A 57,671-nucleotide genomic window follows, 5' to 3' on the forward strand; every position below is an offset into this window, starting at 1 on the left:
TGCGGGTCCTCGGGATTGATGAGACCCGCCGCGGCAAGCCCCGCTGGACGCGTGACAAAGACGGCAGACGCTGGGTGCGGGTCGATCCGTGGGACACCGGATTCGTCGACCTCAGCGGCGATCAGGGCCTGCTCGGGCAGGTCGAAGGCCGCACGGGTGCGGCGGTCACCCGGTGGCTCACCACGCAGACCACGAAGTTCCGTAACGAGATCACCCATGTGGTGATCGATCCGTCGGCAGCGTATGCCGCTGCGGTCACCGCCGAGTTGTTACCCAACGCACAGGTGGTGGTCGATCACTTCCACCTCGTCAAGCTCGCCAACGACGCCCTTACCGCGGTGCGGCGGCGGGTCACCTTCGACACCCACGGCCGCCGGGGGCGAAAACAGGACCCGGAATGGGCGAATCGTCGACGGTTACTCTCGGCGCGAGAACACCTGTCGGACAGGTCATTTGCCAAGATGTGGAACGCATTGATCGATCACGATCCGTCCGCGCAGATCCTCACCGCCTACATCGCGAAAGAGGAACTACGCCAGCTACTTTCCGCCGCGCGTCAGGGTGTGGACAACAGTGAGATCCGTCGCCGGCTCTACCGCTTCTACACTTGGTGCGCGCAGGCCGACATCCCAGAAGTCTCCCGGCTGGCGACCACGATCGAGGCGTGGTGGCCGGCGATCCTGGCGTTCGTGCAGACCGGGCTGACAAACGCCCGCACCGAGGGCTACAACCGACTGGTGAAACAGGTCAAACGCGTTGCTTGCGGATTCCGCAACACCGAGAACTCACGCCGCCGGATACGATTCCACTGCACCCGCGCCCAGCGGGCCAACAACCAGCAATTCCACTGCTGAGCAGTGCCCGCCTAACTTCGAAGAGCCGCCAAACACCACCTGGCCAACTAACCGAGGAACGTATGCAACCACTGCTCGTAATGTTTCGCCCCAGTTGCGGTGTACCTGCCGGCCAAGGTCTGCGATACGACACCCCTCAACGCGTCCGCGACAACTTTGGCGGGTTGGTACTGGAAAAGGGCCTGTTCCGCATCTATACCCGCGGTGAGGCAGATGTGGCTCGGGGTATCGTCGCTCAGTCAAATCGGTTGTTGGCGAGTCACATTGAGGTAATCGCGGGTGATTGGCTTGGACGCTTTTATGCTTGGGACACGCGCCCGCTGGATTCCGGGGCCGGTGTGAGCTTGCTCGATCCGACTGAGGGCGAGTTCGAAGTGTGTGATGAACTGCCGGATCTGTTCGACAAGGTACTACCGGAGATGGGGCATGAGGTGCTCGAGGTGGAGCTATTCAACGAGTGGCGAGTGAATGCGGTGACGCCGAATTGGATGAGTTGCGCGTCGATGGTGGTGCCATTCGAGTTGGGTGGAGAGTTGGTCGTGAGCAATTTGGAACTCGCGGACCTGAGTGTGCATTGGGGAGTGGCGTCGCAGATTTCTCAGCAGCTTCGACGAGTGGAGCCGGGTGAGTCGGTGCACTTCTCGATCGATGAAGCTGAAAGCTGAGCTGCGGGCGACGAAGAAATCGGCCTCAGCTCGTAAATGCCACCAGTAAGCAGACTCGCTCTTCTCAATCGACGCTGACGGTCAGAATCTCTTGAGGTCTTTGGCTAGTTCCTTGAGAGATGGGATCTACTCACCTTCTTTGGACTACGACCACCGCAGACGGTGGCACTGCACGACCAGCTGTTCCTGGTAACTCCGACCGAGGCTGTGGAGCGCCGCGTCGAAGGTGTCGGTATCGCCGATACTGTTGATGCATGCGCGAGGAAGATGTTGCGATCGGACGATTCTGGCGGTGGTGGGCCGACGCTGGGCGTCGGGCCGTCGTGGCCGGGTTGGTTGCACGGGACGGGGAAGCACTGGCTGCGACCGTGAGCGCGGCCGTCGAGGCCATCGATCCCGCTCTGGCATGGGAGTTCGGCACCGACGGGACCTGCCAGCACCAGTTCGTCGTCAGCGGTGGCGGCGACCCGCGATTGCGGGCCGTCACCCAGCGCTGGGCGGATGCGAGTCCCGCCGACGACCAATTCGTATATGCGCCGGCGCGGCTCCCCGAAGCCGACATCGAGAACATTCGCGCGCAGTTCGGTGGCCTCGCGGTCGATGTCGCCGACACGCGCTTCCAGTTGTTCGTCGACGAGGAGCACTGGTGGGTGAGTGTCGGGGTCTTTCACCCGGTGTTCGCGAAGCTGCCCGACGAGGAGGCGACGCAGATCGCCTTCCTCGTGCTGGATTGGGTGCTCGGCGAGGATTGGGTCGGTCAGTGGATCGGGCCGATCGGCGTGCTGACCAGCCCGACGAACGATCTCGTCGATGTGGCGGATCTCCGGGCGGTGGTCACGGCGTTGGCTGTGCGAGCCCCGACAGACGAGTGGGCCATGCTGTCTGCCGAGACGCCGGACGGCCCGGTCCTGGTGTCGGTGCGTCGCCCGCTGCAATGGTTGTCCGCGCCCTTGGCGACGCAGGCGGTCGTGGTGCGCAGGGAGTTTCGGGCACGAGCGGACGGGCTCCCCGTGGACGGCGAGCACGAGCGGTTGACCGCCGACGAGGAGACACTGGGCGATTCGCTGCAAGGCGACGTCGAGCTGGTTGCGACGATGACGCAGGGCGGTGCCCGGACCCTGTTCCTGTACTCGCCACCTGGCGCAGGCCTCGATGCTGTTGCACAGTGGTGCCGCACGGTCGGCGCACAGTTCGATGTGCTCGAGGACCCAGGGTGGTCTGCCGTCGCAGATTTTCGTTAGCGGTATCTCTCAGAGGAGTTGGTAGTGGGCGCATGGGGATCGGGGATCTTCGACAACGACGACGCGGCCGACTGGGTCGTCGAGTTCGACGAGGCCGACCCGGATGAACGGTTGTCGGTGGTGCAGGCCGCGTTCGATGCGGTGACCGACGCCGACGACCCGGACGAACTGGAGATCGACGTCTGCTCGGCGGCATTGGCGGCGGTGGCGACCGTTGCAGCACTGATGCCGGGCGGGCCCGAGCCGGACGAGTCGTACGGACCGCAGACACTCGACGAGGCGCCGTTCGAGGTCTCTGACTCGCTGCGATCGCGAGCGGTGACCGTCGCCGAGCGGGTGCTCGACGAGGCCACCGAATGGTCGGAACTCTGGATCGAGGCCGACCGATGGGACGAGGCCAAGGAGCCTGTGAGGCAACTCGTTTCGTTCCTGCGCAGGTCAGAGTAGAACGTCGGCGGCAAAATGTGACCCTTCTCACTCGCGGGCGTGATTTGGGGCCGAAACACCGCATATGTCCTGGTCGTTCGGCGGACCCCGTCGATTTGTCTCTTGGTCACGATCCGGTAGCGTGCATCGCGTGCAAGGTGGTGGGGGAGCGCGTCGTCGCTGGCTGTTCGTGGTGGGGACCGTAATGGTTCTTGCCTTGATCACGTCATGTTCGTCGCGATTGGACAAAGACGACGACCAGGCCGAACGGCAAGTCCCGTCGATGCAGTTGAAGGAATGATCGCAGCTACACAGCGGCCCGTACGGCATCCCGGAACGGGCACTCCGCTCCTACGCGTACGCCGCGGCGGCCATGGACAAGGCGCTCCCAGCCTGCGGAATCGGCTGGTCGACGCTCGCCGCGATCGGCGATGTGTCGAGTTCCAATGCGACCGCAGACGGCGCCGTCGTCGAATCCGATGGGGTTGCGCGGCCCTACCTGCGCGGTCTGGACCAGGCGAATCCGGCTGGTGCCAAACCGATTCCGGACACCGACGCCGGTCGCTTCGACGGCAGTGAGGTCGTCGACCGGACCATGGGCCCGATGCAGATGATGCCCAGCCGGTGGGAGCAGTTCGCCACCGACGCCGACGATGACGGCAAGGCCGACCCCGACAACATGGACGACGCGACGCTCTCGGCGGCCCGCCTGCTCTGTGCTGCCGGCGGCGACCTCCGACAGCCCGACGGCTGGGCTCGTGCGGTGGGGCAGTTCAACTCGACGCCAGGCTTTGTCGAGCGTGTCCATGAGCGCGCAGCGGTCTTCGGCCGATGAGCCGACGGCAGGTCGCGGGTGTGGTCAATCCGAATGGGGGAGTCTGACGTGAAACCGTCGCGAGTCATCAACTCTCGGCCGGCGCTGGCCGTGATCGCGCTGGGCGTGGTCTCCGTGACCGTGCTGAGCGCCTGCTCGTCCAGCAGCAGCGGTGCCACCAAGGAACAGCCGGTCAATCTCAATGCGCAGCCGCAGCTCTCGGTTCCCAACGTGAACCCGGTCGGCATGATCGTGCCGCCTGCGCCCGCCGTGCCGGAACTTCCGCGACCGGCCCCGAACGGCACCCCGACCACGCCGCAAGCGCCGGTCATCATCAACCCCAACGTGCCTAATGCACCGCAAGGCCCCGACCTGTATCCGACACCGAATCCGAATCGCGTTGGGCAGCAGCGTGGCGCGGGCCAGCCGGTCACCAAGAACGGCATCACCAACGCCTTCGTCGCCAAGCTGACGGGCGCGCAGTCGGTGGACCACACCGACACCAAGTGGGGCGTTGCCGGTGCCGGCAACGCGGTGATGTGGGACAACGGTCAGGGCCAGGTCATCACGGTGTTCGGCGACACCTTCGGGCGCCCGCGTCCGCAGGGTGAGCGCAGCGATCAGCCGCCGTACGTGAGCGGCGCGGGCCTGAACGTCCCGATCATGCCGGCCCAGATCCCGTTCCCCGCACTGCCTTACGTGAATCTGCGGCAAGGTGGCAAGCAGGGCTCCGGGTTTGCCGGTGACACCGGGACCAAGGCGCCCACCGGTTTCGACTGGCGCGTCAACACATTGGCGTACAGCAACACCACCAATCTGCGGCAGTTCTCCTACAGCGACTTCCTCACTGGCCAGGCCGGCCGGGCGCGTGAGGTGATCCCGGCCCGCCGGATCAACGGCAGCGAGATCACCACTCTCCCGACGTCGGGCATCTCCGTCGGCGGGCGCCAGTACCTCTCGTATGCGTCTGTGCGCCAGTATGGTCCGGCTCCCGGGTCGTGGACGTCGAACTACTCGGGCATCGCCGTGTCCGACGACAACGGCGTGACCTGGCGCAAGTCGGGCAGCGCGTTCTGGACTAACGCCGGACCCGCCCGCAACTTCCAGATGCCCGCACTTACTAAGCGCGGCAACATGGTCTACATGTTCGGCACCGAGCAGGGCCGTGTCGGCGGTGTGTACGTGGCGCGTGTTCCGGCCAACCAGATCCTCAACAAGGCGGCCTACCAGTACTGGATGGGCACCTACTGGGGACGTGGCCTCACCGCCGAGCCGCGGCCGGTGGCCTCCGGTGGCGTCGGCGAGGTGTCGGTGCAGTGGAGTCCGTCCCTGCGACGCTGGCTGATGCTGTCGACCGACGTCTTCAGCAACGGAATCGTATTGCGCCAGGCGGCAAATCCGCAGGGGCCGTGGACGGCGCCGCGAGTGGTGGCGTCGGCGACTAACTACCCGTCGATCTACGGTGCGAGCATTCACCCGTGGTCGAAGGGCAACGACCTGTACTTCACGATGTCGCAGTGGACGAGCTACAACGTCTACCTGATGCACGCCACGGTCACCCGCGCCGGCATTCCGGCACCGCGGCCGTGGGTTCCGGAGATCCCGCTGCCCGGTGGTGGTCGAATCCCGATGGGGCCCGCACCCGACCTGGGACCGCTGCCGACCCTGCAGCTCCCCAAGTCGCTGCAAGGGCCGCAAGGGAGCCCGAACGCACCTCGCGGACCGGGTGGCTGAGTTCGTCGGGGCTCGCCGGGGCGATTCCGCCGTGAGCCCAGCTCCGCTTCGTGAGCCCACCTCCGCTCCCTGAGGTGCGAGCGAAGCGAGCCTCGAAGGGTTCGTGAGACAGAGCAATTGGGTTAATAACCAGCGACGGCGACCGGGCCGTCGAGGCGCTGCGACGTCGATCAGTATGATTTTATGTCCGGAATCCGAACCTAAAATCATACTGATCCGAGTGCCCCCTTCGACGCTGTCTGGAACGGTCCGCCTCACGCGTATCCGAGGGCATAATGCCCTCGGAGGCACGTCGCGGCGACCGTTTTGGTTGCCATCCCGAGGGGGCTTGTTGAGGTGGCGTCGCCAGGTCTTCGAGGCTCGTCGCTTGCGCTCCTCGCACCTCAGGCAGCGGTGGGTAGTCGCTTGCGCTCCTCGCACCTCAGCTGAGAAGCGGAGGGGCCGACCTTAGACAGCAGTGAGAGCTCAGGCGAGGAACGGGTCCTCGCGTCGGACCGGGGCGTCGGCGAATTCGTCGGCCATGCTGGCGGCGAGTTCGACGAAGGCGCGCCGGGCGGGTTTGCTCATCAGTTCCAGGTCGACGTCGGCGCCCTCGGAGAGATGGTCGTCGAACGGAATCTGCTGCACTGCACGACATCTGGTGAGGAAGTGCTGGGCGAGCTGGTTGGTGTCGATGGTCGATGCGCCGGGTCGGGACGAGCTGAGTACCACCACAGCCCGCGATACGAGGTGCCCGTAGCCGTGGGCCTCGAGCCAGTCGAGGGTCGCGCCGGCGCTGCGCGCACCGTCGAGCGCGGGTGAGCTCACCAGGATGAGGGCGTTCGCCAGGTCGAGAACCCCGTTCATCGCCGAATGACTCAGTCCCGTACCGCAATCGGTGATGATGATGTTGTAGAACCGCTGCAAGATGGTCACCACGCCGCGGTACTCGTCCTCGTTGAACGCCTCGGCCATCGCCGGATCGCGTTCGGAAGCAAGGACTTCCAATCGGCTCGGCGCTTGCGAGGTGTGCGCGCGGACGTCCGAGTATCGGTAGACGTTGTCGTCGGCGAGCAGGTCGCGCACGGTGGAGCGGGTCTGCTGCGGGATGCGCTGTGCGAGCGTGCCCAGGTCGGGGTTGGCGTCGACGGCGATCACCCGGTCGCCGCGCAACGACGCGAAGGTCGACCCGAGCCCGACGGTGGTGGTGGTCTTCCCGACGCCACCCTTGAGCGACAGCACCGCTATGCGGTAGTCGCCGCGAACGGGTCGTCGGACCCGTTCGAGAAGCTGCTGGTACTCGATATCGCCCTGCGACTCACCGGGATTGATCGTGCCCGCCGAAAGAGTATGGACGGCTCGGCGCCAGCCACGGCTTGGGGCCCGACGCGCCTTCCGCAGCAGCGCCACGTCATCGAGCGCAGGTCCGGCCGGACCAGGCTGTCCGGGGAACTGTTGTCCCGGGAACTGTTGGGGCGGATAGCCTGCCGGCGGACCGTACTGGGGCCCATAGGGTGCGCCGGGTGCGGGGGGAGGTGGCGTCGGCGTGGGACCCGAACCCGCGGGTGGACCGTATGGTCCTGCCGGCGGACCCGGGTATGGCCCGGGCGGCGGTGGATCGAACACGGGGTGCTCGGGACGTCCCGGCGCGGGGTGATGCTCCGCGGCGTGCGTCGGTCCGGTGGTATGTCCTGTCGGTGTGCCCTCGGTGGGTCGCTGGCCATCTGCCGGGGGTTGGGGCGCGAACTGCAACCACGGCGGCGTGACCGGATGTCCCGCTGCGTCTGATTGTGTTGCCGGATCGTTGGCCGGTTGCTCAGCTGTCATTGTCGGCAGTCCCCCTGGTGGATCGTTCCCCCGACGCGGTGTCGGCGGCTGCAGGGCCTGTGGCGGCACCAGTGCCGTCGGCGTTCAGTCTCGTAAACGCCTGGTTGTTGACGGCACAGGCCGGAGTGTACCCAAAGCGAGGGCGGCCGGTCGGGCCGGTGGGACGCCGAACGAGCTGTGCACAAAGTGTGGGCGCAGTCACGGACCTGTGGCAGGATCTTTTCAAGCATTCGGTCAGTGCTGACCGGGTCGGCATCTCTGCAGGTCGGCCAGTGCGGGGGCATCGACCAAGAATCCATGGATCCGAAATCCCCGACGCTGCGTCTAAAGAATCAGAAGGGGGCGATCGTGACGACATTCAGCGAGTCCATCCACCGCGATTCGATCGGTGATCATGCAGCGGCTTCTGGTGGGGGTGAGGAACTCCCGCCGGCAGACCACGGGGCGTGGGCGGCATTGCATCAGCCGGCGCAGGCACGGTCGCGGTCGGGATCGCTGTCGGTGGTCACCACCTATCAGGGTCTGCCGCTGTCGGTGCGGATCGAACCGTCGATGCTCGACAAGGAGCCATCCGTGCTCGCCGGCGAGATCTTGCGTCTCTGTCGTCAGGCCGCGATGTCCGCAGGTGTGCGGCTGCGCGCCGATCTGCTGGCCGACGGGATGGCCGCCGAGCTCGTCGACGAGATGAAACTGCCGAAGGCCGACGACGTGGCACGTGCCGAGTACCAGGACGACTCCGACGCCGATGAGCCTGTCTCGTGGCTCCGGCGCGGATGACGGGGGTGTCGAGATGAGCTGGGCGATGGACGAACTCGAAGCCCGCGCGCAGGCGCAGTTGAACGGGCTGCACGAGTTCAGCGAGAAGCTGGGGTCGATTGCGGTGCGGGCGACGTCGCCCGACGATCTCGTGACGGCGGAGGTCGACGCGAACGGTGCGCTGACCGGACTCTGGTTGGCGTCGGGTGCCAACGAACTGGGTGCCACTCGGCTCGGCGAGCAGATCGTCGCCACCGCGGCCATGGCTGCGCAGCGCGCCTTCGCTCAGCGGGCGGCGGCCACCGACGAGTTCAACGAAGCCTTCGCCGACCTGCTGGCGTCACGGCCGGCGACCTGATTGCCGCTGTTCCACAACACGATCCATCCGACATCACTACTAAGGGGGTTGTCATGACCGATGTGCGCGTGACACCAGAGGTGCTCGAGGCGTTCACCGGGACCAATGTCGCGATGGCGACGGCGGTGGGTGCGGCCGGCTCCATCAACGCGGCGGCCAACACCGCGATCATGGTGCCGGTGTTCGGACTGATCGGCCAGGAGTTCCTGGCGGCTTTCATTGCCGCGCAGGTGAATCACCTCACGTCCGTGGGCGAATTGGCGGCGGTGCATGCGGCTACGGCGGCCTCTACCGCGGCCGGTCTCGCCACCTTCGAGACGACCGACGGCAACAACGCCGCAGTCATCAGGTCCGCCCTGTGACACCGGCCCACATGCCCCACACGCCGCAGCCGTGTCTGCCCGACGTGCCGGCGATGATGCACATGACCGTGCAGGACATGGTCGACGCGACGCCGCTCGGACCCATCCTCGACACACCCGTCGCCGACGTCCTTACCCGCCTCGGTCTGCCGCCGTTGCCGGTGCTGCCGCCGCTGCCGCCGATGCCCGGTCTCCCGCCGATGCCGACCATCGACCTCGACCTGCTGATCAAACCCATGACAGATCTGTTGGGCGGCTTCGGAACCGGTGATCTCTCGAAGGCAGGCTTCGACCCATCGGCCATCTTCCAGAGTTTGTCGAAGGTGCTCGAGACAACGATGACGATGAGCAAGGGCGCACTCGGCCTCGCCGACAAACTGTGGGCGGGCCAGTCGTCGCTGGGTGCCGGTGCCAAGACCGCGCAGGCGTCGACCAACAGTGCGGCACTCGCGACGCAGGGCACCGGAATGTCCTTCGACATCAACGCCGCCGCCGCGATCGTGGCCCACGGTCTGGCTGCGGTGCAGGCGATCATTGCCGCGACCGTCGCCAAGATTGCCGCCGTGGTGCCGATGATCGTGAGCCCCGCCTTCGCGGCCGGCATCGGACTTGCGGTGGGGTTCGCCAATCTCGGCCTCGGCGAGGCCACCGCCGCGGTGGCCGCCACCCGGGCGGCGCTGCTCGCACCGACCGGCAAGATGACCGTGAACGGCACCAAGGTGCCGGTGACCAACGCGCCCAAGCCGGCTGCCGGTCCGTCGCCGTTCGCGATCGCCAGTTCGGTGCTCGACGTCGTCTCCCCGGCGCTGTCGACGGCAGTCGAATTGCCCTCGGCCCTGGCGAAACCCGTCGGCAAGATGATCACCACCATCAACCAGCCGGACCGCAACCAGAACAACAATCGTGAACAGCCAAAGAAGGACAAGCCCGCTCCGGGCGGCCCGATGCCGCATCCGGTGGGCAAGGGCGGGGCGCGAGTCACTGGTGCGGCGCTCGGTGGCCTCGGCATGGTGCCGGCGCTGAACAATGCCCGGACCACGGTCCCGACCACTCCGGCAGCGGTCGAAACCCCCGGCGCCAACGTCGCGGCCACCCCGGTGCGAGGTCCGGGCTCGACGCAGGCGATGCCAATGGGTGCTGCCCCGCTGGGCGCGGGTGCCGCCGGGATGGGGCGCACGGCAGGCGCATCCGCCGATCAGCACGCGATCGCCGACTATCTGGTCTCGGAGATCAACGGACAGCGGATCGTCGGCGACGACCTCGAGGTGGTGCCCGCGGTGCTCGGCCACGACGAGACACCCGAACCAGATCCTGCACCCGACATCGAACTCCGGCTGGGACCACCCAGCGCGGATACAACACGGAAGTGAGACACCCATGACCGACTCACAACTTCGCGTAGATCCATCCGAACTACTCGTCGCCGCTGCGGATCTCGACCGCATCGCCGAACGGTTGGAGCATTCGGTGACCTCGGCCGGACACACCTTGCAGGTCGCGCCCCAGGGGCGTGACGAGGTGTCGATCGCCGCTGCCGACAGCTTCTCCACCGTCGCCGAGACATTCGGGGCCGACGCTGCGTCGGGCGTCCACGAGTTGCGCAAGATCGCCGCGGTGCTGAGAGCGCAGGCCGCGGGGTTCACGCAGGGCGACGATGACGCTGCCAGCATGTTCCGGGTTCCACCACTCGCGCCGCACTGAGGAGCGCGCCCTGTCGTTCCCTGAGGTGCGAGCGGAGCGAGCTTATACCGCTCCCTGAGGTGCGAGCGTAGCGAGCCTCGAAGGGCTTCCGAAAGCAAAGTCATTCAACCGATTTCATGTCCAGAGAGGAGGAGCAGTGACCGGATTCACCGGCGTCGACTGGGACGCTCGAAACAGCGAACAACTCGCCTCCGATCTGGGTGACGGACCAGGGCCGGGGCCACTGGCAGAGGCCGGCCTCGCCTGGGCGAGGTTGTCGGCAGATCTGGGCGAAGCGGGCGCCGAGTACGCGGCCGTGCTCGCGAGGTTGGGTGTGCATTGGCAGTCGGCGCAGTCGAGTGCGGCCTTCGAGCGATTGACCCGACTCGCGCCGTGGTTCGCCGACACTGCAGTCGAGGCCGGATACAACGCGGCCCGCGCCCATGCGCAGGCAGCCGCGATCACGGTTGCCCGGCTGAACATGCCGGCCATCGCCGAGATCGGGCTCGTTCAACAGATGCACGAGATATCCAGGGCAGCAAACAGTGTGGTTCCGTTGATCGCCGGTGCTGCCGCGCAGATCGAGCGCGCCGCCCACGATCAACACATGCGGGCCTCGCGGGTGATGCAGGCCTACGAGGTGGCCACCGAACCCGTCGCCAAGCCCTGGAACTCGGCGTCACCGGCACCCGACCTGGTCTCCGCCGCGCCACTGGATGCCGAGCATGCCGCGCAGCGGGTAACCACCAACGCCGCGGTCCAGACTCCACCATCACCTGTTGCGTCACCGGGAGCACCGTCCGTGCTGCCCGCGGGATTTGTTGCACTGCAACAGGAGAAGCTCGCCTACATCCCGACAACTCTGGCCCAACCGCAGTCTCCGGTTCCCGGCGTGGCACGTGACTTGTCGGCACCGCAAGTCTCGCAACCCCATCCGACATCCGCAGCGCCGCCGATGGCACCGTCGCCGGTCACGGCCGCGGCCGGCGATCGTACGGTGGTCCGCGTCGTGGACTCCGGGATTCCCGGATCCAGCGAATCGGGCGTTGTTGCAACGGAATCGGAGAATCCAACCACCTGGGCCGACATCGCGGTCGCCGACCACGCCGTCGCACAGCACGTCGTCAAACCTGGATCGGTCGATCCCCGGTACACCGCCGAGACCCTGTTGCTCGGTCCGGACGGAGGGCGCCGACCATGACGACAACCGACATGACGGCAATCGCGCTCGATGTCGCGGTGCTGCGCCGCCTCGGCGAACGACACGGCGTGCAGACCTGGCCCGTGGTACTCGATGTCGACGGCGTCCTCGAACCCGAGCCGGCGAGAATGTCGCCGGCCGATCTCGACGCGCGGATCGTCGACCTCGGCCTCTGGGCGGACGACGAGCCGGTGGCCTGGCTCGGCGCAGCGATGCGGGTACTCTCCACGCCGGATCGGACCATCGAAGTCCGGACCTTCACCGACGACGGTGTCCGGCGCATGTGCCTTGCGCGGGCCGGTAACCATCACGCACTGGCCGTTCGTGACGGCACCGATGTCCACCTTCGTCTCGTCGACCTCCACGAGGCCGATGCGCTCGGGCCGCTGTTTCAGCGAGAACTCGGCGAATGCGCTCCGTGTTCCTTTGGCGCACTGAGTCATCCGACCGACGATTTCACCGATCGCTTGGGCTCATGCCGAACGGGCCTCGAGATGACTGATGCATTGCACGCCCTCGGCGCCTCGCCGACCGACGCCATGATGATCTCGGCTGCGTTAGCGTCGTGCCGAGCCCGTACCGAGATCGTCGCGATCGCGCACGACGCTGGTGTGCTCACCCAATCTTCTGGAGCGGTAGCGGTTTTCGACACCGGCAAGGGTCGAATCGTATCCAGCCCCAGTAAGTCCCTGGACGGACGTCTGTGGACCACGCTGTCGCCGGGTACGGGGCATCGGATCACGCAAGCGATTGGCCTGCTGATCGAGACCCTGCCCGACAGTCGTTGGTTCCCATGATGATTCAGGTCGGGGAACGGTCAGGGGTGTCCGCTACGTGGGCGCCAACGGGGGCATCGCCGAACGATGCCGAAACACAGGAGGAAAACTCATGCTGAATCTTCCCGGAATCGGATCGGCGGGCCCGGGGGTCGCCCTCAACGTGGCCGACGCGCAGGCAACCGCGCAGTCGGTCGCGAGCATCGTCGACGACATGAAGGAAACCATCGGCGTCATGGCCCGGCACGCGGGCAACGCCACGCCCACCTGGCAGGGCCGGGCGGGGGTGGCCTTCGACGGTACGCACACCGACTGGAACCGCGCGGCGATCACGCTCAACAACCTGCTCGACCAGATCCGCACCCAGCTGAGCCAGGGCTTCGCCGGCTACGAAGACCAGGACGCGTCGGCGGCCAACGGTCTCGCCGGCGGCCCGGTCTCGGTCTGACACTTCCCATTCCGACACGAAAGGAACTCCCATGTCCGGACAGATCAACTATGACTTCGCCTCGCTCGGCGACCTCAGCAGCGGCCTGCTCGCCGCCTTCAACCGTCTCGAGGACCTCAACGGTCAGCTGAAGACCCAGGTGGCTGCGCTGCACGGCAACTGGAACTCGGCGGACGCCAAGCAGGCCTACACCGAGGCGCAACAGAACTTCGACCGCATCTTCACCACGTCGCGTGACCAGCTGATGGCGTTGAAGACGGGTGTGTCGAATGCGAGTCGCGTGATGTCGGAAACCGACTCGAGCATCGGGCAGGGCTTCCGCGGCCTGGTCTGAGCTCCACCCGATCGCCCGTTTCGGCCCACCTGGCAATCCCGGGTGGGCCGTAACGGGACACGCTCGACGCTGATTCCCGCGCGGCGCCGGTGATCGTTCGGTTAGCGTAAATGAACGCTGCATCCGCTCTGACTCACGGGAGGATCGTTCATGGCCAATCCGTTGACGCGCATCAAATCGGTCGAGCAGTCGATGGCCGACACCGACGAGCCGGAACACAAACTCCGGAAAAACCTCAGTGCGTGGAACCTGATCGTTTTCGGCGTATCGGTGGTGATCGGCGCCGGAATCTTCACCCTCACCGTCCAGACGGCCGCCGACAAGGCCGGTCCGGCGATCTCGGTCTCCTTCATCATCGCCGCGATCACCTGTGCGTTCGCCGCGCTGTGCTACGCCGAATTCGCGTCGACGGTGCCGGTGGCCGGGTCCGCGTACACCTTCGGCTACGCGACGCTCGGCGAGTTCGTCGCCTGGATCCTCGGCTGGGACCTGATTCTCGAGTTCGCGGTCGGCGCTGCGGTGGTGGCCAAGGGCTGGTCGCAGTATGTGGTCAACGCCTTCACCACCAACAGCACCGCGTCGTCGGCCTCCTTCGACATCGGGTCGGTGACGGTCGACTGGGGCGCGATCCTGATCATCGCCGTTGTCACGACCCTGCTCGTGATCGGAACACGGCTCTCGTCGGTGGTGAGTGCCGTGATCACGGCCATCAAGGTCGGCGTGGTCCTCCTCGTCATCGTCGTCGGCTTCTTCCACATCAAGGCCGACAACTTCACGCCGTTCGTGCCGCCGGCCGAGTCCGGCGAGGGAACCCACAAGTCGGTCGATTCGACCCTGTTCTCCCTGATCAGTGGCGGCGGAGACTCCTCCTACGGCTGGTACGGCGTCCTCGCGGCGGCGTCGCTGGTGTTCTTCGCCTTCATCGGGTTCGACGTCGTTGCGACAACTGCAGAAGAAACACGCAACCCGCGCAAGGATGTGCCGCGCGGCATCCTCGGCTCGCTCGCCATCGTCACCGCCCTCTACGTGCTCGTGACGATCGTGGTGACCGGCATGGTCAGCTACAAGGAATTGGCCGGCAAGGATGCCGACCTCGCCGACGTGTTCCAGGTCGAGGGCATCACGTGGGCGGAGAAGGTCACAGCCTTCGGTGCGCTGGCAGGTCTGACGACCGTCGTGATGGTGCTGATGCTCGGACAGTCCCGGGTGCTGTTCGCGATGTGCCGCGACGGGCTGCTGCCGCGTGCGATGTCGAAGACCCATCCGCGGTTCGGCACCCCAGCTCGTCTGACGATCCTCATCGGCGTCGTATGTGCCCTGGTTGCCGGGTTCCTGCCGATCGACAAGCTGCACGAGATGGTCAACGTCGGAACGTTGTTCGCGTTCATCGTGGTCGCCATCGGCGTGATGGTCCTGCGGCGCACTCGCCCCGATCTCGAGCGGGGATTCCGCGTGCCCGGTGGCCCGGTGATCCCGGTGCTCGCGGTGATCGCCTGCATCTGGCTGATGCTGAACCTGTCGGCGCTGACCTGGATTCGGTTCCTGGTCTGGATGGTCCTCGGCGTCGCCGTGTACTTCCTGTACAGCCAACGACATTCGATGGTCGGCAAGCGTGAGCGCGGCGAGGTCCCACCCCTCGACGACGCGAAGGTGGCCCCCGAGGGTCGCGCCGAGCTCTGAGTCGGTCGTCGGTGGTGACACCTGCCACAGGTGTCGCCTGACGCCGTCCGATAGCCTCTAGTCGAACGCCTTTCGAGCTGCATCCGAGCAGCATTCCGACGCGAACGACAAGGGGAACACATGACGAGCTCCGCACTGCAGGCCGACACCCGAAACGGCATCGACTACAAGGTGGCCGACCTGTCACTCGCGGACTTCGGCCGCAAGGAGATCGAACTCGCCGAGCACGAGATGCCCGGCCTGATGTCGCTGCGCCGCGAGTACGCCGACGTCGCCCCGCTGAAGGGCGCCCGCATCTCGGGGTCGCTGCACATGACGGTCCAGACCGCGGTGCTGATCGAGACGCTCGTCGCGCTCGGCGCCGAGGTGCGCTGGGCGTCGTGCAACATCTTCTCCACCCAGGATCACGCCGCCGCGGCCGTCGTCATCGGGCCACACGGCACCCCCGACGAGCCCAAGGGCGTCCCGGTGTTCGCCTGGAAGGGTGAGACGCTCGAGGAATACTGGTGGGCGGCCGAGCAGATGCTTACCTGGCCCAACCCCGACGAGCCCGCCAACATGATCCTCGACGACGGTGGTGACGCGACCATGCTGGTCCTGCGTGGCGCCGAGTTCGAGAAGGCCGGGGTTGTTCCGCCCGCCGAGGACGATCATTCCGCCGAGTACAAGGTGTTCCTCGAGTTGCTCCGGACGGGCTTCGAGAACGACAAGTCCAAGTGGACGACCATCGCCGAGTCCGTCAAGGGTGTCACCGAGGAAACCACCACCGGCGTGCTGCGGCTCTACCAGTTTGCCGCCGCGGGTGATTTGTCGTTCCCGGCGATCAACGTCAACGACTCGGTCACCAAGAGCAAGTTCGACAACAAGTACGGCACCCGACACTCCCTGATCGATGGCATCAACCGCGGCACCGACGTGCTGATCGGCGGCAAGAAGGTTCTGATCTGTGGTTACGGCGACGTAGGCAAGGGTTGCGCGGAGTCGCTGGCCGGTCAGGGCGCGCGCGTGCAGGTCACCGAGATCGACCCGATCAACGCGCTGCAGGCCCTCATGGACGGCTTCGATGTCGTGACCGTCGAGCAGGCGATCGGCGACGCCGACATCGTCATCACCTCCACCGGCAACCTCGGCATCATCACCCTCGCGCACATGCGTCAGATGAAGTTCCAGGCCATCCTCGGCAACATCGGCCACTTCGACAACGAGATCGACATGGCCGGCCTCGAGGGGTCGGGCGCCAAGCGGATCAACATCAAGCCGCAGGTCGACCAGTGGATCTTCGAGGACGGCAAGTCAATCATCGTGCTCAGCGAGGGACGTCTGCTCAACCTGGGCAACGCGACCGGCCACCCGTCGTTCGTGATGAGCAACAGCTTCTCCAACCAGGTGATCGCGCAGATCGAACTGTGGACCAAGAACGACGAATACGACAACGAGGTCTACCGCCTGCCCAAGCATCTCGACGAGAAGGTCGCGCGCATCCACGTCGAAGCTCTCGGCGGCACGCTGACCAAGCTCACCAAGGAACAGGCCGAGTACATCAACGTCGACGTCGAAGGACCGTACAAGCCGGAGCACTACCGCTACTGATCTGCCTGGTCAGCGCTCCGACCTGGGGAAACACGATGGCGTCGTGCCCGCAAAATCTAGGGGAAGAACTTCTTCCCCGGGTTTCATAATCGTCCGCGAATTTTCTGGGGGAGGACACCGAGGGTAGGGGAGGAAGTTTCCTCCCCTACTTTTGTGGGCCGCGTGCTCCTGGCGTCACGTTCGGCGGGAACGCGATGACTGGTGACGGAGATCGGGCCCGTCCGCTTCGGGATACACCCGGATGACCACGATCCGCGGTTGGCTCAGCGAGGTGCTACCGACACTCTGTGTCCTGTTGGAGAATCTGTGTGCTGCAGCACCCAGTTGACCCGATTCGACACAGGGTGTGGCCGCCACGAGCGGAGTCTCAGCCGACGGCCCTCACGTCCCGATCGACGGCTCGGCTCCGGGGCAGTACAGCCATTGGTTGTTCTCCTTGAGCAGCCGGGCATTCGCCGGTTCCGACGCTGTGCGCCGGGTGCCCTCTTCGACGTGGACGAGCATGCGTGTCTGCGCGAAGTCGCCGTCGATCTGGGTCGCGAGCAGCGATTCGATGATGATGTTGCCCGGCTTGCTGGGCAGCGTCACTTGGCTGCGGTTCTGGCTGCAGACGGCGGCCTTCATGCGCGTGAGGTCCCGGGCGTTTCCGGCCGTCACATAGTTCTGCATCGCGACCTGAATCGCAGCGACTTCGGTCGGATCTCCGCCGCTGGGCGGGGTCGTGGAGTCGGGCGTCGAATACGTCGAATAGGGCGAATCGGTTGTCGTGGTGTCCGACGTGGTCTGCGTCGTCGACGCCGCGGCAGGCGTGTCGTCGCCCGATGAGTTCGATTTGACGATCAGCGTCACCACCAGGCCGGCGATCGCGAGGACCGCGATGACGCCGCACACGATGGCCGCGATGGTGCCCCCGTTGCCGCCCCCGTTCGGGGGCCGACCGGGACCCGGTGGGGAATAGCCGGGACCTGGACCGAACTGGCCGGGTCCAGGCGGTCCCGGCGGCCCGTAAGGCGTTGCCGCAGGACCGTACTGGCCGGCCGGACCGGTCGTCGGCGGTTGCAGCGGACCCGGGCCGGACAGACCTGGAAAACCCCCGGTCGGCGGCCCGACCGGATGCGAACGCGGACCGGGAGGCGGCCCTGCGCGACCACCCGGTGGCGGCGGCTGAAACGTCATGGGTACTCCTGCGCTGAAGTCATTGTTTCCAGGCTATCCAAGCGACGGGGGGCCGTTACCGCACGGTCATTCGGGTAGCAGAAGTCGTGCCAAGATCGAGATGTCGCCACCGTCGAATTCGGTCCACGGCGAACGCCAGGACGTGCTCGCCAGACCGCGGTAGACCGCGTCGACCCGACGTTGGAGGTCGGCGTCGCGCTCGTAGTGATCGCGTGCGCGAGTCGCGTCGGCGTCGGCCCGGGACTCGGCGCGTGCCATCGCGACCTCCGCGGGCACCCCGAGCAGGACCTGCCGGTCGGGCAGCGGTAATCCGAACCGCCCGAACTCGAGGTCGGCGACCCAGTGGACGACCTCACCATCGGCGTCCTGATGGAGCCGGGCAGCACTGTAGGCGGCATTCGACGCGACGTAGCGGTCGAGGATCACCACGTCGAATTCGCTTCGGGCAGAGCGGATCTCGTCGGCAGCGTCGGCACGGTCCAAAGCAAACAGCAGAGCCATCGCGTACACACTGTCGCGCAGGTCGCCGTGCTTGCCGTGCAGCGCCTCGGCTGCGATGTCGGCCGTCGCGGTACGGCCGTACCGAGGGAAGGTCAACTGCGCGACGCGTGCTCCGCGCGAGTGCCAGTGCTCGACCAGGCCGGTCACCAACGTGTTCTTGCCCGCCCCGTCGAGGCCCTCCACCGCGATCAGCTCGCCCACGACCTGCAGCATATAGAGCAGACCACCACAGCTGCCCGGCGCGTCGATCACCACGGTTGCATCACGGAAGTGTCACCATTGGTGCATGAAGCCGCGCATCCTTGTCGTCGACGACGACGCCGCTCTCGCCGAGATGCTGACGATCGTGTTGCGCGGGGAGGGCTTTGAACCGTTCGTCGTCGGTGACGGCACCCAGGCCCTGACCGCGGTCCGCGAGATCCGGCCCGACCTGGTGCTGCTGGACCTGATGCTGCCAGGCATGAACGGCATCGACGTGTGCCGCGTGCTGCGGGCCGACTCGGGCGTCCCGATCGTGATGCTGACCGCCAAGTCCGACACCGTCGACGTGGTGCTCGGCCTGGAGTCCGGCGCCGACGACTACATGGTCAAGCCGTTCAAGCCGAAGGAACTGGTCGCCCGCGTGCGTGCCCGGCTGCGTCGCACCGACGAAGAGCCGGCCGAACTGCTGTCCATCGGCCCGGTCGAGATCGACGTCCCCGCCCACAAAGTCACCCGCGAAGGCGTACCCATCTCGCTGACCCCACTCGAGTTCGACCTGCTGGTCGCGCTGGCCCGCAAGCCGCGTCAGGTCTTCACCCGGGACGTGCTCCTCGAACAGGTGTGGGGCTACCGCCATCCGGCGGACACTAGACTCGTCAACGTGCATGTCCAGCGGTTACGCGCCAAGGTCGAGACGGACCCGGAGAATCCCGAGGTCGTCCTGACAGTGAGGGGGGTCGGCTACAAGGCCGGCCCGCCGTGATCGGGAGACCTCGGCGACGCGTCAACAGCACCTTCGGACGATTCACTCGCGCAGCGAGCAGCCTGGGCCGGGCCTTCGGTCACATCTGGCGGCGGTCACTGCAACTGCGTGTGGTGGTCTCGACGTTGGTGCTGTCTTTTGTCGTGCTCCTGATCTTGGGTTTTGTGCTCATCAGCCAGATCACCGACCGCCTGCTCGACGTAAAACTCACGGCCGCGACCGAGGAGGTCGACCGCGCACGCGTGGCCGTCGAACGCGACCTCTCCAGCGGCGACGGCAACATGTCGGTGCAGAACCGGCTGCGGCAGACACGCTCGTTGCTCACCGACCGTGATGTCGACACCGGCGAGAGTTCGGGTGCGGTCGGCACCTTCGACACCGTGCTGCTGGTGCCCGGGTCCGACGCCGACGGCGCTCCGCCGGGCGTCGGTCCGACGTCGGAGATACCGCAAACGCTGCGGGACATGGTGCAGGGCGGTCAGGTCGCCTACCAGTACACGTCGGTCCCCACCGGGAGTGGCGGTTCGGAACCGGCACTCATCATCGGCTCGCCGACCAACGCGTCGGTTCCCGGTCTCGAGCTGTATCTCGTCTTCCCGCTGACCAACGAACAGAACACCGTCGACCTGGTCCGCGGCACCCTGCTCACCGGTGGCCTGGTACTGCTCGGGTTGCTGGCGGCCATCGCGTGGCTGGTGTCGCGGCAGGTGGTGATCCCGGTGCGGTCGGCGTCGCGGATCGCGGTCCGGTTCGCCGACGGCCGCCTCAAGGAACGAATGCCGGTGCGCGGCGAGGACGACATGGCGCGCCTGGCGATGTCGTTCAACGACATGGCCGAGAGCTTGTCCAAACAGATCACGCATCTCGAAGAGTTCGGTGGTCTGCAACGGCAGTTCACCTCCGACGTCAGCCACGAGCTGCGCACGCCGCTGACGACGGTCCGGATGGCCAGCGACGTGCTCTACGACGGCCGCGACGAACTCGACCCGGTGCGCAAGCGGTCGGTCGAGCTGCTCGACAAGGAGCTCGACCGGTTCGAGACGCTGCTCAACGAACTCCTCGAGATCTCCCGCCACGACGCCGGCATGGCGGAATTGGCGGCCGAACGCATGGACATGGCCATCCCGATCGATGCTGCACTGGCCACGGTCGGGCGCCTGGCCGAGGAGACCGGGACCGAGCTCATCCTCGACCTCCCCGCCGAACCGGTGATCGCCGAGATCGACCCGCGCCGCGTCGAACGCATCCTGCGGAATCTGCTGGCCAACGCCATCGACCACGGCGAACGCAAACCGGTGACGCTCACCATGCGCTCCGACGGTGATGCCGTGGCACTCACCGTCCGCGACCAGGGCATCGGCTTGCGGCCCGGCGAAGAGAAACTCGTGTTCAACCGGTTCTGGCGGTCGGATCCGTCGCGGTTCCGGCGGTCCGGCGGTACCGGTCTCGGTCTGGCGATCAGTATCGAGGACGCACGCCTGCACCAGGGACGTCTCGAGGCATGGGGCGAACCCGGCCGCGGCGCCTGTTTCCGCCTGACCCTGCCGCTGGTTCGTGGCCACAAGGTCCTGGGCAGTCCGCTGCCGCTCAAACCGGTCTCGAGCACCACCCGCACCACGGCCCGCACCGCCACGCGGACCTCGGGGGCGACCGATGACTAGGTCTCGTCTCATCGTCGTGACGATCCTGGCGATCGTCGGCGCGTTCCTCGCGGGCTGCGGCTCGATCCCGAACAACTCGTCGCCGCAGCCGATCAAGTCGTTCGAGCGGGAAGGCGCGACCGACGAGGTGCCGGTGCCCGAGCGCGACATGGACCCAGAGTCGCTGGTCCGCGCCTTCCTCAAGGCGACGGCGGCTCCGGAGAACGGTCATCGCGCAGCGCGGCGGTTCCTCACCCGCACGTCGTCCCAACAGTGGGACGACGGCGGCGACGCGGCCATCGTCGACGAGATCAGCATCTTCATCGACCAGCGCGACGAGGACTCGGTCAGGATGCGGCTCATCGGCGACAGCTACGGGACCCTGAGGTCCGACGGTCAGCTGGTGCCGGCGACCGGACGGATCGAGACCGCCATCAGCCTGGTGCTGGTCGCCGATCAGTGGCGCATCGACGGGCCGCTGCCCGACGAGATGTTGATCGATCGCGACCAGTTCGAGGCGTCGTATCGAGCGGTGTCGCTGTACTACACCGACCGCACCGGACGCCGTCTCGTGCCCGATCCGCGCTGGTTGTATGCCGGCCAGAACAACGATCCGACGGCCCTGGTGAACCTGCTCATCGCGGGACCGTCGGCCGACCTCGCGTCGGCGGTGGCGACCGGCTTCCCTGAGGGCGCGGCGCTGCGGGGTCCGGTGGCGCCGCTGGCCGGTGGTGGCGTGCGCATCGAGCTCACCGGGATCACCACCCAATCGGTTCGAGACCGGACAGTGCTTGCGGCGCAGATCATCTGGACGCTCGCCGGCGCCAACGTGCCGGGCCCGTACGTCATCAACGCCGACGGCGGGGCGCTCGTGGCCGAACGCGCGTCGGGCTGGCAGACGACCGATGTGAAGGCCTTCGATCCGACGCTGATCCCGGCCACCGACGTCGGACTCAACATCATCACGGGTGGGTCGCTCCTGGCCGTCACGAACACCGGAACGGTGCCTGTCGCCGGGTCGCTCGGAGCGAGCCGAGCGGTGGCGTCCGCGTCGATCTCCCCGGATGGTCGTCGGGTCGCGGCGGCTCTCAACCGCGTCGGACCCGGTCCGCGGATGGAGTTCATGGTCGGCGACTACGGCACCAATCCGACCCAGGTGAGCACCGGCGCGTCGATCACCCGCCCGTCGTTCGGGGGAGACGCCGACACGGTGTGGGTGGTCGTCGACGGCCGGCCGATGCGCTGGACGCGCGACGCGGACGGCACCTCGATGGCGGAGGTCAACGCCGCCGCCATCCCCGCGGTGGCCCGCGGCCCGATCAACGAACTGCAGGTGGCCCCGGACGGGGTGCGGGTCGCGCTGCTGGTCGGCGGGCAAGTGCTGTTCGCGGTGGTGTCGACCAACGCCGACGGCGAGGTGTCACTGACCAGCCCACGCATCGCGGCCTACAACATCGGCAACCGGGCGGTGTCGCTGGACTGGGCGTCGCCGACGACGCTGATGGTCGCCCGGGAGGCGCCCGAATCCCCGGTGGTGCAGTTGTCGATCAATGGCACGCCTGCGGTCGGGCTGCTCAGCGGAAACCTCTCACCGCCGGTGCGGGCTGTCGTGGCCAACCCGACCACCGTTTATGCCGGTGACCAGCGCGGAGTGCTTCGTCTCGGCAGTACCAACGGGCAACCCGATCAGTACTGGACCGAGGTGGAGCCCGCGATGACACCGGGCGCGATTCCGGTCCTCCCGTAACCGTCGAAACCGATCCGCCGACGGTATGTCAGGTGCGACGATGCCAAGCATGACGTCGTCAACGCGAATCACCAGGCTCTCGTCGGACTTGTCGCGGCTGGGCCGGGAGTCGGAGATGCTCGACGCGATCGTCTCGATGATGAGCGCCGAACGCCTGGCCGCCCCGACCGCCGCCGGCACGCCGCGCTCCGAGGTCATCGGCCGGCTCGCCGACGACGGCTTCGCCCTGGCCGCGGCGGTCCGCTCAGCCCTCGGGGATTCGTCGCCGGGTGAGGGGTCGGTGTCAGACGACGTGTGTGCCCGCTTCCGCGAGGCGCATCGTGCGTTCTCCGACGCCGCGGCCGGATTGGGATCGGCGGCGCCCGACACGGTGGTCGCCTACGCGGACCTCGACCTTGCGCCCGGCGAGGTGGTACCCCAGCGCATCGCCGAAGTCGTTCTCGCCCACGACGCCCTGGACTCGGTGTGGACCATCGACGAAGCCGACCCGGACTCGGTGCTCGACGCACTGGACGCCATGGTCCGACGCCTCGAGCGGAGCGACGACATCCCACCGATCACGCTCGCGACCCTCGAGGGTGACCGGTGGGAGCTGTCCGGCGGTGGTCAGCGCATCTACGGAACCCGCGAGAGCCTCGCCCAATGGCTGGCCCGCGGCGTCGAAGGTGTCGACATCGAGGGCGAGGACCCGCAACTGCCGCGGTGGCACTGAGCCCCCGCCGGTGGCGCCACGATCACGCCGGAACGGCCGCCGCGACCGGTGTGTATTTCTCCCGGCGGATCAACCGTCCGGCCATCCGGCGCCGCTTGCACGCCTTGACGCCGGCGTCGACCATCGCGGGCGGCCCGCACAGGTAGGCGGAATATCCGCGCAGCGAGTCGAAGTCCTCGACGAGGACATCGCCCACGTATCCGCGCCGCCCGAATCCGTCCTCGCGGCTCAGGCACGGCGTGTATCGCATCCCGGGATGTCGGGCGGCGAGCGACTGCCAGAAGTCGACGTCGTAGAGGTCACCGCGGGTGCGCACACCGTGATAGAGGTGGACCTCGCGTGCGGAGTCCAGCTCGAGTGCTTGCAGCGCAATCGCTTTCAACGGCGCGAGGCCGGTGCCGCCGCCGAGCAGGATGATCGGGCCGTCGTGGTCGGGGTCGTGGACGAAGTCACCCCACGGTCCGCGGATCGCGATCGAGTGACCGTGTTCGAGAGAGTCGAAGATCCATCGATCGGTGGCCAGCCCGCCGTCGACCCGACGGATGTGGAATTCGAGTGAACCTCCGTCGCCGGGCGGGTTGGCCATCGAGTACTGCCGTACCTCGTCGGTGCCCGGGACCGTGAACTCGACGTACTGGCCGGCCGAATACTCGAGCGGTTGGTCGAGGTCCACGGTCACCGTGACGGTGTCGTCGGCGACCGACTCGATCCCGCTGACGATTCCCGCGACATCGCGCAGCAGGTGTCCGGGACCGCTCGCGGCATCGAGTGGCACTTCGATGCGGGTGTCCGACCGCGGCGTCGACTGGCAGGCGAGCACGAATCCGTTGGTTTGCTCCTCCGGCGAAAGCACGGTGTCCGACGGGGGCGGCGCATCCACGGTCCCGCACAACACCTTGACCTTGCAGGTCCCACACGTGCCCTGATTGCACGAGTTCGGCAGGTAGACGCCGTTGCGCAGGAAGGCGTCGAGCAGCCGCTGATCGTCGGCGCACCGCACGGTCTGCGTCGAGGACCCGACGACCTCCACGGAATGGGACGTGTCCATCGGTCAGACCTCCCAGGTCACGTGCAGCGACGTCGGGCCGCGGAATCCCCAGCCCCAGAATTCGACATCGGCGCTGGTGTCGCGTTCGAGATTCGGGATCGAGTCGAACAGTTCTTCCAGACCGATCCGGCAGACGTGGTTGGCGAAGTAGATGCCCGCGCACGCGTGGTTGCCCGCGCCGAACGCCAGATGCGGCAGCGGCGGCCGGGTCAGGTCGTAGGCCGACGGCGCGTCGTAGACGGTGTTGTCGTGATTGGCCGACCCGTACGACATCAGCACCACCGATCCTTCCGGCAGTGACACGCCGGCCACCTCGACGTCGGTGGTGCTGATGCGGGCGGTCGCCGACCAGATCGGCGACGTCCAGCGCATGCCCTCAGAGATCGCGCGCGGGATCAAGCCCGGTTCGTCGACCGCCATCTCCAGCTGCTCGGGCCGGCTGAACAACCCCACCAGCGTCGACGCCATCGCGTGGCCGGGTTCCTGCATGGCGCCGAGCAGGTAGACGTACAACGTGGGATAGATGTACTCGCGATCGCGGGTCTTGCCCGGTTCCATCCCGTCGTGGAGCCAGTGGCTGATCGCGCTGTCGTCGGGGTGTTCGATCCAGTGGTCGATCTTGGGGTCGACGATGGCGCGGATCTCGGCCTTCGCCTCGTCGCCCTCGGTGAATCCCTCGGGGTTGGCGAACTCGCCGTTCTCGTCGACCGCCGCGTTGGTGAACGACCGCGACAGCTTGTGGAACCACTCGCGCAGTTTGTCCGAGCTGACGTCCTGAAGTCCGAGCAGGTCGCCGAGCGCGCGCACCGACACCGGTTCGCAGTACTGCGCGACGAGCTCGGCCCGACCCTCGTCCTCGAACTCCTCGAGATAGCGGCGCGCGATGGGACGGACCAGGTCGTCGATCCAGCGGTCGACCTCCTGCGGCTGCAACGCGGGATCGACCATCGAGCGCAGATCGTCGTGGATGGGGCCGTTGACGCCGATCACCGCCGGATGCCCGAAGGTCCGACCACCGGCCTTGGTGATGATCGCCTCGAAGTCGGGGCTGGTGGCGATCTCCCGGCAGACCTCGGCGGTGCTGGCCACATACGAGCCCAGGACCGGGACGTAGGCGAGTGGGGCTTCTGCGCGCAGACGCTCGTAGACGGGGTATGGGTTGCGTTCCAGCTCGGTCATGGTGATGTCGTCGAGCCAGGAGATGGTCGCGGTCATGGTGTTCGACTCCTTCGTGTGTGGACCACATCGGCTGTGGTGGGGTCAGACGCTAGGGCCGCGGACACCGCGCGATCGACACCGATTGCGCGGAGGCGGTACACATCGCGCGAAAGAGTTGTGATCTGCATCGCATCGACGACCATCGATGCGGTAGAACACAGATACGTCGGTAAGCCCACCGGCGGAAGCCGGCCCAATCAACCGGGTCGCACTGGGAGATCTGAACTACCGATGTCCACACCGAGCAGCCTCGTCGGAACCCAGGATTGGGACACCGCTCACCGCGCGGTCGCCGACGCCTACTTTCCGCACGAGCTCGCCGCGCTCGACGGTCGTGCCGACGTCGACCTGACGATGCGGACGGTCGAGCTCGACGGCGTGACCATCGGGCGGCTTCGGTGGGGGACAGCGGTCTCCATCGCCTGCGAATATCCGAGCGCGTACGAGGTGAACATCCCGCTGTCCGGGCGTCTGCATTCGCGCGCCGGGCACGGCGAGCTGGTCTCGACCCCGGGCACCGGCACCGTCTTCACCGCCGACCGGGAATCGCTCATCACCAACTGGACGGCGGACTGCCAGGTCATCGGGGTCAAGTTCGACGCGGAGTACCTGGAACGCGAAGCCGACCGCGTCCTCGCGGCGCCACTGCGGCGTCGGCTGACGTTGCCCGACCAGATCAACCTCGAAACCGACGACGGCGCATCGTGGTTCGGGCTCGTCAAGGCGTTGTCGGCGCAGGTGCGCGAGCCGGGTGACCTGCTGGCCAACCCGCTCGTCGGACCGCAACTCGCCAGCGCCGTGACCACCGCCTTCCTGCTGTCGGTGTCCGACGCTGCGCCCGACGACGTCGGGCGACTGCGGCCCGGGATGGTCAAGCGCGTGCTCGACGCGTTGCACGACGATCCCGCCCGGCCGTGGTCGCTCGCCGACATGGCGGGTCTCGCCGGAGTGAGCGTTCGCAGGCTGCAAGAGGCATTCGCGGAGTTCGAGGAGACCACGCCGACCCGCGCGCTCGCCGACATCCGGCTCGAGCGGGCGGGCGCCGACCTCGAACGCGGCGGTGTCACCGTGGCCGACGTCGCCGCCCGTTGGGGGTTCAGCAGTCCGAGCCGGTTCGCGAGCGCCTATCGCCGCCGGTTCGGGGTGAGTCCCTCCTCGGTGCTGCGGGGGTGAGCCACGGTGGCCTCACGCCGCCGCGATCACCACAGCCGCCGCCACCTCGACCCCGACCGACGCCAGCACGTGCACCGATTCGGCGACCGTCGCACCGGTGGTCAGCACATCGTCGACCAGGATGACCGAAGACCCCGGACCCGGGCGTCGGGCGCTTGCCCTCAGTTGCACCGCGCCGCGCAGGTTGCGCGCCCGGTCTCGGGCGTCGAGGCCCGCGGAGTCCCGCGCGGCGCCCGCGGTGACGAGCATCGGTGCCACCGAGACGCGGGAGCCGAGCGCCTGTGCGGTGCGGGTGGCGATGGCCGACACGGGGTCGCCGCCGCGGCGTCGAGCCGACAGGGTGCGCGTGGGCGCGGGTACGAGGTGTAATCGCGGGGCGTCCGGGAGTTCGCCCCAGCGGGCGAGGGTGCGCATCGCGCGAGCGACCGACGACCCCAGGGGAATCACCAGGTCCCGTCGGCCGTGCTCCTTCAGCGCCAGAATCGCCTGCCGGTGCGGACCCCGGTATCGGCCGAGCGCCCATACCGGGATGCCCGGCGGCACTCGTGGTCGGCACAAGACGGGGTCGTCGGCCAGGCGTGCCGAGCACCGCGCGCACCACCGGCTACCCGGTCGGGTGCATCCGCCGCAGGTCACCGGCAGCACGAGGTCGGCGCCGGCGCGAAGTACACCGGACGCGCGTTGCGCGGCGCTCCCTGCCATGGATGCGACGGTAGGGCCCGTCGCCGGTTGGTCGGCGGAAGTGGAGCGATTCGACGATCGAACTGTGGACAGGTCCCGGTTTGTGAGGGCTTTCATCGTCCACGGTTGTCGACAAAACCCCGCGGTGGGTCGCCGACTCGACGGCGACACCCTTCTGAGCTGGGGAAGCACGATGGCGTCGTGCCGCAAAATCTAGGGGAAGAAGTTTCTTCCGCGAGGTTCATAGTCGTCCCCCAGAATTATCTGGGGGAGGACTCCAAGGGTAGGGGAGGAAGTTTCGTCCCCTAGATTTTGTGGGCACATGAGCCTGGGCGTCACGTTCGGTGGAACGCGACGGCCGACGACCGGTGACTGAGATCGGGCCTGTCAACGTCCGCTTCCGGGACATACCCGGACGACCATCGTCAGGGGCCCGATCCTGGCCACCAGCCCCGACCCCCAACCCTTCCCGGTGATCCGACGAGTTCGGTATCCAGTCGCTGACCGAAGGTAGAGGTCCCGTGTTCGGAGCGCGACGAATCGCTGACATGGGACCAAGGACCCGAGTTTCAAATCACGCCGCGCAAGGGCCCGCGAAACGTGGCCGGGAGGCAAACGACCGACTACGGTCAGAGGTAGAGCAGGTTGCCGGCGGGGGGCTGTTGTCCCCGCGGAGGCAACGATTGCGACGGCGCGGTAGGAGGTGTTGCCCCTGCGTATGGATGCCAGCCGCTCGGCTGGCATGGCCACGATCCCCGGTAACGACGAATTTGTCAGTGCGACAACAGATCACGACGCTTCGATCGCCGCCGGGTGAACCACTCTGGAGGTAGTTGAATGTCAACAGTCATCCACCGTAAGGGCCAGCGCGAATCAAAGGTCGGCGACGCCCGGCCACCCGAGGAGACCTCGGCCGCCGAGCCCACCCGGACCGAAGATCCCTTCGATCCCAAGTTCGCCTACGTCCGTCCGCCCAGTTCGGACGGCGCCGACGAACCCGCCGAACCCACCGCGAAGGTCGTGTTCGCCGGCCGCAACGTCGAGATCCCAGACCACTACCGCATCTATGTGGGCGACAAGCTCGCCCGCCTCGAGCGGTTCGATCCCAGCATCTTCCGTTTCGACGTCGAGCTGAACCACGAACGCAACCGTCGGCAATCCAAGATCTGCCAGCAGGTAGAGGTCACCGCGACCGGCAAGGGGCCGATCGTCCGCGCGCAGGCCAGTGGTGAGAACTTCTACGCCGCACTCGAAGGCTCCCTGGACAAGCTGGAGTCGAGGCTGCGCCGCGCCAAGGACCGTCGGCGCGTGCACCACGGCAACCGGCGACCCATCTCGGTGGCCGAGGCGACCGAGATCGGCGCACCGCCGTTGCGCGACGATCAGCTGTCGGTGGACGGCTTCGTCGGCGATCCGGGTGAGGTGGAGAAGGTCACCGAAAAGACCTGGGACGACGGTGTTTCCGAGCACGAGCCCGGTCAGGTGGTCCGCGTCAAGGAACACGCTGCGGTGCCGATGACGGTGGATGACGCGCTCTACGAGATGGAACTCGTCGGGCACGATTTCTTCCTCTTCCACGACAAGGAAACCGACAAGCCATCGGTGGTGTACCGCCGCCACGCATTCGACTACGGACTCATCCGTCTCGCCTGCGACGGGTAGGCGACCCCGTCTCGGATGTCTGATCGACTCCGATCAGCATTCGCTCAGGGGGCCTCGGTACCATGGGATCCGGCCTGCGCGCACGCGTAGGCCGGATTTCGTATGTTGGCGACATAGTGAGGGACTCGATCCACGGTGCTGAACAAGCTGCTGCGCGTCGGTGAAGGCCGAATGGTCAAGCGACTCGATGCGATCGCTTCGCACGTCGAGGCGCTGTCGGATGAGACAGAGGCGCTGACCGACGCCGAACTGAAGGCCAAGACCGACGAGTTCAAAGAACGGCACGCCGACGGCGAGTCGCTCGACGAGCTTCTGCCCGAGGCGTTCGCCGTCGCCCGCGAGGCCGCCTGGCGCGTGCTCGACCAGAAGCACTTCCACGTGCAGATCATGGGCGGCGCGGCGCTGCACTACGGCAACATCGCCGAGATGAAGACAGGTGAGGGCAAAACCCTCACCTGTGTGCTCCCGGCCTACCTCAACGCACTCTCGGGTGACGGCGTGCACGTCGTCACCGTGAACGACTATCTCGCCAAGCGCGACTCCGAATGGATGGGCCGCGTCCACCGTTTCCTCGGCCTCGAGACCGCCGTCATCCTCACCGGCATGAGCCCCGACCAGCGTCGTGTCGCCTACGCCGCCGACATCACCTACGGAACCAACAACGAGTTCGGCTTCGACTACCTGCGCGACAACATGGCGCATTCGCTGGAGGATCTTGTCCAGCGCGGCCACAACTTCGCCGTCGTCGACGAGGTCGACTCCATCCTCATCGACGAGGCCCGCACCCCGCTGATCATCTCGGGTCCGGCCGAGGGGTCGAGCAAGTGGTACGTCGAGTTCGCGCGGATCGCTCCGCTGCTCGAGCGCGACGAGCACTACGAGGTCGACATCAAGAAGAAGACGATCGGCGTGCACGAGGCCGGCGTCGAATTCGTCGAGGACCGTCTCGGCATCGACAATCTCTACGAGGCCGCCAACTCGCCGCTGGTCAGCTACCTGAACAACGCGATCAAGGTCAAAGAACTCTTCCACCGCGACAAGGACTACATCGTCCGCAACGGTGAAGTGTTGATCGTCGACGAGTTCACCGGTCGCGTGCTCGACGGCCGCCGGTTCAACGAGGGTCTGCACCAGGCCATCGAGGCCAAAGAGGGCGTCGAGATCAAGGCCGAGAACCAGACGCTTGCCACCATCACGCTGCAGAACTACTTCCGCATGTACGACAAGCTCTCCGGCATGACGGGTACCGCCGAGACCGAGGCGGCCGAGTTCGACCAGATCTACAAGCTGGGCGTGCTCCCGATCCCCACCAACAAGCCGATGATCCGCAAGGACCAGACCGACCTCATCTACAAGACCGAAGAGGCCAAGTTCGCGGCCGTGGTCGACGACATCACCGAACGCTACGAGGCCGGCCAGCCGGTGCTCATCGGTACCACCAGCGTCGAGCGTTCCGAGTATCTGTCGCGTCAGCTCAAGAAGCGCGACATCCCGCACAACGTGCTCAACGCCAAGTTCCACGAGCAAGAAGCCCAGATCATCGCCGAGGCCGGCCGTAGTGGCGCCATCACGGTGGCCACCAACATGGCCGGTCGTGGTACCGACGTGGTGCTCGGCGGCAACCCCGACATCATCGCCGACACCCGTCTGCGCAAGGCCGGACTCGACCCGGTGCACACCCCCGACGAGTACGAGGCCGCCTGGGAAGAGGCCATCGAACTCGCCCGTAAGGAAGCCGCCGAGGAAGCCGAAGAGGTCCGCGACGCCGGCGGACTCTACGTCCTCGGCACCGAACGCCATGAGTCGCGGCGCATCGACAACCAGCTGCGTGGACGGTCGGGTCGTCAGGGCGACCCCGGCGAATCGCGGTTCTACCTCTCGTTGGGCGACGAACTCATGCGGCGCTTCAACGGCGCTGCGCTCGAGGTCATCATGAATCGCGTCAACCTGCCCGACGACGTGCCGATCGAGGCCAAGATGGTCACCAAGGCCATCCGCAGCGCGCAGACCCAGGTCGAGCAGCAGAACTTCGAGGTTCGTAAGAACGTCCTCAAGTACGACGAAGTGATGAACGAGCAGCGCAAGATCATCTACGGCGAGCGCCGCGAGATCCTCGAGGGCGAGGATCACGGCGAGCAGGTCAAGCAGATGATCGACGACGTCGTCGGCGCCTACGTCGACGGCGCGACCGAAGAGGGTTACGCCGAGGACTGGGATCTCGACGAGCTGTGGAGCGCGCTGCGCACGCTGTACCCGATCGACCTCGATCCCAAGGAAGTTGTCGGGGAGACCGAATACGGTGAGCGCGACGACATCTCGGCCGAGGAACTGAAGGAGACCCTCGTCGAGGACGCGCGCGCGGCGTACGACAAGCGCGAGAAGTCGATCGACGAACTCGCCGGCGAAGGCGCCATGCGTCAGCTCGAACGCAGCGTCCTTCTCGGCGTGCTCGACCGCAAGTGGCGCGACCACCTCTACGAGATGGACTACCTGCGCGAGGGCATCCACCTGCGCTCGATGGCTCAGCGCGACCCGGTGGTCGAGTACCAGCGCGAAGGTTTCGACATGTTCAGCGGCATGCTCGAAGGGCTCAAGGAAGAGACCCTCGGCATCCTCTACAACGCCCAGGTCCAGACCCAGCCCGCCGAGCAGCCGCCGCTGCCGTCGGCCGCGGCGCTGCGCGAAGCGGTCCGCGGTGCTTCCGCCGAATCGGGTACCGCAGCACCGGACCTGAGCAAGAAGGCGCCCGCCGCTCTGCGGGCCAGCGCGGCCGAGAACGACGATGTCCCGATGACCTTCTCCGGACCCAGCGAGGGCGGCGGAACCGAGATCCATTCCGAGGACGAGGAACTCGCCGATCCCGCGGTCGAATCCGCGAGCCGGCGCGAACGTCGTGCCGCCGCCCGCGCGAACGCCAAGAGCAGCCGACCCAAGCCACCGAAGTCCCGCAAGAAGCGCTGACCACCTGGCTCTGAGCCGCGAAGCCTCCACCGCTCCTGAGGTGCCGTCCGCTCCCTGAGGTGACTTTCGCTCCTGAGGTGTGTCTTCCGCTCCCTGAGGTGCCCGAGGCGCCAGCCGAGGGCCTCGAAGGGCTGGTGAGCCGACAATGTCATCTCACCAGGGGTAATCGCGGCTTCGGTGAAAGTCTCGGAACTTTTTTTCGCAGAAGAGGGAACCGGATCGGTACCTGCTGCGTCCGATCTTGTATGGAGACCCGAATCCGCATTCAGCCGGCACCCCCGTACGAGCACACCGGAGCGATGGTCGGCGTTGTCGACGCACCGGTCCGTCGACCCAAACCCGCTCGACCCAAACCCGCTGCGCCCGCCCGCAGCGCGATGGTGACGGCGACCCGGGAGGCCAGACAGTTCGCCATTCTGTCCGCGCGGATGATCTTCGAGGTGATCGACCGCCGACGCGGTATCGCTCAGCTGGGCGGCATGGTATCGCCCGCGATCGTGGAGCAGGTGTCGGTTCTCTTGCGCCACAACGTGCTCCGATCGTCCGATCCCACCGTCGGGACGGCGTTGCAACGGGTCCACGTGCAGTTGCGTGACACCAGCACGGCGGAGGTGTTCGGTTCCTTCGCCGTCGGCGGTCGGGTCCGCGCATTCGCCGGCCGCGCCCAGCGCCTACCGTGCCGCCTTCGGTCCAACGGGCCCGCGCAACCAGGCCGGCTCGGGAAGGTCGAATACCGCTGGCAGCTGGTCGAGTTCACGCTTGCGTGAGTGGCCCACTCACAGACCCGCACCCGACGGCGACACCAGGATCTTCACGGCCGTCTCGTTGCGGTGGATCAGGGTCTCGAATCCCTCGTCGATGAGGTGGTCGAGCCCGATGCGGCCGGTCACGAACGGCGCGAGATCCACCTTGCCGCTCTCGACGAGGTCGATGACGGCGGGATGGCTGTTGACGTAGGCGATCGTCCCGCGCATGTCGATCTCCTTGAGCACCAGCTTCTGCATCTCCACGCTGCCGGGGTGGCCCCAGATCGACACGACCACCAGCACTCCGGTCGGCTTCAACGCGTCGAACAGGGTGTCCAGTGCGGGCTGCACCGAGGTGCATTCGAAACCGACGTCGGCTCCGTGTCCTTCGGTGAGTTCGTTGACGCGCGCGACGACGTCATCGGCCGTGGGGTCCAGGACGTGGTCGGCAACCTTGGTGTCCAAGGCCTTTTGGCGCCGCAACGAACTGGGCTCGCTGATGACGGTGGTGAGCCCTTCGGCCTTGCAGACCGCCGCAGTGAGCAGTCCGATCGGGCCGGCGCCGGTGATGAGCGCGGTGTCGCCGGCAGAGGCGCCGCTGCGCTGGAAAGCGTGGAACCCGACCGACAGCGGTTCGATCAGTGCCGCCTCGTCGAGTGGCACCTTCTTCGAAACGCGGTGTACCCAGCGCCGTTTGACGACGATCTTCTCCGCGAGACCGCCACCGCAACCGCCGAGCCCGATGAAGTTCATGTCTGCCGACAGGTGATAGTCGTGGCTGTGGGGTCCGGTGTCGACATCGTCGCGGATGATGTACGGCTCCACCACCACGTGGTCGCCGACCGCGACGCCGTCCACGCCGTCACCGACGGCGTAGACCACACCCGACATCTCATGACCGAGCGTCACCGGCGCGCTCTCGTGGCTGATCGGCTGCGGATGCCCGGCCGGCGGGATGAAAATGGGGCCGTCGGAGTACTCGTGTAGGTCGGTGCCACAGATGCCGCACCATGCGACGTCGATCCCGACCGTCCCGGGTACCACCTCCGGCTCGGCGATGTCCTCGATGCGGATGTCTCCCCGGTCGTAATAGCGTGCCGCGCGCATGGCAACTCCTTCGGTGATCACCGCGTCGATGTCGGACGCCGATGTCCGGCGGCGGTACATCGAGCACACCCGCCCGTCGATGACCCCGCAACAGTTGCACCGGGTTGCAACTGGCGACCCACTAGGATCAGGCAGGTGGTCAACCGTCTCTCTCCGCGCGACGCGATGTTCTACTTCCTCGACGAGTCGCGTACGACCACCCACCTCGGTGCGTTGCTCATCGTGACACCGGAGCGGGCGACGGCAACGTCCGACGACGCCGACGCATCACACCCGCCCCGGCCGGCGCTGGACTACTCGAATCTGGTCACGCTGGTGGAGAACCGGCTGCAACTCGTGCCTCGGTATCGGCAGGTGGTGCGTGAGGTGACACTCGGCCTGGCGCGGCCGGTGTGGGTCGACGACCGTGACTTCGACATCAACTTCCACATCCGACGCTCCGGCCTGCCACGTCCGGGTGGTCCTGCCGACCTCGCCGACCTCATCGCCCGGGTGATGTCGCGCCCGCTCGACCGCACCCGGCCGCTGTGGGAGATGTACCTCATCGAGGGGCTGGCCGACGGCAAGCTCGCGATCCTCACCAAATCGCACCGCTGCCTGCTCGACGACGACGGCGGCAACGAGATCAGCGAGGTCATCTGCGACGAGGGGCCCGAGTCGGTGCGGCTGCCCGAGGAACTGTGGATGCCAGGGTCGCCGCCCGGTGGCACGCGGCTGTTCGTCGGCGCGCTGGCCGAGGCGCTGTCGCGTCCGGGCGATCTCGTCGACACCGTCGTGAACGGCAACGGGCTCATCTCCGAGGCGAGAACGTCGGTGCGACGGATGGGCGCGCTCGTGCAGCAACTCACCGATTCGGCGCCGAGCAGCCCGCTGAACAACGGCGGAACCTCGACGCGGATGTTCACCACGGCGTCGGTGTCGCGGCGCGGCTGCGCAAAGGTGGCGCAGCGCTACGGGTGCACGGTGAACGACGTCGAGCTGGCGATCGTGTCGGGGGTGATGCGCCGGTGGTTGCTGTCCTTCGACCCCGCGGCGTCGATCTCCGACACCGTCCGCGTGGTGGTCCCGCTCTCCGCACGCGACCCCGGTGTGGAGCGCCAGATTGACACCGATCCCGGGTGGATATCCGTCGGGAAACCCAGCTTTGTGACGGATCTGCCGGTGGGAGAAGCGAATCCGGCGGTTCGGTTGGCGCAGGTGGCCGGGTTGGCGAATCGGTTCGCACAGTCGTCGCGGCGGGTCAGCCGCGGACCCCGACCGCTCTTCCCCGAACTGGGCGTCGTGCCGTTCCCGGAGTTCAGTTCGCGCGCATTCCGATCGCTCAACAGCCGCGCGTACAACGTGCCGATCGCGATGGGGTCGGCCCCGATCGCCGACCGCTTCCTGCTCGGTCACCGCGTGCAGGAGATGTACGCCGTCCCGATGCTGGTCACTCAGCGCGCGTTGGCCATCAGCATCGTGGAGTACGGCGACAACCTGCAGTTCGGTTTCATGTCCGACCGCGGCGTCATCGGCGACCTCCCGGCCATGGCCGACTATGTTGCCGAGTCCTACGACGAACTGGCCTCCACCACGTGACCGCTGACCGTGCGTCCCAAATCGTTGACCGTGTGCAAGAACAAGGAGCTGACCGCCGATGAGGGTGTACCTGCCCGCCACGCTGACGATGTTGATGGAGCTCAACGAGACGGGGGAGTTCCGCGCTCTGGGCGGAACGGGTTTCGCGTTGACGCCCGCGCTGCGTGAGTCCTATCTCTCCGGCGACGACGAGGAGCTTGCGGAGGCTGCCATGCGCGAGGCCGCCCGGGCATCGTTACGGCTCCTCGCCGGCGAGGCATCCGAACCCGGAGACACCGAGGCCGACGCCGAACTCGCCGACGACGCGTCGACCACCAAACCCGGTGACACCCCACGCCTTCCGCCGCGTCGGGCGGTGGTGGCCGTCGACGTCGCCGACGTGAAGCTGCGCCCCGACCTCGACGACGCCGTCGTGAAGATCTCCGGACCCGTACCGCTGTCGGCGATCGCGTCGGTGCACGTCGACGGGGCCGACGCCGAGGACAAGGTCCGCGCTGCCGTGGTGGTCATCGACGCCGCCGACATGGGCGACCTCGACGCGGAGCTCGCCGTCGGAGATGTCGAGGATTTCGATCTCGCCTGGTACGCGACGCAAGAACTGCCGTTCCTCCTCGAACTGTTGTAGATATCCCACGCACCAGGATCGCTAACCTACGGTTCCGTAGGTTATGGTTTACCCATGGGTTTTCTGGAGCGATTCGAGGAGCCGGTCGCAGACGTCGCGGCACGTAGTCGTGCGGCGCACTGGGCGCGCGCGGCATTCACGCGGATCACCACGCCGTTGTTGCCCGACGACTATCTGCACCTGGCCAATCCGCTCTGGTCGGCGCGCGAGTTGCGCGGCAAGGTCGAGTCGGTCACCCGGGAGACCGAGGACACCGCGACCATCGCGATCCGACCAGGCTGGGGCTTCTCGTTCGACTACGCGCCCGGCCAGTACATCGGCATCGGCGTGCTGATGGAGGGCCGTTGGACGTGGCGGTCGTACTCGCTCACCTCGACCCCGCACACTTCGGCGTCGGACAAGACCATCTCGATCACGGTCAAGGCGATGCCGGAGGGATTCCTGTCGTCGCACCTGGTCAACGGCCTCACCCCAGGGACCGTCGTGCGACTCGCGGCACCACAGGGCGAGTTCGTCCTGCCCGACCCGCTGCCGGAGAAGATCCTGTTCGCCACCGCGGGCAGCGGCATCACGCCGATCATCTCGATGCTGCGAATGGTGCGACATCGCAAGCAGCGCACCGATATTCGCCTCATCCACTCGACTCCGACCGCCGACGATCTACTCTTCGCCGATGAACTCGCCGAGATGGCAGACGACGGCACCGTCGACCTGCACGTCCAGCACACCCGGACCGACGGGAAGGTCGACGCGGTGCGTCTCGCGCAGCTGTGTCCGGACTGGGCCGAGCGCCAGGCATGGGCGTGCGGCCCGGGTGGGTTCCTCGAAGTCCTGGCCCAGATGTACGACGACGCGGATGTCGCCGACCACCTGCACATCGAACGCTTCGCCTTGGAGCGCGGCCACGTCGGCGCGCAGGGCGGCACGGTGACGTTCGCCCGATCGGGCAAGACCGTCGAGGCCGACGGTGCGACGACCCTGCTGGAGGCAGGGGAGTCCGCCGGCGCGATCATGCCGTTCGGATGCCGGATGGGTATCTGTCAGAGCTGCGTGGTGATGGTCGAGAAGGGTTGCGTGCGCGACCTGCGGTCGGGCGTCGAACACGTGGAGGGGGAGCGCATCCAGACCTGCGTGAGCGCGGCCGCTGGGGACTGCACGCTCGACGTCTGACCACTCAGTCGGTCATCTGACCTGCAACATTCCGATCCAGCCTGCCCATCCGTACCCGAGGGGATAGGGTGGATTCGATGCGTGCCGAGATTGCCAAATCACAGGAATCGCAAGTGCCGGTCCTCACGGACGGTGAGGTGACACTGCGCTCGCATGTTCCCGCCGACATCGATCGCATGGTCGAATTGGCCGCTGATCAGGCGAAAATCCGTTGGACTCCCATCCCTGCCCCATACGGACGGTCGGCTGCCGAGCGATTCGCGCTGGAGTACGCGCCACAGTGCTGGGCGTCGGGCAGCGAGATGGTGTGGGCGGTGGACGTCGACGGTCGGTTCGCCGGCACCGTCGACCTCGCCGGCGAGGGCGTTCTCAGTCACCTCAGCTTCGACCTCCATCCCGACGCGCGCGGCTGGGGCATCATGCGACGCGCCGTCTCGCTCGCGGTCGACCACGCCTTCACCGAGGCCGGCAAGGAAGTGGTGCGCTGGACATCGCTTGCCGGCAACATCGACGCGCTACGCGTCGCGCATGCGTGCGGGTTTCGGCTCGACGCCGCGATCCCCGATGGTGTGGAGCTGCGTGGCGAGCCGCACGCCGCGTGGGTCGGCTCGCTGCGCAAGGACGACGATCGCGAGCCCAAAACGACTTGGCACGCAGACACTTTCGACACTGAGCGGTTCCGGTTGCGGCCGCTGGAGGAGAAGGACGATCCGCGTATCCGGGAGACGCTCGACGACGCCGATTCGCGAAAGTACCTCTTCGCCCGTCCCGACCCGCTGCTCGACGAACACGCCGCTGCCGAACGAATCCGCAAGTGGTGGACCGCCGCGTGCGGTCAGACGTGCACGTGGGCGGTCGCCGACAAGGACTCCGACGAGTACTTCGGTGACGTGTCGATCTTCGAGATCAACGAAGTGACCGGTGCCGAGATCGGTTTTTACACCCATCCCGAAGCGCGGGGCAAGGGAGTGCTTCGGGAGGGTATGGCCGCGGCCGTCGACCACATCTTCGACGTCATCGGCCTGCGACGACTCACCCTGTTCGCGGCCGCCAGCAATGCGGGCAGCCGCAAGCTCGCCGAGGCATGTGGCTTCCGCGAGTTCGGTACGCAGCATCTCGCCGCCCGCTCCGACGGCATCTTCGAGGACCTCGTGGGCTACGAGCTGTTCCACGACTGGCGCTGACTCGATTCGGCGACCAGCTTTCTGAACTGGGGAAACACGATAGCGTCGTGCCCGCAAAATCTCTAGGGGAAGAGTTTCTTCCCCGGGTTTCATAGTCGTCCCCCACGATTTTCTGGGGGAGGACACCAAGGGTCGGGGACGAAGTTTCTTCCCCGACTTTTTGTGGGTGCATGTTCCTGGCGTCGCCGTCGGCGGAACGCGACGGCCGACAATCGGTGACTGAGATCGGGCCCGTCAGCGTCCGCTTCCGGGACATACCCGGAGGACCACCGTCAGGGGCCCGATCCTGGCCACCGGCCCAACCTCCAACCCTTCCCGCCTCCATGATCGTCGCCGTCGGCGGGTGGGTCCGTGACCCGAGGAGTTCGACGGCGGCCCCTGACCAGCACCAACGTGTTCGCTCCCGCCTGCTCGTTGATTAGGCCGAGGCACTAACGGCCAACGCCGTATGTACGAGTCACCACGCAGCACTGATCTACGGCACTGATGCATGCTCGCGATGGTCGCCGCCCGCCGCCGCATCTCCCGAGAGTGTGTGACGCCTCACACCGCCGATCTTCTCCCAACGATTCGCTGGACTCACTTGTCGCGAACAACCTACGATTGCGTAAGTTACGGAAACGTAGGCGTAAGTGAACTCGGCGAAGGGACATTCGATGGCGATCACCGACATCCCCGAATACGCACACCTGTCCGACTCGGACATCGAAGCGCTCGGCGCGGAACTCGATGCCATTCGGGCCGACATCGAAGCGGATCGGGGTGAGCGCGACGCTCGCTACATTCGCAACACCATCCGCTTCCAGCGCGGCCTCGAGCTCGTTGGCCGTGGGCTGATCTTCGGTTCCACCAAGCGGTCGGCGTGGTGGGCCGGTGCGGCCACGCTCGGCGTCGCGAAGATCGTCGAGAACATGGAACTCGGCCACAACGTGATGCACGGCCAGTGGGATTGGATGAACGATCCCGAGGTGCATTCGACGACGTGGGAGTGGGACAACACCGACCCGTCGGCGCACTGGAAGCACACCCACAACTACATCCATCACAAGTACACCAACGTGCTCGGTATGGACGACGACGTGGGTTACGGCCTGCTGCGCGTCACCCGCGACCAGCGGTGGCGACCGTTCTACCTGGGCAATCTCGCCTACAACACGCTGCTCGCACTGGCCTTCGAGTACGGTGTCGCGGCCCAGCATCTCGAGCTCGGCAAGAAGCGCAAGACCCCCGAGGCCAAGGCGGAGTTCCAGCGTGACCTGCGCGACGTGGGCACCAAGGTCGGCAAGCAGATGGCCAAGGACTACGTGGTCTACCCGGCGCTCGCGGGACTCGTCGCAGGACGTGGCGACCTACGACGCGGACGCCATGCGTTCCGCAAGGCGGCCACCGCCAACATCATGGGCAACGTCATCCGCAACGTCTGGACCAACGCCGTGATCTTCTGCGGCCACTTCCCCGACGGCGCGGAGAAGTTCACCAAGCGCGACATGGACAACGAGACCCGGCCCGAGTGGTACCTGCGGCAGATGCTGGGCAGTGCCAACTTCCACTCCGGGCCCGTGCTGGCCTTCATGTCCGGCAACCTCTCGTACCAGATCGAGCACCACATCTACCCGGATCTGCCGAGCAACCGGCTGGCCGAGATTTCGGTGCGGGTGCGCGCGCTCTGCGAGAAGTACGACCTGCCTTACACCACCGGGTCGTTCCCGCTGCAGTACGCGAAGTCGTGGCGCACCATCGCCAAGCTGTCGCTGCCGGACAAGTACCTGACGGCGACCGCCGACAACGCACCCGAGACCGCGTCGGAGCGCCGCTTCAAGGAGGGTCTGCCCGAGGGCGTCCGCCTGGCCTCGACCGTCGACCCGTCCACCGGCCGACGCAGCGGTCTGCGGTCGGCGATCGCCGCGCTGGCCCAGGGCCGTCGTGGGCGTCGCACTCGCCGGATCGCCGACGCGGCCGCCGCCGTCGAGCGCCGCGAAGCAGCCTGAGTGTCGCCGGACAGATCCCGCAGATTGGGATCGGGTGTGTGACGCGCGCATAATGGGTGCCAATGGCGATCACTGACATCAACGAGTACGCGCACCTCACCGACGCCGACGTGGAGGCGTTGGGTGCCGAACTCGACGCACTCCGCCGCGAGGTCGAAGCGGATCGGGGTGAGCGCGATGTCCGCTACCTACACCGGACGATCCTGGCCCACCGTGCGCTCGAAGTGGTCGGACGCCTGGCCCTGCTGGGCAGTCACAAGCGGTCGCTGTGGCTGCTCGGCACCACGGCGCTGTCGCTCTCGAAGATCATCGAGAACATGGAGCTCGGCCACAACGTGATGCACGGCCAGTGGGATTGGATGAACGATCCCGAGGTCCACTCCACCACCTACGAGTGGGACATGGTGTGTGCGGCTCCGCACTGGAAGCACTCGCACAACTTCATCCATCACAAGTACACCAACGTCGTCGGCATGGATCACGACGTCGGCTACAAGATCCTGCGCGTCACGCGCGACGAGGAGTGGGAGCCGCGCCGCCTGTTCCAGCCGCTGTTCAACATGATGTTGGCCGCGAGCTTCGAGTGGGGTATCGCGCTGCACGACCTCGAGCTCAAAGAGGTCATCAAGGGCGACAAGCCCAAAGAGGTCGCGATCCCGCAGATCAAGGTGTTCCTGCAGAAGGCAGCCAAGCAGGTCGGCAAGGACTACATCCTCTTCCCGCTGCTGTCCGGTCCCAACTTTCGACGCACCCTGTCGGCCAATCTGACCGCCAACCTCGTACGCAACCTGTGGGCCTACGTGGTCATCTTCTGCGGCCACTTCCCCGACGGCGCAGAGAAGTTCACCGTCGAATCGCTGGAGAACGAGACCCCGGGTCAGTGGTACCTCCGACAGATGCTGGGCACCGCGAATTTCAAGGCCGGCCCCGCGATGGCGTTCTTCAGCGGCAACCTCTGTTACCAGATCGAGCACCACCTCTACCCCGACCTGCCGAGCAACCGGTACGCCGAGATCGCCGAGCGCATCAAGGATCTGTGCGACAAGTACGACCTGCCCTACACCACCGGATCACTGATGGTGCAGTACCTGCAGACGCTGCGCACCATCAACAAACTCGCCCTGCCCGACCGCTTCCTCATCGCCACCTCCGACGACGCCCCCGAGACCGCCTCGGAACGACGCTTCGCCGGCATGCCCAACGCCGGCGGACTCAAGACCGCGATCGCCGAGCTGCGCGCCCGACGCCGAAATCGCAAGCGCCGCTAGGGCGAACCGCCACTCCCTGCTGGTTGAGTAGCGTCGCGCCAGCTTGCGCCCTTCGATACGCTCGCAAGCTCGCTACTCAGGAACCGCCCGACGCGTATCGAAATCCGGCGAGATCACCATGTCCGAAACAACATTCACGCGCTGAACCGCGACCCCCGCACCGCGACGCTCGCCGCATGACGGATACAGCCCGCCGCCACCACGATCGATGCCAGCGCCACCAGCGCGAGTTCCGCTGTGATCCAACGTAGTTCGGGGATCTCCGTCGGCTGCAGACTGCCGAGCACGATGTAGAGGGCACCCGCCGTCGCGGTGGCTCCGACAACCAACGCGGGCAGAGCTGCCCGCCATTCCAGCCGATGCTTCTCCTCGATCAGTTCGGCGCGCCAATCGGTCCCGGACGACGCACCGTCGTTGACGAGCGCACTGAGCAGGAAGTATTGCGGATCCCGACGGGGCGCGCCTGCTCGTCGCACAGACATCGACCACCCGGCGAGCGCCAGGAGCGCGATGGTGACGATGACGAGCAGGGCCATACCCACCACTCAACTCGTGTCTGAGCTGCTGTTCAACCCCCGCAGCGCCGCCAACTCGGACGCATGTTCGGCGTGATCATTCGCGACGTTGCGTCGCTGCTGGTCCGGCGGGTCCGCGGTGAGTATCGAGCCCGTACCGGGTGCACCGGCGGAGCCGAGTTTGTTCATGCGCTTGGGCAGGGCCACGCCCTGGTAGGGGAGTGGGATCGGGTGACCATGATCCCCAGAAGGATCGTGACGGACCGGGCCGAGGGGCTGGTGCACCTCGATGTACTCACCCTGCGGCAGGCGTCTGATGAGGCCGGTCTCGATGCCGTGCGCGAGAACCGCGCGGTCGCTGCGCTGCAGCGCCAACGCCCAGCGGTAGGCGATGAAGTACGCCAGCGGCGGCACCACGATCAGGCCGATACGACCCATCCACGTCGTCGCGTTCAGCGAGATGTGGAACTTCAGCGCGATGATGTCGTTCATGCACGACAGCGTCAGGATGATGTAGAACGACACCGCCATCGCACCGATTCCGGTGCGCACCGGGACGTCACGCGGACGCTGCAAAAGGTTGTGGTGCGCGCGGTCGCCGGAGAGCCGCTTCTCGATCCATGGGTAAATCATCATCGAGATGAACACCGCGCCGATCACCAGCACGCCCCAATTCGACGCGGGCACAGTGTATTTGCCGAGATACAACTCCCACGCAGGCATCAGTCGGAGTAGTCCGTCGGTCCACATCATGTAGATGTCGGGCTGCGATCCGGCCGACACGTGCGCCGGGTTGTACGGTCCGAGCACCCACACCGGGTTGATCTGGAAGATGCCCGCCATCAGCGCCAGCACACCGGTCACCATGGCGAACATCGCGCCGCCCTTGGCCGCGAAGACCGGCATGATGCGCACGCCGACAACGTTCTTCTCGGTACGGCCGGGGCCGGGGAACTGGGTGTGCTTCTGGTACCAGACCAGCGCGAGGTGCGCGCCGATCAGCGCCAGGATGATGCCCGGAAGCAGCAGCACGTGGAGGACGTAGATGCGCGGGATGATGATCTCGCCAGGGAAGTCACCACCGAACAGCGCCCAGTGAATCCAGGTGCCGACGACCGGCAACCCGAGAGCACCTGCGGTGAGCGCGCGAAGGCCGGTGCCCGAGAGCAGGTCGTCGGGGAGCGAGTAGCCGAAGAAGCCCTCGAAGAGTGCGAGGATCAGCAGGAAGCAGCCGATGATCCAGTTGGCCTCACGCGGACGCCGGAAGGCGCCGGTGAAGAAGATGCGCAGCATGTGGATGATGATCGACGCGGCGAACAGCAGCGCGGCCCAGTGGTGGATCTGCCGGACGAACAGGCCGCCGCGCACCTCGAAGGAGATGTTCAGGGTGGTCTCGTAGGCCTTGGTCATCATCACGCCGTTGAGCGGTTGATAGGAGCCGTCGTAGATGACCTCGCTCATCGACGGGTCGAAGAACAGGGTCAGGTAGACGCCGGAGATCAGCAGGATGATGAAGCTGTAGAGCGCGACCTCACCCAGCAGGAAGGACCAGTGCGTCGGGAAGACCTTGTTGACCTGCCGACGCATGCCGGCGGCGAGGTGATACCGCGAATCCGCCTCGTCCAGTTGACTTTTCGCACGATCAGATATCGCCATGTGGCCTCATCTCCGAGGTTGCCCGGCGTCTATTACTACAACCGATAGTAGGCCCTTTGGCCCTGGATGGGAACCCCCCGATGGTGTAGCGCCCGCGGAGGGCGCACACAGATCTCCCATTTACACAGGAGATCTTCGGTGTAGATGGGAGTTTCGTGTGTGCCCAAATTTTGGACCGATAAACCTCTTGCCCTGTGCATGAATGCCGCCTACTCTGTCATCTCGTGCCTTTCGCCGACCACTCGTCGAGCTCGAGGCGAAAGTTGTTTGACAAGTGAATCTTTGAGCGGCATGGCGCATAAGCCGGGGTGACCCGGTGAAAGGCGGGTGACATCCGTCGCCGGGGAAGCCCGGTACCCCATGCACTCCGAGCCGGAACCTTCACCCCAGGGTGGAGGCAACGTCGAAGCGATCTGATGGCGCAAGCCGGGAGAGCCAATCGGTGACCCAACACCTGCCGGGTGTTGTTCAGTAGCGACGAATGTTGCGGCGAGGGAAGGAATATCAGTCCGAGATGGTCAGTCGAGGGCGTATTCCATGATCGCGGACACGGGGCGTGGCGGCCTCGAAGAGGCAGGAGAGATCGAGTAGGACCGACATCCGAAAGGTCGAGGGTGTGCGGCATTCTGATCCCAAAAGGATTGGAACCGCGCGGAAGAGCACATCCTCAGTTGTTCGACAACTAGCTCAAATGGCAGAGCAGTCGATTTCAGATCGGCAGGTTGCTGGTTCGAGTCCAGCGTGGTCTCATCCCACAAAGCGAAAGCCTCTTCCCGACGACAACGCGACAGTGTCCTAATCCCCGACCTCCCAGGAGGAATCGGGGCGCACGCCGAACCCGCAAGGTTCGACGCGCGTTCACGCGCCGGTAGCGGTAGCGGAGAGACCGGCCAGTCTCTCTTCGACGCGAAAGCGGTGGAGAAGCGGTCGTCGTAACGCGTGGTGCCACGTCACGGCACTGGACATGGTGGATACCGTCGAGAGGCGGTGGACACGCCGCAAACCCTGGCAGGGAATACGGCGCGCAAAAGGCCACCGGCAGTGGGGAAGTAGTCTCATTCCCCGCACCACAAACGTTGATCCACCACTGCCCGATTCGAGCCGCTTCCGCTCCCTGAGGTGCGAGGAGCGCAAGCGACGAGCCTCGAAGGGCTGGTGACACGACGATTTTCACTCGCCATGGGCTTCGAGGCTCGCGTCTCAGCCGGCGAAGGCCGACCTACAACGCCGGCCACACGATGTCGACGCGCGAGAGCGGGTCGACCCGTTTCGTCGCTCGCCAGATCGGCGTCGTATCCGGTTGTGTGGCATAGAGTCCGTGGGCCGCGGCCACGACGCGGTCGAACTGCGACGGCCAGTTGATCGATTCTGCCAACGCGTCGAGCCGGTCCCGGCCCCGTCCCAGCGCACGTCTGATGTGGGCAGGGTCGGGCAGCAGGTCGGATTTGTTGGTGTTGCACAACGAGCACGCCAGCACGAGGTTGCTCAATCCGTCGAGCCCGACGCGCGACCACGGCAGTACATGATCGACGTGCTGCCCGCTCGTCAAATGTGATGCGCAGTAGAAACATTCGCGTCCGAATGCGTCGCCCAGCACGAACCCGGGTTTCTGCAGGGCGACGCGGTCGGCGCCGAACAGGTGGTGGGCGAGGTCGGGTTCGTCGTCGAACAATGCGCGATTCATCCGCCGCACATCGTCGACCCAAGCCAACTGGAACGCCGGCTTCACCAGCGGAGCCAGTCGCGCCAGTGTGAAACATACGCCCGGAAGGAGCTCGATTGCGTTGTCGTGCTGGTCAATCAGACGCAGCGAATCGGTTCCCAACCACGCGTCGTCGTAGAGGAAGCGCTCATGCGTCGACCCCACTCGCTGCAGCAGATGAAGCGGATAGCGCACCAGATTGCGCTTGACGACCAGCTTCTCGGTCTCGTAAACCCTGGGTGCGCGGATGGCCGCGGTCTCGATTGGCGTCTCACGAAGATTCGACGACGCGACCGCCGCGCGCAAGCGTGAAACCGCCGCGAAAACCACACCCCGACCGTCATTGGACTGGCGCAGGACCTCGCCGTCGAGCGGTCGGAGTTGCCGCCAGTACAGGTCCATCACGCGATGGGCGAGGTCGTCGAGGTCGATCGACACGGCGGCCTCAGGATCGTCGGGCACCGATTCGACGGCGAGATCGAGCAGCGCGACCATGACGGCCAGCTTGTACGTCGCCGTGCGCTGCCCACCTTCGAGGACAGCGACCAGTCGTTGCCCCAGGGTCAGCGGATCGGTCGTCGCCACCAGCCGAGTCTAACGACGACGGACCGAGCATGTTCGACCTCGACCTCAGCTTGATGCGCGGCTTCGACGACTGGCCCACGACGGCACCGTGCCGAGCAGCGGGAACGTGCCGGCGTTCAGCGACGTCGTCGACACCTTCCTGGGGACTGACGACATCTAGCGAGCCCGCAAGCACCTACCCTCTACGCATGCCCCCGCACCTTCCCCTCCGCTTCGACACCGAGGAGCTATACGACCTCTACGATCCGGGAGCGGTCTCGCGGGGCACCAAGTACGCGACGGAAGGCCGGGTCAGCGACCTGCGGTGGTCCGCGGACGGCCTGCAGGTCATGGCACGATGTGCCGGCTCGGGCGGGCGGTACTACCAAGTGGTCGCCGACTTCGAAGATTTCGAGGACTACATCTCGTTCATGGGCACGGCCTGCACTTGCCCCGTCGGGTACGAGTGCAAACACGGGGTGGCGGTACTGCTCACGGCACGGTCGCAGTCGTCAGGAACCGGCGAACTCGCGCTGCCCTTCGGCGAACTCCCGTCGCTGTGGCGGTCGATGCTCACCGAACTGGCGGCAACTACTACACCGGAGGCCGACGAGCTCGCGCCCCTGGGCATCCAGTTCGAACTCCCCAAACCTGAACCCTGGCAACCCACGCCATCACCGATCATGCGGCTCGTCACGATCGGCAAACGCGGCACGTGGGTGCGGACCGGCGTCGGCTGGCGAGAGGTCGGCGATTCGCACGACACCACCCGGTTCGGCAAGGCTCAGGTCGCGGCGATCCGGGCGATCCGGCGCGCCGTCTTCTACACGTACAGCGACAGCACGATCGTCCTTGCCTCCACTCCTGCCGACATCTGGGATCTGCTGGCCGACGCACGGGACGCCGGCGTGGCGTTCGTCGCGCACAAATCGCTCGACGCCGACGCCGTCGAACTGATCGACACGTCTCGAGTCGGCCTCCAGGTGCTCCGTGACGAGAGCGGTGTCTGGGTGCAGCCGCGCGTCCAGGTCGGCGGCGAGGCATGGCTCGACGGCACGCGGGCCGCACTGTTCGGCGATCCGGCACACGGCTTGTATGCGTTCCGCGGAACGACGATGGTCGTCGGCCGACTCGATCCCTCGCCGGCCTGGCGGACTTTCGAAACCCTGTTCAGGACCGGCGGAGTGCAGATCCCCGACAGTGACCTCGAGGAGTTCGCGTCGGACCTACTGCCGACGCTCGCCGGCCAGTTCCCCATGATCGTCGACGACGGCGCTGTAGCTCCACCCGAGGTCGACGGCCCACGCGCGCTGCTGCACATCAACTGGAACGACTTGGGTTCGCGGGTCAACTGGCGAATCGCCTACGACGTCAACGGTCGACGACGCGAGTTCGAGATCGGTGTGCCCGCCCCCGCCGCCTTCCGCGACTCCGACGCCGAAGACCGGCTCCTCGACGAGGTCCGACCGTGGATGGAGCGCGTCGCCGAGTACTGCGGCGGGTGGTACGAGCAGGCGCACGCATACGCGCAACTCAACGCCGCTGATTGGCGCACATTGGTGTCGGCTGAGGCGGACGAGGCGATCGGAGTGCTCAGTCATCGCGTCCTCGCGCGCGGATTCCTGTACACGCGTGTGGAAGCCGCCGTCTTGACGGCGGAACTGCTCGACGCGCTGCGCGAAGCCGGCATCGAGGTGGAGGTGACCGGCAGCGACTCCGACGAGTTCCGCGCCGCCGACAGCACCAGCATCGCCATCACGAATGACACCGCAGCCGAGAATGATTGGCTCGACCTGTCGATCACCGTCGATGTCGATGGACGGCAGGTGCCGCTCGTGGACGTGCTGCGGGAGGTGGCGTCCGGGGCCTCGCACATGCTTCTGCCCGATGGCACCTACTTCCGCCTCGACACCCCCGAACTGCGCAAGCTTGCCGACCTCATCGAAGAGGCGCGTGCGCTCGGCGAACTCGACGGCACCCGCGTCAGCAAGGCGTCGTACAACGTCACACTGTGGGAAGAGTTGCTCGAACTCGGTGTCGTCGACGAGCAACTCGCCACCTGGCAGGAACGGTTGCAGCGCATCGCATCTGCGCGACTTCCCGAACCCGCAGACCCACCGGCGACGCTGCACGCCGATTTGCGTGACTATCAGGCGGCCGGCCTGGACTGGCTGCGCTTCCTGAGGGAGACCGGACTCGGCGGCATCCTCGCCGATGACATGGGCCTCGGCAAGACGGTCCAAACGCTGGCGCTCATCGCATCCGCCGTCGAAGAGCGGCCCGACGCGACGTTCTTGGTAATCGCGCCGACCAGTGTGATCAGCAACTGGGTGGCCGAGGCGCAGCGCTTTGTGCCCGACATCGGTGCGGTGGCGATGACGGCCACCGGTGCGCGCTCGGGTGTCGACGTCGCAGAGTATCTCGCCAGAGGCCGGATCGTGGTCACCTCGTATGCCTTGCTGCGGCTTGACTTCGACGCGCTCGACAAGATCGACTGGACCGCAGTCATTTTCGACGAGGCGCAGTTCGTCAAGAACCACAACAGCAAGGGTCATCAATGTGCCCGACGCCTGGGTGCGCAGATGAAACTCGCCATCACCGGCACGCCCATGGAGAACAACCTGATGGAGTTGTGGTCCCTGTTGTCGCTGACCGCACCCGGACTGTTCCCGTCGCCCAAGGCATTCACCGAGCACTTCGCCAAGCCGATCGAGAATGGCTCCGAACCGGACCGACTTGCCGTGCTGCGCCGACGAATTCGTCCGGTCATGTTGCGGCGCACCAAGACCCAGGTGGTCGCCGACCTGCCGCCCAAGCAGGAACAGGTGCTCTCGATCGATCTTGTTCCCAAGCACGACAAGCTGTATCAGACGCGCCTGAATCGCGAACGCCAGAAGGTGCTGAAGCTGATCGACGACTACGACGAGAATCGCTTCGCCATCTTCCGCTCGTTGACGATGCTCCGACAGCTGAGTCTGCACGCCGGGCTGGTGGACGAGAAGCACGTAGACGTGGCGTCGGCCAAGATCGAGTACCTGGCCGAACAACTGCCGGAGCTTGTCGCCGAAGGGCATTCGGCCCTGGTGTTCAGCTCCTTCACCGGGTTCCTCGGCCTGATCGAGCAGAAGCTGACCGAACTCGGCATCGAGCACAGCTATCTTGATGGCAGCATGAGCGCCCGCCAACGCGCCGCGGCGATCAAACGATTCACCGGCGGAGAAACCAAGGTATTCCTGATCTCATTGAAGGCGGGCGGCTTTGGCCTCAACCTGACCGAGGCCGACTACTGCTTCGTGTGCGACCCCTGGTGGAATCCCGCCGCCGAGGCCCAGGCCGTCGACCGCGCCCACCGCATCGGTCAGACGCGCGCCGTCACCGTGTACCGGCTCGTGTCGGCCGGGACGATCGAGGAGAAGGTGGTCGAACTCCAGGACCGCAAGCGCGACCTGTTCCGCGCCGTCGTCGACGACGGTGACCTCTTCGGCTCCGCCATCACCGCCGACGACGTGCGCGCCCTCCTCGACCCACCCCGCTGATCGAGCCACCCCCCGCTGATCGAGCCACCCCCGCTGATCGAGCCGACTCCGAGCCGCTAGGCGAGGCGTCGTGTCGAGATCACTCGCCACCAACCACAAACCACAAACCCCGACAAACCCGACACATCCCTCCGCCGATTGAGCACACTGGACCTATGAGCAGATCCGATGTGGTGGCGATCGTGCAGGCCGGCGGTAAGGGTTCGCGAATGGAGGTGCTGACCGACTCGCGTGCCAAGCCGGCGCTGCCGTTCGGCGGGAATTATCAACTCATCGACTTTCCGCTGTCCAACCTGCACAACAGCGGGATCGACGAGGTGTGGTTGTGCCTGCAGTACGAGGCGCACTCCCTGCTCGAGCAGGTGGCCGGCGGTAGGCCGTGGGACCTGGATCGGACCCGTGGCGGTCTGCGGTTCGTGCTGCCCGAGCAGACGAGCGAACCGCAGACCGAAGACGGATTCGCCACGGGCAACGCCGATCTGCTCTACCGGATCCGTGACCACATCAGCAGGCGATCACCGGAAGCGGTCATCGTGATGAGCGCCGACCACGTCTACTCGCTCGACTACGACGACGTCCTGGCGACCCACCGCTCTTCCGAGGCGGAATGCACAGTGGTGACCACCCGTTGCCCCCTGGACGAGGCCGCCGCGCACGCCACCGTCCGCTCCCGCAGGGACGGCACCGTCATCGGATTCGATTACAAGCCAGACAAACCCACGACGGGGGTCATCGCGGCAGAGATCTTCGTGTACCGCCCCGACCTCCTCGTTGATGCGCTCGAAGAACTGGTGTCGCGTACGCACGTGCAGGCCGACGACGACTCCGACACCGGACTCGGTGACTTCGGTGAGCACCTGCTTCCGTGGTTCGTCCGCCGCGGAAAGACGGTGGCACACAAGATGTCGGGCTATTGGATCGACGCGGGCCGGCCGGAGACGTACATGCAGGCCCATCGCGATCTGCTCGACGGCACCATCGACCTGGACGATCCCGAGTGGCCGATCCTCACCCATCAACCCCAACGCGCGGCTGCCCGCATCGCCGATGGTTCGGAGGTCGTCGACAGCATGATCAGCAACGGGGCGCATATCCTCGGCGCCGTTCGACGCAGCGTCATCGGACCTGGAGTGATCGTCGAGAAGGGTGCGACGGTCAGCGATTCGATTGTCTTCGGCGACACAAAGATCTCGGCCGGTGCCACCGTGTCCTGGTCGATCCTTGATCAGAACGTCGTCATCGGTAGCGGTGCGACCGTAGGTGGTCACCCCCGCACCCGACCGGTACCCACGAAGAAGATCACCATCGTCGGCAAGGGTGCACGTGTCACCAAAGGAGCCAAGGTTGCTCTCGGCGAACGACTCTCGGTGTCGTCGAGGCGCAGATGACACCCTGTTTCGTATCAGCTAACCCGGGTGCTACAGCACACAGATTCTCCAACACGACACAGGGTGTCGGCACTCAGATCCAGCAGCGCGTCAGAGCCGCGTCACCGATAGATCGCCGTCCTTGTACTGAGACCGCAGGCGCTTCTTGTCGAACTTGCCGACGCTCGTCTTGGGCACCGCGTTGATGACCGTCCAGTTCTCCGGGACTTGCCATTTGGCGACCTTGTCGGACAAGAACGCCTGCAGGTCTTCGACTTTCGCGTCCGACCCTTCACTCAGCACGACGGCGACCAGCGGCCGTTCGTCCCACTTGGCGTCGGGCACACCGATGACGGCGGCCTCGATGACGTCCGGGTGACCCATCACGGCGTTCTCCAGGTCGACCGACGAGATCCATTCGCCACCAGACTTGATGATGTCTTTGGTGCGGTCGGTGAGCGTGAGATAGCCGTCGGGAGTGATGGTTCCGACATCGCCGGTGCGCAGCCAGCCGTCGTGGAACTTCTCCGGCGCGTCGACACCGTAGTACGAGCCGGTGATCCACGGTCCGCGAACTTCGAGCTCGCCGATGCTCTTGCCGTCGCTGGGCACCACGTCGCCGAGGTCGTCGACCAGGCGTGCCTGCACCGACGCGGGGAATCGGCCCTGGGTGTAGCGGTAGCGCCACCGCTCCTCGCCCTCGGTGCCGGCCGGGGGTCGGGCGACTGAACCGAGCGGCGAGGTTTCCGTCATGCCCCACGCGTGCAGCACCTGAACCTCGTGGTCCTCCTCGAAGGTGTGCATGAGCGACGGCGGGACCGCGGAACCGCCGATCAGCACGTCGTGCATGCACGAGATGTCCTGCGGGTTGGCCTCCAGATATTGGTGCAGGCCTTGCCAAATCGTCGGCACCGCCGCGGCAAACGTCGGCTTCTCGGCGGCGATCAGCGCGGCGAGGGGTTCGGGCTGCAGGAACCGGTCGGGCATGATGAGCGACGCGCCGATCATGAACGCCGCGTACGGCAGACCCCACGACATGGCGTGGAATTGCGGCACCACCGCCAGCGCCCGATCACCCTGCTTCAGGGCAGGTCCCTCGGTGGTGCACACCTGCATCGAGTGCAGGTAGATCGAACGATGGGAGTAGGCAACACCTTTCGGGTCGCCGGTGGTGCCCGAGGTGTAACACATCGCCGCCGCCGACCGTTCGTCGACCTCGGGCCAGTCGAACTCGGTGGGCTGGTCGGCGATCAGCGTCTCGTAGGCGTGCACCTGCACGCCGTCGGGCGCCTCGACGCCCTCGGTGGACTCACCGGTGACGATGATGTGTTTGACGGTGCCCAGCTCCGGCAACAGCGGGTTGAGCAGTGGCAGCAGCGAGGGGTCGACGATGATGACGTGGTCCTCGGCGTGGTTGGCCACAAAGACCACCTGTTCGGGGAACAGTCGGATGTTCAGGGTGTGCAGCACCGCACCCATCGACGGCACCGCGAGGTAGGCCTCCATGTGTTCGGCGTTGTTCCACATGAAGGTCGCGACGCGTTCGTCGCCGGTCACGCCGAGTCCGCGCAGCGCGTGCGCGAGCTGGGCACAGCGTCGTCCGACGTCGGCGTAACTGCGACGACGCGACCCGTCGCCGGTCCACGTCACCACCTCGGCCTGGCCGTGGACGGTACTGCCATGCCGGAGCAACTGGGCGATCGAAAGGGGGGTGTCTTGCATGGTGCTCAGCATTGAGTGCTCCTGGTTCGTGACGTGCGCGCCGGTCGGGGCGCCGCATCCATCCTGGCACCGTGGGACAACTTGCGGGAAGTGGTTTGGGAATCGGACACGCTCGTAGTTGCGATGCCCGATGAGCGACGACGTCAGGCGGCCGCAAAACGCCTCGTCGTCGCCGGTCAACCCGATAAGCTCGAAGTATCTGGCGACCGTCGATCAGCGGAGAGCGACGACATGGATACACAGACCGAGTGGTTTCGATGAGCGCGCCCGGGACAGGCCGCCCGATGTCGCAGGTGCCCGAGGCGCTGACCTCCCGCCACCAACTGACCGCGAGAATTCACGCCGGGCCACCCGTGCTGATCCTGGATCTCGACGGCGTCATCGAACGATCCGAACTCGAGTTGGTCGACGGTGTGCGTGAGCAGATCGTCAGGGTGGTGCAGTTTTGTCCGGTGGCGGTGATCAGCGCACACGACGCGGAGGATCTGCGGAATCGAGTCGGCGTCGGCGGTGTCTGGTACGCCGGTGGCGACGGAGCGCAGATCGTCGGACCCGACGGTGACGCTGCGGCCGGAGACGCCGCTGATAGGGGCGCTGGCGTCCGACGCCTACTCGAGGTCGTCGGAGGCCGGGGCACGCTGCCGATCTACCTCGGCGACGGGCCGGCCGCGGAGTCGGCCTTCGAAGCGTTGCCGTCGGAGGCGATCAGCGTGGTGGTGCGCTGGGCCGAAGACGATGACCGTCCCACCGCTGCTCAGTTCGTTGTGGCGGGTGCAGACGATGCGCGCGAATTGCTGGAGCGGCTCGCCGACCTGCTCGGCGCCGCGCGCGACATCGACGCCCCGCCCGACAGTCCGTGGACGGTGACCTACGACGGCTACGACCCGGCCGCCGAACAGTTGCGGGAGTCGTTGTGCACCATCGGTAACGGTGTGTTCGCGACTCGCGCCGCTTCGCCCGACTCCCGCGCAGGAGACACGCACTATCCGGGCACCTATGCGGCCGGTGTCTTCAACCGCTTGGAAGATCAGGTCGCCGGCCACACCATCGACAACGAGAGCATGGTGAACCTGCCGAACTGGCTGTCGCTCACCTTCCGGATCGACGACGGAGCGTGGTTCGACATCGATTCCGCAGACCTGCTCGACTACCGGCAAACGCTCGATGTTCGACGCGCAATCCTGCACCGCAACTTCCGGTTCCGTGATGACGAAGGTCGCGTCACGGAGGTCAGCGAACGCCGCTTCGTCGCCATGCACCTGCCGCACGCATGTGCACTCGAGACGACGATCACGCCGCACGGATGGTCGGGCCGCGTCGAGTTCCGGTCGCTGCTCGACGGAGCGGTCACCAACTCGCTGGTGCCGCGGTATCGAGCGCTGGCGAGTACGCACCTTGAATCGGTCGCCGCCAGAGAAGTGGCCGACGACTCGGCGGTGCTGTCGGTGCAGACCAACCAATCACGGGTCGGGGTCGCAATGGCCGCCCGAAACACGCTGTGGCGCAGCGAAGAATCCGTGGAAGGCGAGTATCGACTGGTCCACGAGAACGACGGTGGCGACCGCATCGGGCACGACATCTCCGTCGATGTCGTTGACGGACAACCGGTTACGCTGGAGAAGATGGTCACGGTATTCACCAGCCGCGATCCCGCGATCTCCGAACCGGCCGACGAAGCTGTCCGGTGGCTGGGCCGGCTGGGCCGCTTCGACGACCTTCTCGACGGCCACGTCCTGCGCTGGGGCACACTGTGGGACTGGTTCGACATCGAATTCGAGGGTCGCGGGGACGCGTTGCGCATCGCCCGATTCCATTTGCTGCATGTGCTGCAGACGTTGTCGCCCAACACCACCGATCTCGACGTCGGCGTCCCCGCGCGCGGCTTGAACGGCGAGGCCTACCGCGGCCACATCTTCTGGGACGAGTTGCTCGTGTTCCCGGTGCTGAATCTGCGGCTACCGGCGCTGACCCGGTCGTTGTTGCGCTACCGATACCTCCGCATGCGAGAGGCGAAAGCCGCCGCGGCCGAGGCCGGACACCAGGGCGCGATGTTCCCGTGGCAGTCGGGGAGCGACGGACGCGAGGAAAGCCAACAGCTGCACCTGAATCCGGATTCCGGGCGCTGGAATCCCGACCCCAGTCGCCGCCAGATCCACATCGGCATCGCGGTCGCCTACAACGTCTGGCAGTACTATCAGGTGACCGGCGATCTCGAATTCCTCGTCGATTCCGGCGCCGAGATGCTCGTCGAGATCGCCCGCTACTACGCCAGTCTCGCCACCCTCGACGAGGCGAGCGGCCGGTACGCGATCCGCGGCGTGATCGGGCCCGACGAGTTCCACGGCGGTTATCCGGACAAGCCCTACGACGGCGTCGACAACAACGCCTACACCAACGTGATGGCGGTATGGGTGATGCGACGCGCGTTGGAGGCGCTCACTCTGCTTCCGCTGCAAGTGCATTCCGACCTCACGCAGCAGCTGGGTCTGCACGTGCAGGAGACGTCGCGCTGGGAAGACATCACCACGCGGATGACGGTGTGCTTCCACGACGGCGTCATCAGCCAGTTCGAGGGCTACGAGAAGCTGGCGGAACTGGATTGGGACGGCTACCGCGCCAAGTACGGCAACATCTCTCGGCTCGATCGAGTGTTGGAGGCCGAAGACGACGACGTCAACGCCTATCGCGTCTCCAAGCAGGCCGACGCGCTGATGCTGTTCTACGTCCTGTCCAACGACGAGGTCCGAGACCTGTTCGAACGCTTGGGTTATCAGCTCTCCGACGACGACATCCGACGAACCGTCAACTACTACATGGCCCGCACCTCACACGGCTCGACGCTGAGTAGGCTCGTACACTCCTGGATTCTGGCCCGCAGCAACCGGGCCGAGGCGATGGAATTCTTCGACGACGTGCTGCGCTCGGACATCAACGACATCCAGGGCGGCACCACCCCCGAAGGCATCCACCTCGGTGCGATGGCCGGCAGCGTCGACCTCCTGCAGCGCTGCTTCACCGGCCTCGAAACCCGCGGCAACCGCCTCATCCTCCGTCCACATTGGCCCGATTCCCTTGGCGCCCTGGACTTCGCCATGTTCTACCGCGGCCACCGCCTGCGCCTGCGCGTCAGTGGCAAAGAAGTTCAGGTCACCGCCGCCGCAGGTGCGCAGCCACCGATCGAGATCGAATGCCGCGGCCACGTCGAGAAACTCAGCCCCGGCGGCATCGTCCGCCTCGGCTGAGATTTGCCGCCCGCCCCACCACTGGTTGAGCCGCCCGCGCACCTACCGCCCCACCGCTGGTCGAGGCCCACCGCTGGTCGAGCCGACTCCGAGCCGCTAGGCCGCCGGGTTGAGGAGCGACGAGGGAGCGAAGCGAGTCCGACGCGTCTCGAAACCAGGCGTCGTGTCGAGACCACCTCCCGCACCCACCCCTGCCCCTTCCGCTCCCTGAGGTGCGACGAGCGCAAGCGAGGAGCCTCGAAGGGCCTGGTGAGACGACATCGCAAGCGCACGAAGGGCTTCGAGGCTCGCAGGCTCGCACCTCAGCCAGCGGTGGTGGCTCGCGCCTCAGCCGGCGGGAGTCCTCAAGGCAACCCCGCCTTGTCGAACTCCTGCTGTAACCGCGGTCGGCGTCGGTTGTCTTCCCGGAGATCGGCGATCAGTTCGTCGACGCTACTGGCGCGATCAGTCCCCTTCGCGATCGTCCGCATCCGCTTGAGGTGCCGCGCGGCCGCCTTGTAGTGCCCGACTCCCGTGTACTCCAACTCGGCGTCGACCAACCCGACCAGCGGGTCGAGAACAGCGAGCTTGTCGATCTTCTCGTACCGCTTGATGAGGTCGAGCCAGAGTGAGTCATCGGGCGAAAGGCGCAGTGCGCGTGCCTGTTCCCAGGCTCGACGCGGGTCGTCGAGGGTGAACAGACTGAAAGCCACTGCGTCCCGCGGCTGGTCCGACAGCGTCGCGGTCACCTCGGCGGACAGCGCCGACCACTCGTCACCGGCAGCTCCATACAGTCGGCTGGCGGTCGTCGACGACGGCCACCGTCGGAACACCTCGGTGCGTGCGGCGAGGAGGTCTTCGGGTCGGTGGGCGGCGAGCAGGTTGCACCACGTTTCGGACGCGGTCAGCGCCTGATGCCCTTGGTCGTGCAGCGACGCGCGATGCGCCCAGTCGATCGCGAGGTCGTATTCACCGATCTCGGCCAGCGCCTCGGCGGTGTCTTCCAACCAGGCCGCTCGCTTCTGATCGCGCGCGTGCGTCCGGATGACGGCGTCGAGGTCACGATCGAACACGGCGAGCCGACGGTCGTTGTACTCCAACCTGGATCGTTCGTGACGATCGGGGTCGCGCCAGTCGTCGGGAGGGGGCGGCGGGGAGATGCCGGCCCGGATCGCGTCGAGCCGTGTGCGGTAGCGCGCCATTCCGACGTCGCCGAGCGCCGGCGCGTAGGCCACGGGATCGATGGTGAAGAAGTCGCACCTGTTGTGAAACTGGAAGTCGATCATCCAGTCGACGAGCTTCGCCGGCGCGACACCCGCGCGTTCGGCGACGGTGGGGTGCAGGGCGAGCAGCCGGCGGATGGCGCCGCCGATGATGCCGCTGGAATCGTCGGCACGCATGATGAGCGTGAGCGACGAGGCGAGCGCTTTCTGGGTGACAGCGAAGACGTCGGCGGGATCGTCGCCTGTTGCGGCCTCCTCGAGAATGTCGACCGCCTCATGCATCTGACCGCC

General features: G+C 66.2%; 46 protein-coding genes (1 of these 46 running past the window's edge). 34 read left to right on the forward strand and 12 right to left on the reverse strand.

The features are described 5' to 3' along the window. The 6 genes from MKW15_RS06215 to MKW15_RS06240 all read left to right on the forward strand — a co-directional run. Positions 1-854 (forward strand): ISL3 family transposase (locus MKW15_RS06215; RefSeq protein ID WP_240856720.1); only part of this gene is annotated, 854 nt, incomplete at its 5' end. A 62-nt stretch (positions 855-916) separates the two neighbouring features. Beyond that, positions 917-1,519 carry a hypothetical protein gene (locus MKW15_RS06220; RefSeq protein ID WP_240856721.1) on the forward strand — a complete coding sequence of 201 codons (603 nt, stop codon included), beginning with the start codon at positions 917-919 and terminating at the stop codon, positions 1,517-1,519. 254 nt (positions 1,520-1,773) lie between these two features. Next, entirely contained in the window at positions 1,774-2,760 is a 987-nt protein-coding gene (locus tag MKW15_RS06225; RefSeq protein ID WP_240856722.1) for a DUF695 domain-containing protein, read from the forward strand. Positions 2,761-2,784: 24 nt separating this feature from the next. Further along, entirely contained in the window at positions 2,785-3,207 is a 423-nt protein-coding gene (locus MKW15_RS06230) for a DUF4259 domain-containing protein (RefSeq protein ID WP_240856723.1), read from the forward strand. A 352-nt stretch (positions 3,208-3,559) separates the two neighbouring features. Then, a complete protein-coding gene (locus MKW15_RS06235; protein WP_240856724.1) occupies positions 3,560-4,021 on the forward strand; it encodes a lytic murein transglycosylase in 462 nt (153 codons plus the stop codon). Between the two features lie 48 nt (positions 4,022-4,069). After that, a complete protein-coding gene (locus MKW15_RS06240) occupies positions 4,070-5,734 on the forward strand; it encodes a DUF4185 domain-containing protein (RefSeq protein ID WP_240856725.1) in 1,665 nt (554 codons plus the stop codon). A gap of 465 nt (positions 5,735-6,199) precedes the next feature. Here the strand turns inward: MKW15_RS06240 and MKW15_RS06245 are convergent, their stop codons facing one another. Next, positions 6,200-7,540, reverse strand: a complete 1,341-nt coding sequence (locus MKW15_RS06245; protein ID WP_240856726.1) for a MinD/ParA family ATP-binding protein — start codon at positions 7,538-7,540, stop codon at positions 6,200-6,202. Positions 7,541-7,888: 348 nt separating this feature from the next. Between MKW15_RS06245 and MKW15_RS06250 the strand changes: the two genes are divergently transcribed. From MKW15_RS06250 to ahcY, 11 genes are all read left to right on the forward strand, one after another. Then, positions 7,889-8,317, forward strand: coding sequence for a hypothetical protein (locus MKW15_RS06250; protein WP_240856727.1), 429 nt, complete (start codon positions 7,889-7,891; stop codon positions 8,315-8,317). A 13-nt stretch (positions 8,318-8,330) separates the two neighbouring features. Continuing rightward, a complete protein-coding gene (locus MKW15_RS06255; RefSeq protein ID WP_240856728.1) occupies positions 8,331-8,654 on the forward strand; it encodes a YbaB/EbfC family nucleoid-associated protein in 324 nt (107 codons plus the stop codon). A 53-nt stretch (positions 8,655-8,707) separates the two neighbouring features. After that, positions 8,708-9,016: a type VII secretion target gene (locus MKW15_RS06260; protein WP_240856729.1), complete on the forward strand. Its 309-nt coding sequence runs from the start codon at positions 8,708-8,710 to the stop codon at positions 9,014-9,016. An 11-nt stretch (positions 9,017-9,027) separates the two neighbouring features. Beyond that, a complete protein-coding gene (locus tag MKW15_RS06265) occupies positions 9,028-10,386 on the forward strand; it encodes a hypothetical protein (protein WP_240856730.1) in 1,359 nt (452 codons plus the stop codon). Between the two features lie 7 nt (positions 10,387-10,393). Further along, on the forward strand, positions 10,394-10,717 hold the full coding sequence (locus tag MKW15_RS06270) for a PE family protein (protein WP_240856731.1): 324 nt from the start codon (positions 10,394-10,396) through the stop codon (positions 10,715-10,717). Between the two features lie 136 nt (positions 10,718-10,853). Then, positions 10,854-11,897: a PPE domain-containing protein gene (locus tag MKW15_RS06275; protein WP_240856732.1), complete on the forward strand. Its 1,044-nt coding sequence runs from the start codon at positions 10,854-10,856 to the stop codon at positions 11,895-11,897. Beyond that, on the forward strand, positions 11,894-12,694 hold the full coding sequence (locus MKW15_RS06280) for an ESX secretion-associated protein EspG (RefSeq protein WP_240856733.1): 801 nt from the start codon (positions 11,894-11,896) through the stop codon (positions 12,692-12,694). The genes MKW15_RS06275 and MKW15_RS06280 overlap by 4 nt, the downstream gene beginning before the upstream one ends. 91 nt (positions 12,695-12,785) lie before the next feature. After that, positions 12,786-13,121 carry a WXG100 family type VII secretion target gene (locus MKW15_RS06285; protein ID WP_240856734.1) on the forward strand — a complete coding sequence of 112 codons (336 nt, stop codon included), beginning with the start codon at positions 12,786-12,788 and terminating at the stop codon, positions 13,119-13,121. A 31-nt stretch (positions 13,122-13,152) separates the two neighbouring features. After that, on the forward strand, positions 13,153-13,455 hold the full coding sequence (locus tag MKW15_RS06290) for a WXG100 family type VII secretion target (protein WP_240856735.1): 303 nt from the start codon (positions 13,153-13,155) through the stop codon (positions 13,453-13,455). Between the two features lie 150 nt (positions 13,456-13,605). After that, a complete protein-coding gene (locus tag MKW15_RS06295) occupies positions 13,606-15,135 on the forward strand; it encodes an amino acid permease (protein WP_240856736.1) in 1,530 nt (509 codons plus the stop codon). Positions 15,136-15,255: 120 nt separating this feature from the next. Continuing rightward, entirely contained in the window at positions 15,256-16,725 is a 1,470-nt protein-coding gene (ahcY, locus tag MKW15_RS06300; protein WP_240856737.1) for an adenosylhomocysteinase, read from the forward strand. A 381-nt stretch (positions 16,726-17,106) separates the two neighbouring features. Here ahcY and MKW15_RS06305 read toward each other — a convergent pair whose 3' ends face one another. After that, positions 17,107-17,901 (reverse strand): hypothetical protein, encoded by a 795-nt coding sequence (locus MKW15_RS06305; protein WP_240856738.1) that lies wholly within the window; start codon positions 17,899-17,901, stop codon positions 17,107-17,109. A 66-nt stretch (positions 17,902-17,967) separates the two neighbouring features. Further along, a complete protein-coding gene (locus MKW15_RS06310; protein ID WP_240856739.1) occupies positions 17,968-18,603 on the reverse strand; it encodes a dTMP kinase in 636 nt (211 codons plus the stop codon). An 85-nt stretch (positions 18,604-18,688) separates the two neighbouring features. Between MKW15_RS06310 and mtrA the strand changes: the two genes are divergently transcribed. From mtrA to MKW15_RS06330, 4 genes are read left to right on the forward strand one after another with little or no spacing between them, the layout of a single operon-like run. Beyond that, positions 18,689-19,366, forward strand: a complete 678-nt coding sequence (gene mtrA / locus MKW15_RS06315) for an MtrAB system response regulator MtrA (RefSeq protein WP_240856740.1) — start codon at positions 18,689-18,691, stop codon at positions 19,364-19,366. Next, entirely contained in the window at positions 19,363-21,027 is a 1,665-nt protein-coding gene (gene mtrB, locus MKW15_RS06320) for an MtrAB system histidine kinase MtrB (RefSeq protein ID WP_308221017.1), read from the forward strand. The genes mtrA and mtrB overlap by 4 nt, the downstream gene beginning before the upstream one ends. Then, on the forward strand, positions 21,020-22,753 hold the full coding sequence (gene lpqB / locus MKW15_RS06325) for an MtrAB system accessory lipoprotein LpqB (RefSeq protein WP_240856741.1): 1,734 nt from the start codon (positions 21,020-21,022) through the stop codon (positions 22,751-22,753). The genes mtrB and lpqB overlap by 8 nt, the downstream gene beginning before the upstream one ends. 49 nt (positions 22,754-22,802) lie before the next feature. Beyond that, a complete protein-coding gene (locus tag MKW15_RS06330; protein WP_240856742.1) occupies positions 22,803-23,465 on the forward strand; it encodes a hypothetical protein in 663 nt (220 codons plus the stop codon). A 22-nt stretch (positions 23,466-23,487) separates the two neighbouring features. On the opposite strand, the gene MKW15_RS06335 is transcribed toward MKW15_RS06330, so the two are convergent. Continuing rightward, positions 23,488-24,513 (reverse strand): 2Fe-2S iron-sulfur cluster-binding protein, encoded by a 1,026-nt coding sequence (locus MKW15_RS06335; RefSeq protein ID WP_240856743.1) that lies wholly within the window; start codon positions 24,511-24,513, stop codon positions 23,488-23,490. A 3-nt stretch (positions 24,514-24,516) separates the two neighbouring features. Then, the gene (locus tag MKW15_RS06340) at positions 24,517-25,728 is read right to left on the reverse strand and encodes a cytochrome P450 (protein WP_240856744.1); all 1,212 of its coding nucleotides are present in this window, start codon (positions 25,726-25,728) and stop codon (positions 24,517-24,519) included. A gap of 234 nt (positions 25,729-25,962) precedes the next feature. Between MKW15_RS06340 and MKW15_RS06345 the strand changes: the two genes are divergently transcribed. Beyond that, on the forward strand, positions 25,963-26,904 hold the full coding sequence (locus tag MKW15_RS06345; RefSeq protein WP_240856745.1) for an AraC family transcriptional regulator: 942 nt from the start codon (positions 25,963-25,965) through the stop codon (positions 26,902-26,904). 12 nt (positions 26,905-26,916) lie between these two features. Here the strand turns inward: MKW15_RS06345 and MKW15_RS06350 are convergent, their stop codons facing one another. Then, positions 26,917-27,606 (reverse strand): ComF family protein, encoded by a 690-nt coding sequence (locus MKW15_RS06350; protein ID WP_240856746.1) that lies wholly within the window; start codon positions 27,604-27,606, stop codon positions 26,917-26,919. 816 nt (positions 27,607-28,422) lie between these two features. Between MKW15_RS06350 and hpf the strand changes: the two genes are divergently transcribed. The 3 genes from hpf to MKW15_RS06365 all read left to right on the forward strand — a co-directional run bounded on the left by hpf (position 28,423) and on the right by MKW15_RS06365 (position 32,975). Continuing rightward, the gene (hpf, locus tag MKW15_RS06355; protein WP_240856747.1) at positions 28,423-29,247 is read left to right on the forward strand and encodes a ribosome hibernation-promoting factor, HPF/YfiA family; all 825 of its coding nucleotides are present in this window, start codon (positions 28,423-28,425) and stop codon (positions 29,245-29,247) included. Between the two features lie 135 nt (positions 29,248-29,382). Next, positions 29,383-32,208, forward strand: a complete 2,826-nt coding sequence (gene secA / locus MKW15_RS06360; RefSeq protein WP_240856748.1) for a preprotein translocase subunit SecA — start codon at positions 29,383-29,385, stop codon at positions 32,206-32,208. Positions 32,209-32,453: 245 nt separating this feature from the next. Next, positions 32,454-32,975 (forward strand): Rv3235 family protein, encoded by a 522-nt coding sequence (locus MKW15_RS06365; protein WP_240856749.1) that lies wholly within the window; start codon positions 32,454-32,456, stop codon positions 32,973-32,975. Positions 32,976-32,984: 9 nt separating this feature from the next. Here the strand turns inward: MKW15_RS06365 and MKW15_RS06370 are convergent, their stop codons facing one another. Then, positions 32,985-34,061, reverse strand: coding sequence for a 2,3-butanediol dehydrogenase (locus MKW15_RS06370; protein WP_240856864.1), 1,077 nt, complete (start codon positions 34,059-34,061; stop codon positions 32,985-32,987). 135 nt (positions 34,062-34,196) lie between these two features. Here MKW15_RS06370 and MKW15_RS06375 point away from each other — a divergent pair, with 135 nt between their 5' ends. The 6 genes from MKW15_RS06375 (at position 34,197) to MKW15_RS06400 (ending at position 41,874) form a co-directional block, all read left to right on the forward strand. Continuing rightward, positions 34,197-35,639 carry a wax ester/triacylglycerol synthase domain-containing protein gene (locus tag MKW15_RS06375; RefSeq protein WP_240856750.1) on the forward strand — a complete coding sequence of 481 codons (1,443 nt, stop codon included), beginning with the start codon at positions 34,197-34,199 and terminating at the stop codon, positions 35,637-35,639. Between the two features lie 58 nt (positions 35,640-35,697). Continuing rightward, positions 35,698-36,264, forward strand: coding sequence for a DUF6912 family protein (locus MKW15_RS06380; protein ID WP_240856751.1), 567 nt, complete (start codon positions 35,698-35,700; stop codon positions 36,262-36,264). A gap of 54 nt (positions 36,265-36,318) precedes the next feature. Then, positions 36,319-37,434, forward strand: coding sequence for a ferredoxin reductase (locus tag MKW15_RS06385; protein ID WP_240856752.1), 1,116 nt, complete (start codon positions 36,319-36,321; stop codon positions 37,432-37,434). Positions 37,435-37,511: 77 nt separating this feature from the next. Then, on the forward strand, positions 37,512-38,618 hold the full coding sequence (locus MKW15_RS06390; RefSeq protein ID WP_240856753.1) for a GNAT family N-acetyltransferase: 1,107 nt from the start codon (positions 37,512-37,514) through the stop codon (positions 38,616-38,618). A gap of 656 nt (positions 38,619-39,274) precedes the next feature. Beyond that, entirely contained in the window at positions 39,275-40,606 is a 1,332-nt protein-coding gene (locus tag MKW15_RS06395) for a fatty acid desaturase family protein (protein WP_240856754.1), read from the forward strand. A gap of 62 nt (positions 40,607-40,668) precedes the next feature. After that, positions 40,669-41,874, forward strand: a complete 1,206-nt coding sequence (locus MKW15_RS06400) for a fatty acid desaturase family protein (RefSeq protein WP_240856755.1) — start codon at positions 40,669-40,671, stop codon at positions 41,872-41,874. Between the two features lie 134 nt (positions 41,875-42,008). Here the strand turns inward: MKW15_RS06400 and MKW15_RS06405 are convergent, their stop codons facing one another. The 3 genes from MKW15_RS06405 to MKW15_RS06415 form a co-directional block, all read right to left on the reverse strand. Next, positions 42,009-42,410, reverse strand: coding sequence for a hypothetical protein (locus tag MKW15_RS06405; protein ID WP_240856756.1), 402 nt, complete (start codon positions 42,408-42,410; stop codon positions 42,009-42,011). Between the two features lie 9 nt (positions 42,411-42,419). Further along, a complete protein-coding gene (gene qcrB / locus MKW15_RS06410) occupies positions 42,420-44,045 on the reverse strand; it encodes a cytochrome bc1 complex cytochrome b subunit (protein ID WP_240856757.1) in 1,626 nt (541 codons plus the stop codon). Between the two features lie 1,219 nt (positions 44,046-45,264). After that, positions 45,265-46,332: an HNH endonuclease signature motif containing protein gene (locus MKW15_RS06415; RefSeq protein WP_240856758.1), complete on the reverse strand. Its 1,068-nt coding sequence runs from the start codon at positions 46,330-46,332 to the stop codon at positions 45,265-45,267. 188 nt (positions 46,333-46,520) lie between these two features. Between MKW15_RS06415 and MKW15_RS06420 the strand changes: the two genes are divergently transcribed. Both MKW15_RS06420 and MKW15_RS06425 read left to right on the forward strand, forming a co-directional pair. Then, positions 46,521-49,847, forward strand: a complete 3,327-nt coding sequence (locus MKW15_RS06420; protein ID WP_240856759.1) for a DEAD/DEAH box helicase — start codon at positions 46,521-46,523, stop codon at positions 49,845-49,847. A 155-nt stretch (positions 49,848-50,002) separates the two neighbouring features. Next, entirely contained in the window at positions 50,003-51,235 is a 1,233-nt protein-coding gene (locus tag MKW15_RS06425) for a glucose-1-phosphate adenylyltransferase family protein (protein ID WP_240856760.1), read from the forward strand. Positions 51,236-51,325: 90 nt separating this feature from the next. Here the strand turns inward: MKW15_RS06425 and MKW15_RS06430 are convergent, their stop codons facing one another. After that, the gene (locus MKW15_RS06430; protein ID WP_240856761.1) at positions 51,326-52,948 is read right to left on the reverse strand and encodes a long-chain fatty acid--CoA ligase; all 1,623 of its coding nucleotides are present in this window, start codon (positions 52,946-52,948) and stop codon (positions 51,326-51,328) included. A 245-nt stretch (positions 52,949-53,193) separates the two neighbouring features. Between MKW15_RS06430 and MKW15_RS06435 the strand changes: the two genes are divergently transcribed. Continuing rightward, positions 53,194-56,178, forward strand: coding sequence for a glycosyl hydrolase family 65 domain-containing protein (locus MKW15_RS06435; protein WP_240856762.1), 2,985 nt, complete (start codon positions 53,194-53,196; stop codon positions 56,176-56,178). A 344-nt stretch (positions 56,179-56,522) separates the two neighbouring features. On the opposite strand, the gene MKW15_RS06440 is transcribed toward MKW15_RS06435, so the two are convergent. Beyond that, positions 56,523-57,671, reverse strand: partial view of a DUF6880 family protein gene (locus MKW15_RS06440; RefSeq protein ID WP_240856763.1) — the 3' portion only. Its footprint extends 81 nt past the window's final position; 1,149 of the gene's 1,230 nt are visible here — the last part of the coding sequence; its start codon lies off the right edge, out of view; the stop codon is at positions 56,523-56,525.

Source organism: Gordonia gummivorans (genome assembly GCF_022513585.1).
Taxonomy (GTDB): Bacteria; Actinomycetota; Actinomycetes; order Mycobacteriales; family Mycobacteriaceae; genus Gordonia.

What these genes read in the sequence shown, in the direction of transcription:
- MKW15_RS06335 (WP_240856743.1), bottom strand. Translation starts at nt 24,513, where the DNA reads ATGGACACGTCCCATTCCGTGGAGGTCGTCGGGTCCTCGACGCAGACC.
- MKW15_RS06340 (WP_240856744.1), bottom strand. Translation starts at nt 25,728, where the DNA reads ATGACCGCGACCATCTCCTGGCTCGACGACATCACCATGACCGAGCTG.
- MKW15_RS06430 (WP_240856761.1), bottom strand. Translation starts at nt 52,948, where the DNA reads ATGCTGAGCACCATGCAAGACACCCCCCTTTCGATCGCCCAGTTGCTC.
- hpf (WP_240856747.1), top strand. Translation starts at nt 28,423, where the DNA reads ATGTCAACAGTCATCCACCGTAAGGGCCAGCGCGAATCAAAGGTCGGC.
- MKW15_RS06365 (WP_240856749.1), top strand. Translation starts at nt 32,454, where the DNA reads ATGGAGACCCGAATCCGCATTCAGCCGGCACCCCCGTACGAGCACACC.
- MKW15_RS06385 (WP_240856752.1), top strand. Translation starts at nt 36,319, where the DNA reads ATGGGTTTTCTGGAGCGATTCGAGGAGCCGGTCGCAGACGTCGCGGCA.
- MKW15_RS06245 (WP_240856726.1), bottom strand. Translation starts at nt 7,540, where the DNA reads ATGACAGCTGAGCAACCGGCCAACGATCCGGCAACACAATCAGACGCA.
- MKW15_RS06280 (WP_240856733.1), top strand. Translation starts at nt 11,894, where the DNA reads ATGACGACAACCGACATGACGGCAATCGCGCTCGATGTCGCGGTGCTG.
- MKW15_RS06235 (WP_240856724.1), top strand. Translation starts at nt 3,560, where the DNA reads ATGGACAAGGCGCTCCCAGCCTGCGGAATCGGCTGGTCGACGCTCGCC.
- MKW15_RS06425 (WP_240856760.1), top strand. Translation starts at nt 50,003, where the DNA reads ATGAGCAGATCCGATGTGGTGGCGATCGTGCAGGCCGGCGGTAAGGGT.
- ahcY (WP_240856737.1), top strand. Translation starts at nt 15,256, where the DNA reads ATGACGAGCTCCGCACTGCAGGCCGACACCCGAAACGGCATCGACTAC.
- MKW15_RS06260 (WP_240856729.1), top strand. Translation starts at nt 8,708, where the DNA reads ATGACCGATGTGCGCGTGACACCAGAGGTGCTCGAGGCGTTCACCGGG.
- mtrA (WP_240856740.1), top strand. Translation starts at nt 18,689, where the DNA reads ATGAAGCCGCGCATCCTTGTCGTCGACGACGACGCCGCTCTCGCCGAG.
- MKW15_RS06270 (WP_240856731.1), top strand. Translation starts at nt 10,394, where the DNA reads ATGACCGACTCACAACTTCGCGTAGATCCATCCGAACTACTCGTCGCC.
- MKW15_RS06220 (WP_240856721.1), top strand. Translation starts at nt 917, where the DNA reads ATGCAACCACTGCTCGTAATGTTTCGCCCCAGTTGCGGTGTACCTGCC.
- MKW15_RS06330 (WP_240856742.1), top strand. Translation starts at nt 22,803, where the DNA reads ATGACGTCGTCAACGCGAATCACCAGGCTCTCGTCGGACTTGTCGCGG.
- MKW15_RS06285 (WP_240856734.1), top strand. Translation starts at nt 12,786, where the DNA reads ATGCTGAATCTTCCCGGAATCGGATCGGCGGGCCCGGGGGTCGCCCTC.
- MKW15_RS06380 (WP_240856751.1), top strand. Translation starts at nt 35,698, where the DNA reads ATGAGGGTGTACCTGCCCGCCACGCTGACGATGTTGATGGAGCTCAAC.
- MKW15_RS06350 (WP_240856746.1), bottom strand. Translation starts at nt 27,606, where the DNA reads ATGGCAGGGAGCGCCGCGCAACGCGCGTCCGGTGTACTTCGCGCCGGC.
- MKW15_RS06290 (WP_240856735.1), top strand. Translation starts at nt 13,153, where the DNA reads ATGTCCGGACAGATCAACTATGACTTCGCCTCGCTCGGCGACCTCAGC.
- MKW15_RS06265 (WP_240856730.1), top strand. Translation starts at nt 9,028, where the DNA reads ATGCCCCACACGCCGCAGCCGTGTCTGCCCGACGTGCCGGCGATGATG.
- MKW15_RS06305 (WP_240856738.1), bottom strand. Translation starts at nt 17,901, where the DNA reads ATGACGTTTCAGCCGCCGCCACCGGGTGGTCGCGCAGGGCCGCCTCCC.
- MKW15_RS06255 (WP_240856728.1), top strand. Translation starts at nt 8,331, where the DNA reads ATGAGCTGGGCGATGGACGAACTCGAAGCCCGCGCGCAGGCGCAGTTG.
- lpqB (WP_240856741.1), top strand. Translation starts at nt 21,020, where the DNA reads ATGACTAGGTCTCGTCTCATCGTCGTGACGATCCTGGCGATCGTCGGC.
- qcrB (WP_240856757.1), bottom strand. Translation starts at nt 44,045, where the DNA reads ATGGCGATATCTGATCGTGCGAAAAGTCAACTGGACGAGGCGGATTCG.
- MKW15_RS06420 (WP_240856759.1), top strand. Translation starts at nt 46,521, where the DNA reads ATGCCCCCGCACCTTCCCCTCCGCTTCGACACCGAGGAGCTATACGAC.
- MKW15_RS06395 (WP_240856754.1), top strand. Translation starts at nt 39,275, where the DNA reads ATGGCGATCACCGACATCCCCGAATACGCACACCTGTCCGACTCGGAC.
- MKW15_RS06400 (WP_240856755.1), top strand. Translation starts at nt 40,669, where the DNA reads ATGGCGATCACTGACATCAACGAGTACGCGCACCTCACCGACGCCGAC.
- MKW15_RS06390 (WP_240856753.1), top strand. Translation starts at nt 37,512, where the DNA reads ATGCGTGCCGAGATTGCCAAATCACAGGAATCGCAAGTGCCGGTCCTC.
- MKW15_RS06370 (WP_240856864.1), bottom strand. Translation starts at nt 34,061, where the DNA reads ATGCGCGCGGCACGCTATTACGACCGGGGAGACATCCGCATCGAGGAC.
- MKW15_RS06405 (WP_240856756.1), bottom strand. Translation starts at nt 42,410, where the DNA reads ATGGCCCTGCTCGTCATCGTCACCATCGCGCTCCTGGCGCTCGCCGGG.
- MKW15_RS06225 (WP_240856722.1), top strand. Translation starts at nt 1,774, where the DNA reads ATGCGCGAGGAAGATGTTGCGATCGGACGATTCTGGCGGTGGTGGGCC.
- MKW15_RS06295 (WP_240856736.1), top strand. Translation starts at nt 13,606, where the DNA reads ATGGCCAATCCGTTGACGCGCATCAAATCGGTCGAGCAGTCGATGGCC.
- MKW15_RS06435 (WP_240856762.1), top strand. Translation starts at nt 53,194, where the DNA reads ATGAGCGCGCCCGGGACAGGCCGCCCGATGTCGCAGGTGCCCGAGGCG.
- MKW15_RS06345 (WP_240856745.1), top strand. Translation starts at nt 25,963, where the DNA reads ATGTCCACACCGAGCAGCCTCGTCGGAACCCAGGATTGGGACACCGCT.